This is a genomic window from Kitasatospora sp. CMC57 (genome assembly GCF_045866025.2).
Taxonomy (GTDB): domain Bacteria; phylum Actinomycetota; class Actinomycetes; order Streptomycetales; family Streptomycetaceae; genus Kitasatospora.
The window spans coordinates 3,982,512-4,038,928 of the sequence record NZ_AP035881.2 but is presented as its reverse complement, the minus strand read 5'-3'; the positions used below and the strand labels follow the sequence as shown (position 1 = coordinate 4,038,928).

The 56,417-nt window shown below is 73.2% G+C and carries 48 protein-coding genes, 1 tRNA gene and 1 pseudogene (2 of these 50 cut by a window edge); 16 read left to right on the top strand and 34 right to left on the bottom strand.

All coding sequences use genetic code 11. The features are described from left to right. Positions 1 to 15 carry the 5' end (the start) of a TetR/AcrR family transcriptional regulator gene (locus ACKUU6_RS18020; protein WP_407989601.1) on the bottom strand. The gene continues 1,155 nt to the left of window position 1, outside the view, so 15 of the gene's 1,170 nt are visible here — the first part of the coding sequence; its start codon is at positions 13 to 15; its stop codon lies beyond the left edge, outside the window. 201 nt (positions 16 to 216) lie between these two features. Here ACKUU6_RS18020 and ACKUU6_RS18015 point away from each other — a divergent pair, with 201 nt between their 5' ends. Together ACKUU6_RS18015 and ACKUU6_RS18010 are read left to right on the top strand one after the other, a co-directional pair. Next, a complete protein-coding gene (locus ACKUU6_RS18015) occupies positions 217 to 1,374 on the top strand; it encodes an acyl-CoA dehydrogenase family protein (protein ID WP_407989600.1) in 1,158 nt (385 codons plus the stop codon). Positions 1,375 to 1,498: 124 nt separating this feature from the next. Next, entirely contained in the window at positions 1,499 to 3,157 is a 1,659-nt protein-coding gene (locus ACKUU6_RS18010; protein WP_407989599.1) for a class I adenylate-forming enzyme family protein, read from the top strand. 42 nt (positions 3,158 to 3,199) lie between these two features. On the opposite strand, the gene ACKUU6_RS18005 is transcribed toward ACKUU6_RS18010, so the two are convergent. Next, a complete protein-coding gene (locus tag ACKUU6_RS18005) occupies positions 3,200 to 3,475 on the bottom strand; it encodes a hypothetical protein (protein ID WP_407989598.1) in 276 nt (91 codons plus the stop codon). A gap of 100 nt (positions 3,476 to 3,575) precedes the next feature. Here ACKUU6_RS18005 and ACKUU6_RS18000 point away from each other — a divergent pair, with 100 nt between their 5' ends. After that, the gene (locus tag ACKUU6_RS18000) at positions 3,576 to 3,902 is read left to right on the top strand and encodes a cupin (RefSeq protein WP_407989597.1); all 327 of its coding nucleotides are present in this window, start codon (positions 3,576 to 3,578) and stop codon (positions 3,900 to 3,902) included. A 32-nt stretch (positions 3,903 to 3,934) separates the two neighbouring features. On the opposite strand, the gene ACKUU6_RS17995 is transcribed toward ACKUU6_RS18000, so the two are convergent. Further along, entirely contained in the window at positions 3,935 to 4,513 is a 579-nt protein-coding gene (locus tag ACKUU6_RS17995) for a TetR/AcrR family transcriptional regulator (protein WP_407989596.1), read from the bottom strand. An 85-nt stretch (positions 4,514 to 4,598) separates the two neighbouring features. Between ACKUU6_RS17995 and ACKUU6_RS17990 the strand changes: the two genes are divergently transcribed. The 3 genes from ACKUU6_RS17990 to ACKUU6_RS17980 all read left to right on the top strand — a co-directional run bounded on the left by ACKUU6_RS17990 (position 4,599) and on the right by ACKUU6_RS17980 (position 7,470). After that, on the top strand, positions 4,599 to 6,173 hold the full coding sequence (locus tag ACKUU6_RS17990) for an MFS transporter (protein WP_407989595.1): 1,575 nt from the start codon (positions 4,599 to 4,601) through the stop codon (positions 6,171 to 6,173). Positions 6,174 to 6,434: 261 nt separating this feature from the next. Next, the gene (tatA, locus tag ACKUU6_RS17985; protein ID WP_407989594.1) at positions 6,435 to 6,719 is read left to right on the top strand and encodes a Sec-independent protein translocase subunit TatA; all 285 of its coding nucleotides are present in this window, start codon (positions 6,435 to 6,437) and stop codon (positions 6,717 to 6,719) included. 232 nt (positions 6,720 to 6,951) lie between these two features. Next, on the top strand, positions 6,952 to 7,470 hold the full coding sequence (locus ACKUU6_RS17980; RefSeq protein WP_407989593.1) for a potassium channel family protein: 519 nt from the start codon (positions 6,952 to 6,954) through the stop codon (positions 7,468 to 7,470). A 3-nt stretch (positions 7,471 to 7,473) separates the two neighbouring features. On the opposite strand, the gene ACKUU6_RS17975 is transcribed toward ACKUU6_RS17980, so the two are convergent. The 3 genes from ACKUU6_RS17975 to ACKUU6_RS17965 all read right to left on the bottom strand — a co-directional run bounded on the left by ACKUU6_RS17975 (position 7,474) and on the right by ACKUU6_RS17965 (position 10,626). Next, positions 7,474 to 8,907: a protein kinase domain-containing protein gene (locus ACKUU6_RS17975; RefSeq protein ID WP_407989592.1), complete on the bottom strand. Its 1,434-nt coding sequence runs from the start codon at positions 8,905 to 8,907 to the stop codon at positions 7,474 to 7,476. A 160-nt stretch (positions 8,908 to 9,067) separates the two neighbouring features. Beyond that, positions 9,068 to 9,937, bottom strand: coding sequence for a hypothetical protein (locus ACKUU6_RS17970; protein WP_407989591.1), 870 nt, complete (start codon positions 9,935 to 9,937; stop codon positions 9,068 to 9,070). Beyond that, positions 9,934 to 10,626: an RNA polymerase sigma factor gene (locus tag ACKUU6_RS17965; RefSeq protein WP_407989590.1), complete on the bottom strand. Its 693-nt coding sequence runs from the start codon at positions 10,624 to 10,626 to the stop codon at positions 9,934 to 9,936. Before ACKUU6_RS17965 ends, ACKUU6_RS17970 begins: the two co-directional genes overlap by 4 nt. 143 nt (positions 10,627 to 10,769) lie before the next feature. On the opposite strand from ACKUU6_RS17965, the gene ACKUU6_RS17960 reads away from it, so the two are divergent. After that, positions 10,770 to 11,465, top strand: coding sequence for a hypothetical protein (locus ACKUU6_RS17960; protein ID WP_407989589.1), 696 nt, complete (start codon positions 10,770 to 10,772; stop codon positions 11,463 to 11,465). Between the two features lie 74 nt (positions 11,466 to 11,539). Next, positions 11,540 to 12,238, top strand: coding sequence for a class I SAM-dependent DNA methyltransferase (locus ACKUU6_RS17955; protein WP_407989588.1), 699 nt, complete (start codon positions 11,540 to 11,542; stop codon positions 12,236 to 12,238). A gap of 1 nt (position 12,239) precedes the next feature. On the opposite strand, the gene ACKUU6_RS17950 is transcribed toward ACKUU6_RS17955, so the two are convergent. The 3 genes from ACKUU6_RS17950 to ACKUU6_RS17940 form a co-directional block, all read right to left on the bottom strand. Further along, complete coding sequence (locus ACKUU6_RS17950) at positions 12,240 to 12,737, bottom strand: NUDIX domain-containing protein (protein WP_407989587.1); 498 nt, start codon at positions 12,735 to 12,737, stop codon at positions 12,240 to 12,242. Between the two features lie 115 nt (positions 12,738 to 12,852). Beyond that, positions 12,853 to 13,131: a hypothetical protein gene (locus ACKUU6_RS17945; RefSeq protein ID WP_407989586.1), complete on the bottom strand. Its 279-nt coding sequence runs from the start codon at positions 13,129 to 13,131 to the stop codon at positions 12,853 to 12,855. 93 nt (positions 13,132 to 13,224) lie between these two features. Then, positions 13,225 to 13,488, bottom strand: a complete 264-nt coding sequence (locus ACKUU6_RS17940; protein ID WP_407989585.1) for a hypothetical protein — start codon at positions 13,486 to 13,488, stop codon at positions 13,225 to 13,227. A 231-nt stretch (positions 13,489 to 13,719) separates the two neighbouring features. Between ACKUU6_RS17940 and ACKUU6_RS17935 the strand changes: the two genes are divergently transcribed. Next, complete coding sequence (locus tag ACKUU6_RS17935; RefSeq protein ID WP_407989584.1) at positions 13,720 to 14,271, top strand: GlcG/HbpS family heme-binding protein; 552 nt, start codon at positions 13,720 to 13,722, stop codon at positions 14,269 to 14,271. Between the two features lie 9 nt (positions 14,272 to 14,280). Here ACKUU6_RS17935 and ACKUU6_RS17930 read toward each other — a convergent pair whose 3' ends face one another. Further along, complete coding sequence (locus ACKUU6_RS17930) at positions 14,281 to 15,252, bottom strand: helix-turn-helix transcriptional regulator (protein ID WP_407989583.1); 972 nt, start codon at positions 15,250 to 15,252, stop codon at positions 14,281 to 14,283. Between the two features lie 87 nt (positions 15,253 to 15,339). Here ACKUU6_RS17930 and ACKUU6_RS17925 point away from each other — a divergent pair, with 87 nt between their 5' ends. Continuing rightward, positions 15,340 to 16,827, top strand: a complete 1,488-nt coding sequence (locus tag ACKUU6_RS17925) for an MFS transporter (RefSeq protein WP_407989582.1) — start codon at positions 15,340 to 15,342, stop codon at positions 16,825 to 16,827. A gap of 61 nt (positions 16,828 to 16,888) precedes the next feature. On the opposite strand, the gene ACKUU6_RS17920 is transcribed toward ACKUU6_RS17925, so the two are convergent. After that, positions 16,889 to 17,317 carry an MFS transporter gene (locus ACKUU6_RS17920; RefSeq protein ID WP_407989581.1) on the bottom strand — a complete coding sequence of 143 codons (429 nt, stop codon included), beginning with the start codon at positions 17,315 to 17,317 and terminating at the stop codon, positions 16,889 to 16,891. A gap of 94 nt (positions 17,318 to 17,411) precedes the next feature. After that, positions 17,412 to 18,059 (bottom strand): annotated as a pseudogene (locus ACKUU6_RS17915) (MFS transporter); the annotation flags it as partial. A gap of 844 nt (positions 18,060 to 18,903) precedes the next feature. On the opposite strand from ACKUU6_RS17915, the gene ACKUU6_RS17910 reads away from it, so the two are divergent. Beyond that, positions 18,904 to 19,227, top strand: coding sequence for an ArsR/SmtB family transcription factor (locus ACKUU6_RS17910; protein WP_407989580.1), 324 nt, complete (start codon positions 18,904 to 18,906; stop codon positions 19,225 to 19,227). On the opposite strand, the gene ACKUU6_RS17905 is transcribed toward ACKUU6_RS17910, so the two are convergent. Then, positions 19,224 to 20,405: a low temperature requirement protein A gene (locus ACKUU6_RS17905; protein WP_407989579.1), complete on the bottom strand. Its 1,182-nt coding sequence runs from the start codon at positions 20,403 to 20,405 to the stop codon at positions 19,224 to 19,226. The two genes, ACKUU6_RS17910 and ACKUU6_RS17905, sit on opposite strands and share 4 nt — an antisense overlap. Positions 20,406 to 20,521: 116 nt before the next feature. Further along, a complete protein-coding gene (locus ACKUU6_RS17900) occupies positions 20,522 to 21,553 on the bottom strand; it encodes a LuxR C-terminal-related transcriptional regulator (protein ID WP_407989578.1) in 1,032 nt (343 codons plus the stop codon). 277 nt (positions 21,554 to 21,830) lie between these two features. Between ACKUU6_RS17900 and ACKUU6_RS17895 the strand changes: the two genes are divergently transcribed. The 3 genes from ACKUU6_RS17895 (at position 21,831) to ACKUU6_RS17885 (ending at position 23,432) form a co-directional block, all read left to right on the top strand. Then, positions 21,831 to 22,154 carry a hypothetical protein gene (locus ACKUU6_RS17895; RefSeq protein WP_407989577.1) on the top strand — a complete coding sequence of 108 codons (324 nt, stop codon included), beginning with the start codon at positions 21,831 to 21,833 and terminating at the stop codon, positions 22,152 to 22,154. 267 nt (positions 22,155 to 22,421) lie between these two features. Then, a complete protein-coding gene (locus ACKUU6_RS17890; protein ID WP_407989576.1) occupies positions 22,422 to 22,673 on the top strand; it encodes a hypothetical protein in 252 nt (83 codons plus the stop codon). A gap of 93 nt (positions 22,674 to 22,766) precedes the next feature. Then, a complete protein-coding gene (locus ACKUU6_RS17885; protein ID WP_407989575.1) occupies positions 22,767 to 23,432 on the top strand; it encodes a response regulator in 666 nt (221 codons plus the stop codon). Positions 23,433 to 23,568: 136 nt separating this feature from the next. Here the strand turns inward: ACKUU6_RS17885 and ACKUU6_RS17880 are convergent, their stop codons facing one another. From ACKUU6_RS17880 to ACKUU6_RS17845, 8 genes are all read right to left on the bottom strand, one after another. Further along, the gene (locus ACKUU6_RS17880) at positions 23,569 to 25,059 is read right to left on the bottom strand and encodes a SagB family peptide dehydrogenase (protein ID WP_407989574.1); all 1,491 of its coding nucleotides are present in this window, start codon (positions 25,057 to 25,059) and stop codon (positions 23,569 to 23,571) included. A gap of 61 nt (positions 25,060 to 25,120) precedes the next feature. Further along, on the bottom strand, positions 25,121 to 27,382 hold the full coding sequence (locus ACKUU6_RS17875; protein ID WP_407989573.1) for a TOMM precursor leader peptide-binding protein: 2,262 nt from the start codon (positions 27,380 to 27,382) through the stop codon (positions 25,121 to 25,123). A 27-nt stretch (positions 27,383 to 27,409) separates the two neighbouring features. Beyond that, positions 27,410 to 30,754, bottom strand: coding sequence for a type 2 lanthipeptide synthetase LanM (gene lanM, locus ACKUU6_RS17870; protein WP_407989572.1), 3,345 nt, complete (start codon positions 30,752 to 30,754; stop codon positions 27,410 to 27,412). Position 30,755: 1 nt separating this feature from the next. After that, positions 30,756 to 32,912 (bottom strand): ATP-binding cassette domain-containing protein, encoded by a 2,157-nt coding sequence (locus ACKUU6_RS17865; protein WP_407989571.1) that lies wholly within the window; start codon positions 32,910 to 32,912, stop codon positions 30,756 to 30,758. Next, entirely contained in the window at positions 32,909 to 35,179 is a 2,271-nt protein-coding gene (locus tag ACKUU6_RS17860; RefSeq protein ID WP_407989570.1) for an ATP-binding cassette domain-containing protein, read from the bottom strand. Before ACKUU6_RS17860 ends, ACKUU6_RS17865 begins: the two co-directional genes overlap by 4 nt. Then, positions 35,176 to 36,045: a hypothetical protein gene (locus ACKUU6_RS17855; protein WP_407989569.1), complete on the bottom strand. Its 870-nt coding sequence runs from the start codon at positions 36,043 to 36,045 to the stop codon at positions 35,176 to 35,178. Before ACKUU6_RS17855 ends, ACKUU6_RS17860 begins: the two co-directional genes overlap by 4 nt. Continuing rightward, complete coding sequence (locus ACKUU6_RS17850) at positions 36,042 to 37,304, bottom strand: cytochrome P450 (protein ID WP_407989568.1); 1,263 nt, start codon at positions 37,302 to 37,304, stop codon at positions 36,042 to 36,044. The genes ACKUU6_RS17855 and ACKUU6_RS17850 overlap by 4 nt, the downstream gene beginning before the upstream one ends. Before the next feature lie 109 nt (positions 37,305 to 37,413). Beyond that, on the bottom strand, positions 37,414 to 37,578 hold the full coding sequence (locus ACKUU6_RS17845) for a hypothetical protein (protein WP_407989567.1): 165 nt from the start codon (positions 37,576 to 37,578) through the stop codon (positions 37,414 to 37,416). A gap of 263 nt (positions 37,579 to 37,841) precedes the next feature. On the opposite strand from ACKUU6_RS17845, the gene ACKUU6_RS17840 reads away from it, so the two are divergent. Next, positions 37,842 to 38,783, top strand: a complete 942-nt coding sequence (locus ACKUU6_RS17840) for an ABC transporter ATP-binding protein (RefSeq protein ID WP_407989566.1) — start codon at positions 37,842 to 37,844, stop codon at positions 38,781 to 38,783. Then, complete coding sequence (locus ACKUU6_RS17835; RefSeq protein ID WP_407989565.1) at positions 38,780 to 39,625, top strand: ABC transporter permease; 846 nt, start codon at positions 38,780 to 38,782, stop codon at positions 39,623 to 39,625. The genes ACKUU6_RS17840 and ACKUU6_RS17835 overlap by 4 nt, the downstream gene beginning before the upstream one ends. Before the next feature lie 98 nt (positions 39,626 to 39,723). Here ACKUU6_RS17835 and ACKUU6_RS17830 read toward each other — a convergent pair whose 3' ends face one another. From ACKUU6_RS17830 to tmk, 12 genes are all read right to left on the bottom strand, one after another. After that, positions 39,724 to 42,288, bottom strand: coding sequence for a glycoside hydrolase family 3 protein (locus ACKUU6_RS17830; RefSeq protein ID WP_407989564.1), 2,565 nt, complete (start codon positions 42,286 to 42,288; stop codon positions 39,724 to 39,726). Between the two features lie 5 nt (positions 42,289 to 42,293). Then, complete coding sequence (locus ACKUU6_RS17825; RefSeq protein WP_407989563.1) at positions 42,294 to 43,085, bottom strand: PIG-L deacetylase family protein; 792 nt, start codon at positions 43,083 to 43,085, stop codon at positions 42,294 to 42,296. Further along, a complete protein-coding gene (locus ACKUU6_RS17820) occupies positions 43,082 to 44,029 on the bottom strand; it encodes a glycosyltransferase (RefSeq protein ID WP_407989562.1) in 948 nt (315 codons plus the stop codon). Before ACKUU6_RS17820 ends, ACKUU6_RS17825 begins: the two co-directional genes overlap by 4 nt. Next, a complete protein-coding gene (locus ACKUU6_RS17815; protein ID WP_407989561.1) occupies positions 44,026 to 45,288 on the bottom strand; it encodes a sugar efflux transporter in 1,263 nt (420 codons plus the stop codon). Before ACKUU6_RS17815 ends, ACKUU6_RS17820 begins: the two co-directional genes overlap by 4 nt. After that, positions 45,285 to 46,931, bottom strand: a complete 1,647-nt coding sequence (locus tag ACKUU6_RS17810; protein WP_407989560.1) for an NAD(P)-binding domain-containing protein — start codon at positions 46,929 to 46,931, stop codon at positions 45,285 to 45,287. Before ACKUU6_RS17810 ends, ACKUU6_RS17815 begins: the two co-directional genes overlap by 4 nt. 49 nt (positions 46,932 to 46,980) lie before the next feature. Next, a complete protein-coding gene (locus ACKUU6_RS17805) occupies positions 46,981 to 48,123 on the bottom strand; it encodes a radical SAM/SPASM domain-containing protein (protein WP_407989559.1) in 1,143 nt (380 codons plus the stop codon). 254 nt (positions 48,124 to 48,377) lie between these two features. Further along, positions 48,378 to 48,451, bottom strand: a tRNA-Thr gene (locus tag ACKUU6_RS17800). Positions 48,452 to 48,534: 83 nt separating this feature from the next. After that, entirely contained in the window at positions 48,535 to 49,182 is a 648-nt protein-coding gene (leuE, locus tag ACKUU6_RS17795) for a leucine efflux protein LeuE (RefSeq protein WP_407989558.1), read from the bottom strand. A gap of 84 nt (positions 49,183 to 49,266) precedes the next feature. Continuing rightward, positions 49,267 to 50,844, bottom strand: coding sequence for an alpha/beta hydrolase (locus tag ACKUU6_RS17790; protein ID WP_407989557.1), 1,578 nt, complete (start codon positions 50,842 to 50,844; stop codon positions 49,267 to 49,269). Positions 50,845 to 50,981: 137 nt separating this feature from the next. Continuing rightward, positions 50,982 to 52,055, bottom strand: coding sequence for a hypothetical protein (locus ACKUU6_RS17785; protein WP_407989556.1), 1,074 nt, complete (start codon positions 52,053 to 52,055; stop codon positions 50,982 to 50,984). Positions 52,056 to 52,276: 221 nt separating this feature from the next. Then, positions 52,277 to 53,485, bottom strand: coding sequence for a DNA polymerase III subunit delta' (locus ACKUU6_RS17780; RefSeq protein ID WP_407989555.1), 1,209 nt, complete (start codon positions 53,483 to 53,485; stop codon positions 52,277 to 52,279). Between the two features lie 142 nt (positions 53,486 to 53,627). Further along, positions 53,628 to 56,417 carry the 3' portion of a dTMP kinase gene (tmk, locus tag ACKUU6_RS17775; protein WP_407989554.1) on the bottom strand. 273 nt of this gene lie beyond the right edge of the window, so the window shows 2,790 of its 3,063 coding nt (coding positions 274–3,063); its start codon lies off the right edge, out of view; the stop codon is at positions 53,628 to 53,630.

Genomic DNA, 56,417 nt, shown 5'->3' with positions numbered 1-56,417 from the left:
GCGCTCCGTCGTCACCCTCTCGCCCCCTGCAAGCGATCACCCACGGCCGTCCGCCCAGGGTAGCAAGGATTCACTTGACTGCCCCGACAGGCGCCGGAGCGGCACTGGATCACCACTGGAACCGGACGAGGAACCGCCGTCAGGAACGCTGGACAGCGGAAGCTACCGGCGATTAACTTAATCTGCGATCAGGGGGCACCACGAAGGGAGCGCCGCGTGCGCCGCACCGTGTTCAACGAGGACCACGAGGCGTTCCGGGAGACCATCCGGGACTTCATCGCCAAGGAGGTCGCGCCGGTCTACGAGAGCTGGGAGAACGAGGGCCACCCGCCCCGGGACTTCTACCGCAAGCTCGGCGCGCTCGGCGTCTTCGGCATCGAGGTGCCGGAGGAGTACGGCGGTGCGAGCGAGAGCGGCTTCAAGTACCAGGCCGTGGTGACCGAGGAGTGCGCCCGGGCGGGCGTCACCTTCGGCTCCGCCGGCGTGCACACCGGGCTGGTGCTGCCGTACCTCCTGGAGTACGCCAACGAGGAGCAGAAGCAGCGCTGGCTGCCCGGCTTCGTCTCCGGCGACATCATGACCGCGATCGCGATGACCGAGCCCGGCGCGGGCTCCGACCTCGCGGGCATCACCACCACCGCGAAGCTGTCCGAGGACGGCAGCCACTACGTCCTGAACGGCGCCAAGACCTTCATCACCGGCGGCGTGCTGGCCGACCTGGTGCTGGTGGTCTGCCGCACCAGCCCGTACGACCCGGCCAACCGCCGGGCCGGGCTCTCCATCCTCTGCGTGGACACCACCTCCGAGGGCTACGCCGTCGGACGCAAGCTCAAGAAGATCGGCCTGCGCACCTCGGACACCGCCGAACTCTCCTTCACCGACGTCAAGGTGCCGGTGTCGGACCTGCTCGGCGAGGAGGGCAACGCCTTCGCCTACCTCACCCACAACCTGGTCCAGGAGCGGCTGGCGATCGCCGTCGGCGCGTACGCCTCCGCGGCCGCGGCCGTACGCTTCGCGGTGCAGTACGTGAAGGACCGCAAGGTGTTCGGCCAGCCGGTGGCCGAGTTCCAGAACACCAAGTTCACGCTGGCCGACTGCCAGGCCCAGGTGCTGGCCCAGCAGGCCATGGTCGACCAGGCCCTGGAGCTCTACCAGCAGGGCGAGCTGACCGTCGCGGACGCGGCCGCGGCCAAGCTGTTCTGCACCGAGTCGGCCTCCCAGGTGATCGACAAGTGCCTTCAGTTGCACGGCGGTTACGGCTACATCCTGGAGTACCCGATCGCCCGGCTCTACACCGACAACCGGGTGTTCCGGATCTACGGCGGTACCAGCGAGGTCATGAAGACCATCATCGCCAAGTCGCTCGGCCTGTAGGGCGCCCCCACACCAGCCCGGCGGGCACACCCCCACACCCCCACCCCGCCGGGCCCGGCAGCGGGCCGTTCCCCCATCGGCCCGCTGCCACCTCCGTCCGTCCGCTCCGGCCGCAGGGGTTCCGATGCCGCCTCGCCCCGCCGACTCCCTCGCCCTGGTCACCCGGGTGCAGGCCGCGCTGCGCGCCCCCGGCATGCCCTTCGAGGTCGAGCAGACCCCCGACGGCCCCCGCTACCTGCGCGCGCCCCGCACCCTGCGCGAGCTGCTGGACGCCACCCTCACCCACGGCGACCGCACCTTCCTGATCGCCGGCTCCGACCGGTACAGCTTCGCCGAACACCACGGTGCCGCCGCCTCTCTGGCCTCCCGGCTCCTGGGCACGTACGGGCTGCGCCCCGGTGACCGGGTGGCGATCGCGATGCGGAACCTGCCGGAGTGGCAGGTCGCGTTCTGGGCCTGCCAGGCAGCCGGCCTGGTCGCTGTGCCGCTGAACGCCTGGTGGACGGCCGAGGAGCTGGCGTACGCGCTGGACGACTGCACGCCCGGCCTGGTGATCGCCGACCAGGAGCGGGCCGGACGGCTGGTCCCCTGGGCCACCACGCACCGCGTCCCCGTACTGACCGACCTGACCGGTCTACCCCGGAACGGCGTCGCCCCCGAGGTCCGGATCGCGCCGGACGACCTGGCCACCCTGCTCTACACCTCGGGAACCACCGGGCGCCCCAAGGGAGTCGAGGCCACCCACGCGGCCTGGTGCGCGGCCGCCACCACACCCCGGTTCTTCGCGGCCACCTCGGTGCTCTGCGCGGGCGGCGACCCGGCGACGGCCCGGCCGCAGTCCGTCCTGATGACCTTCCCGTTCTTCCACGTCGCGGCGTTCACCACGATGTTCCCGCTGATGGCGAGCGGTGGCTGCGCCGTACTGATGCACCGCTGGAACGCCGACGAGGCCCGGCGGCTGATCGCCGAGCACCGGGTCACCACGTTCGCGGGCGTGCCGACCACCGCGCTCGGGCTGCTGGACGCGGCCGACGCCGCCGGGGACGAACTGGCCGGGCTCACCCTGATCGGCACCGGCGGCGCGGCCGCCCCGCCCGGACTGGCCGGCCGGATCGCCGGCCGCTTCGACGGCCGGATCGCGGCCCGCAACGGCTACGGCCTGACCGAGACCTGCGGCGGAGTGCTCGCCAACCTCGGCGCCCGCTACCTGGCCCACCCCGAGAGCATCGGCCGCCCCGCCCCCGCCCTGGAGCTACGGATCGCCGACCCGGCGGGCCGTCCCCTCCCGGAGGGTGCGATCGGCGAACTCCAACTGCGTGGCCAGTCGCTGTTCCGCGGCTACCGCCACAACCCGGAGGCGACGGAGGCGGCCTTCACCGACGGCTGGTTCCGCACCGGCGACCTGGCCCGGGTGGTGGACGGCGAGGTCTACGTCCTGGACCGGCTCAAGGACCTGGTTATCCGCGGTGGCGAGAACGTGCACTGCATCGAGGTGGAAGGCGTCCTGACGACCCATCCGGACGTCGCCGACGCCGCCGTGCTCGGCGTCCCGCACGCCACCCTCGGCGAGGAGGTCGCGGCCGTCGTGGTCCTCCGCCCCGACGCGACGGCCGGCCCGGACGAGCTCCGCGCCCACGTCGCCGCCCGGCTGGCCGCCTTCAAGGTGCCCAGCCACCTGGTCCTCCGGACGGAGGACCTGCCCCGCAACCCCACCGGCAAGGTCCTCAAGCGACAGCTCCGCGAGGAGCTGTGTTCGGGGACCCGTCGTCGTGGAGCTACGTAGCCCACCCTTGCGGGCAGGTGGCCGGACACGTCGAAGCCGCTGTCAGTTGTGACTGCCCGCGTTCGGGTGCTCGGCGCGCCACGCCTCGAGACCGGCCATCGAGGCGACCCGCGCCTGGTGGAGCGTACGGTGCGCCAGCTCGCTCGGCGGCGTCTCCAGGTGTCGCACCCACCCCCGCCCCGCCGACACCAATGCCGCCCCCACGATCGCGGTGCCGGCCAGCCCGACCAGCGCGCCGATCCCGGTGAGCACCACCCCGGCGCTCAGCATCCGTCGGTTTACCTCGAACCCGCCCATGAACTTCTGATACGTCGCCATGTGCCCACCCTGGGCCGGGCCGGGGCCCCCCGCACCCGGGCCGCACCCGTTCGGGTTTCGCCGCCGGGCCGCCCGGCCCCGGGCCGGTTAGGGTCGCGGCATGGGTACGGGAATCGACCTGAACGCCGCAGTCGAGGAGCACGCCGCCCGGGCGGCAGCCGCCCCGCACGGGCGCAGCGCACACCTGCTGCTGCACGACGGCGTCCTGCGCCAGACCGTCATCGCGCTGACCGCCGGCACCGCGCTGGACGAGCACAACGCGCCGCTCGCGGCCTCCGTCCAGGTGCTGCGCGGCCGGGTGTCGTTGACCATCGCGGGCCGCAGGGTGGAGCTGACGGCAGGTCAGCTCCACCCTGTCCCACAGGAGCGGCACGGGCTGCTCGCGCACACCGACGCCGTCGTCCTGCTGACCACGGTCACCGGCTAGGGCCCGTCCGGGCACAGGGCCTGGCTACGGGCTCAGCCCAGCACCCGGGCGCTGGTCAGTTCCAGGCCGCGCAGTACCTCGGCGCCGGTCATCGACTGGGCGGGGTCGACCAGCCACTGGCTCACCAGACCGGCCAGCAGGGCCTGGTGGAAGGCGCCGACCGCCACCTCGTCCTCGGTGTCGGGCACCTTGGTGAGTTCGGAGAACATCTCGGCCATGCCCAGCCGGGCCTCCCGCTGGACCGCCTTGAAGGCCTCCCGGATCTCGGGCATGTCGTCCAGCCTGGCCAGCGCCTCGAACTGCGCGGCCCAGAGCCCGTGGAACTCGATCAGGGTGCTCCGGACGCAGTCCCAGGTGGCCACGAAGCGCTCGCGCGGGCCCGCGCCCTCGGGCACCGCCTCGGCGACCGCCTTCTCGACCACCTCGCCCCAGCTGCCGATCGCCTCGATCATCGCGGTGTTGAGCAGCGCCTCCTTCGACCCGAAGTGGTAGCCGATGGCGGCCAGGCTCACTCCCGCAGCCGTGGCCACGTCCCGGGCGGTGGTCCGGCTGTAGCCCTTCTCGAACAGGCAGCGCTTGGCGCCGGCCAGCAGATCCTCTCGATTTCCCATGGCCGGAAGCCTACGCGTCCGAACAGACGATTGTCTTGCACGTTCGTACTAGACAACCGTCTGACACATACGTATGGTTGCACTCATGACCGCAACCCACGGCCTCGCCGGCCGCCGCGAATGGACCGGACTCGCCGTCCTCCTCCTGCCGACCCTCGTCCTCTCGATGGACATGGGCATCCTGTTCTTCGGTCTGCCGTTCATCAGCAAGGAACTCCAGCCGAGCGGCACCCAGCAGCTCTGGATCATGGACATGTACTCGTTCGTGCTGGCCGGCCTGCTGATCCCGATGGGCGCGCTGGGCGACCGGATCGGCCGCCGGAAGCTGCTGATGGCCGGGGCGGCGGGCTTCGCGGCCGCCTCGGTGCTGGCGGCCACGGCGGACGGTGCGGCGCAGCTGATCGCGGCCCGCGCACTGCTCGGGCTGACCGGGGCGACCCTGATGCCCTCGACCATGGCGCTGATCCGGAACATGTTCCACGACCCCAAGCAGCGGCAGGCCGCGATGGGCGCCTGGAGCGGCGTGCTGATGGCCGGTGCCACTCTCGGCCCGGTGGTCGGCGGACTGCTGCTGGAGCACTTCCACTGGGGCGCGGTCTTCCTCTGCGCCGTGCCGGTGATGCTCCTGGTGGTGCTCGCCGCCCCCGTGCTGTTGCCGGAGTACAAGGCCCCCCGGGCCGGACGTTTCGACCTGCTCGGCGCCGTGCTCTCGGTCTCCGCGGTGCTGCCGGTGGTCTACGGCATCAAGCAGCTGGCCGTCGAGGGCTGGGACCTGACGGCTGCCCTGGCGATCGTGGCCGGTCTGGTGCTGGTCGGACTGCTGATCCTGCGGCTGCGCACCGCCGCCACGCCGCTGCTCGACCTGGCACTGTTCCGCAACCCGGTCTTCACGGGGGCGGTCTCCGTCAACACCATCGCGATGCTGGCCATGATGGGCTTCTCCCTCTTCACCTCGCAGTACCTCCAGCTGGTCCGCGGCTACAGCCCGCTGACGGCCGCGCTCTGGGCGCTGCTGCCCAGCGTCGGGGTCGGCGCCGCGGTCGGGATCTCCGGGGCACTGGCCGGGAAGATCCGGCCCGGCGTGCAGATGGCCGGTGGCATGCTGGTCGGGGCGCTCGGCTTCGGCATCCTGACCCAGGTCCAGGTCGACTCGCCGCTGGCGCTGATCCTGGTCGGTGCCGGGGTGCTGGCCGCCGGCAGCGTCAGCACCGTGATGCAGACCGCCGAGCTGGTGGTCTCGGCCGCCCCTGCGGACCAGGCCGGTGCCGCCGCGGCCACCTCGGAGACCGCCAGCGAGCTGGGCGGATCGCTCGGTATCGCGGTGCTCGGCGCCGCCGGTGCGGCCGTCTACACCGCCCGACTGGACGGCGAACTGCCGGCCGGCCTGCCGCACGAGGCGATGACGGCCGCTCAGGACACCCTCGGCGGCGCGGTCACGGTCGCCGCCGACCTGCCCATCGACGTGGCCGAGCACCTGCTCGGTGCGGCCCGGATCGCCTTCACCGACGGCCTGCACCTGGCCGCCGCGGTCGGAGTGCTCTGCCTGGTGGCCGGCTCGGCGGTCGCCTACCGCCTGCTCCGCAGCCTCCCCGCCGACCGCGCCGAGGAGATCCCCGAGGAGCAGCTCACCGGGGCTCCGCAGCCGGCCGCGGTCGCCTGATCCACCGTGCAGCGGCCCGGCCGCGAGTCCTCGGGACTCGCGGCCGGGCCGCTTTCCCGTGGCGCCCGTCCCGTCTCCCCGCAGCGCCCCCATTGTGGTCCAGACCACCCTGGAGGGAACGCGCAGGTGAACACCTGGTTTTTGACCGGCGTTTCCCGACCGGTGTATACGTTCGCCGCATCCGCCAGGCATACTGGCCGAGGCCGGGCAGCTCGCGCGGCCCGTGAACAGCGAGATTTCCGAAGGGACCGGTGGTCAGGGATGCTGCGCAACGGTTTCGAACCCTGGCACCTCCTCGTGGTGCTGGCTGTCATCATCCTGCTTTTCGGATCGAAGAAGCTGCCCGACATGGCGCGCGGGCTCGGCAAGTCCATGCGCATCCTCAAGGCCGAGACCAAGGCCCTGCGCGAGGACGACGCTCCGCCCCCTGCGGCCCCGGCCGACGGCACGGCGCAGAGCACCGCCACCGAGCAGCCCCGGCCGGCGGTCACCCCGACCACCGTCACCACGGCGGCCGAGGCCACCAGGACGACTGACAAGGCCTGACCCGAGCGGTCGGTCCCTCCCGGGCCGCCGATCCGTCCACGTGACGGGTCGGCGGCCCGAGTCGTTCTCCGACCCGGGCGAACGGCGCGCCTGACTGGCCGTCCTGAATGACCTGGTATCTCCTGGTACGCACCGCCCCATGGGTACGCGCTGCCCGATGGTCCGGAGGTGCCGGATGACCGACAGCGCCGAGGTCTGACCGGTGGCCGACCGTTCGGGAGAGGACCGAGGAGTGCCGAAGACGACCGTTCGCGACCGTTTCGGGCTGCCGCTTCTGGTCGGCGGCCCCGTGGCGCTGCTGATGCTGTACTTCACCGCCCCGATCGACCGCTTCGGCCCGGAGCATCCGGTGTTCGGCTGGATCAGTTTCGGGGTCGCGCTGGCGGTGCTGGCCGTGCTGCTGCTGCGGGAGATCCGGCGGGAGCTGCTCGGCCTGCCGGGGCGGCCGACGCTGATGATCGTGCTGCTGATCTGTCTGACGCTGGTCGTCTTCGCCTCCACCTACTACGCCCTGGCCAGGTCACCGGGCCAGTTCAACGGGCTGCGGACCAGGATCGACGCCCTGTACTTCACGGTCATCACGATGTCGACGGTGGGCTACGGCGACATCGCCCCGGCCGGGCAGGAGGCCCGGCTGGTGGTGATGCTGCAGATCCTCTACACGCTGGTCTTCCTGACGGCCGGCGCAACCTCGATCACCCGGCGGCTCCGTGGCCGCTTCGTCGAGCGGAACACCGGCGGCGAACGCTGAACCCTAGTCGACGGCGGCGAGCAGGAGGCCGAGCTTGGCCTGCCAGGCCTGGCTGGTGGCGTTGTCGATGGCGTGCTTCTTGGCCAGGTCGCGGACCAGGCGTTGGGCGTTGCGGAGGGAGCTCTGGGCGCTCTCCGAATCCTGGTCGGTCACGGCCTGGGCGGCCTGGTCGAGTTCTTCGAGCAGGTCGCGGAAGCGCTCGCGTTCCTTGCCGGGGTCGGCCTGGGCGACGGCGGCTCGGAGGGCGGTCACGACGGCGGCCGGGCCCGGCTTGGCGCTGGGGGTGGGCTTGCCGGACGGGGACTGCTTCGGGGAGGGCGAGGGGCTCGGGGACGGCGAGGCCGACGGCGACGCGGGGGCGCTCGGGGGCGGGGCCGCCTTGGCGGAGTTGGCGTCGGGGCCGAGCGTGAGCAGGCCGATCACGACGGCGCCCGCGACGGCCACCACCCCCGCTCCCGCGTAGGCCAGCGGGCGCCGGCTGCGAGCGGGTTCAGGAGCGGTCGGGTATGGCACCGGGGGAAGGAAGGATGTGCGCTGCTGGTCCTGGTACGACGCGGTCACCGGCGGCATCGCCCGGGTCGCGGCGAGCAGCTCGCTGGTCCGGTCGGCGGGGGTGAACACCGGTACGGCGGCGAGCAGTTCGGCCCGGGCCTCAGCTGCGCCGGCCGGGCGGTCGGCCGGGTTCTTGGCGAGCAGCCGGAACACGGTGGCGTCCAGCGCGGGCGGGAGTCCGGGCCGCCGGTAGGACGGCGGTGCGGGCTGTTCGGTGACGTGCCGGAACGCGACGGCGACCGACGTGTCCGCGGTGAACGGCGGCTCCCCGGTGAGCATTTCGGTCAGCACGCAGCCGACGGCGTACAGGTCGGAACGGCCGTCCAGCGGGCTCGCGGTGGCCTGCTCGGGCGAGAGGTAGCCGGCCGTACCGAGCACGGCGGCGGTCTGGGTCAGCTGAGCCCCGGAGGAACTCGCCCTGGCGATGCCGAAGTCCACCACCTTCACGCCGCCGTCGTGGGTGATCATGATGTTGCCCGGCTTGATGTCCCGGTGCACCAGCCCGGCGGCGTGCGCGACTTCGAGCGCCTCGCAGACCGCGGCCGCGATCCCGACCGCCCGCTCGACCGGCAACCAGGTGGTGTCGGCGATGAGTTGGCTCAGCGGCCGACCGTCCACCAGCTCCATCACGATGTACGGCGAGCCCTGGTCCACGCCCGAGTCGAAGACGGTGACGATCCGCGGGTGGTGCAGCCGGGCGGCGTGCTGGGCCTCCTGGCCGAAGCGCTCGGCGAACCGGGGATCGTCCGCCAGACCGCCGTTCAGCACCTTGACCGCGACCGGGCGGCCCAACTGGCGGTCGTGGCCCCGGTAGACGGTGGCCATGCCGCCGACGCCGAGTATCTCCCCCAGCTCGTAACGCCCGTTCAGCGCACGTCCGATCACCGCCACCAGCTCCTTCCCCACTCGGTCGGAGGCCCTCGGGTCGCCTCGCGCTCTGAGCACGATAGCGGCTGCTCCCGGACGGCCGGGCTGCCCGGGCGGTGGCCCGGACGGCCGGTGGATCGGCGGGAGGTGGTCAGTCGCCGTCCGGCCGGAGCCCGGGTCAGCCCTCGCCGGCCCCGGACGAACCGGACCGGCTCGGGTGGCCGTCCGACGGCTCGGCCTTGGTGCTGCGGCTGGGCGAGGGCTTGCCGCCGGGGGTCACCGGGCCGACCAGCCGGACGCAGTACTCCTGGACCTTCCCGGGGTCGCCCGCCGCATCGACCAGCGGGGCGAAGACCGGTTCGCCGGCCAGTGCCTTGGCCCGGTCACCGGCCTGCAGCCGGTCGGTGAAGGTCCGGCAGAGCTCCTCCAGCCGGGGCTGGGGCACCGGGGTGCCGGGAACCGCGCCGGGCGCGGTGGCACTCGGTGACGCCGGCCCGGTCGGGCTGCTGCGGCTCGGCTCCGGCCGGGCGGACCTGGCCGTGGCCGAGGGGCTGCCGGAGGGTCGGTCGAAGGCCTGCCCGGACGGGGCCCCTGACCAGGGCGCGGTCGCGCTCGGCAGCGCGCTGACCTGCACTTCGGGTTCGGAACCGCCGAGAGCGCTCGGCAGGTGGACCAGGCCGCCGGTGGTCGCCGCGACCGCGACCCCGCCGAGGGCGGTGGCCACGCCAGCGGCGAGCAGTGCCTTGGCGCTGAAGGCCCGGGCCCGTACGGAGAGTGCGACCGCCACCGTGCTCCGGCGCCGGGGTGCCGCGGCCGGCTGATCCCGCGCCGCCCGGAACGCGGCCAGGGCCGCCTGCTCGCCGGGCAGGTCGCCGTCGCCGACTTCGGGGGCAGCGGCGGCGGCGATCAGCCCGGCGAGGGCCGCGTGGTCCGGGGAAACCGTACGGCCGGCGAGTCGATCCTGACCGGCCGACGGGTCGCCCGGGGCCCCGGCGAGCAGCTGCTCGGCGGTGGCCCGGTCGATCCGCCGGGATCGGTTGGTGCTCATCTCATGTCCTTCAGCGTCGCGGACCGGCCTGCTGTCACACCCTGCGGAGAATTCTTTCCTTCGCCCGCGGGCAGCTGCCGCGCGGGGATGCCGGCCGACCGGCCACCGCTCTGCTCCAGCAGCTTGGCCAGCCGCCGAAGCCCCCGGTGCGAGGCCATCCGGACCGATCCCGACCGCTTGCCGAGCACCTGGGCCGCCCCCTCGGCGTCCAACCCGACCACCACCCGGAGCAGCACCGCCTCGGCCTGGTCGGGCGGGAGCCGGGAGATCAGCGCGAGCGCGTCGGCGGTGGAGACCAGGGACACCGCGCTCCCCGCCGTGTCCTCGACCGCCGCCAGTTCGGCCAGGTACTCGACCGGCAGGTCGGCGACCGGACGGCGGCGGACCCGGCGGAGGTGGTCCATCGCCCGGTTCCGCGCGATGGTGGCGGCCCAGCCCCGGAAGCCGTCCGCGTCCCCCTGGAAGCCACCCAGGTCGCGGGCGATCTGCAGCCAGGCCTCGGAGGCTATGTCCTCGGCGTCCTCGGCGCCGCCGCCGAGCAGGACCCGCAGATAGCGCAGCAGACCGGGCTGGACGGTCCGGAAGAGCAGCCGGAAAGCGTCCTCGTCGCCGGACTGCGCCGCGCGGACGGCTTCGGCGAGGTCGGGGGCCGGGGGTTCGGGACTGTGCACCGCCACATCATGCGGCATCCGCGGGCAGGCCCAAAGACCCCCTCACTCCGGCCCTTCGTCCGCAGCGGGTAGCTCTGGCGCAGACATAACTTGGTGGTACACGAAGCGGAACGCCCTCCCGGCGACGTGCTCCGCCGCCACCCACCACGTGAGGACCCGCGATGACCGCTGCTCAGAAGCTCTTCGCCGAAGGGATGCGCGAGCACTTCGCTCCCGCCCTGCGGGCGCTGGGGCTGACCGACCAGCGGGGCTCGTTCAGCCTGCCCGCCCCGGACCACTGGGCCCTGCTGGGTGTCCAGCCGCTCAGCAGGGACGAGCACGCGCTGCGGTACACCATCACGCTCAGCCTGACCGCCAGGGCCGACTGGCCGGGCCCCGGCGAACGCCCCGATCCGAACGCGCCCACCGGCACCGAGCTCTGGCACGCCCGGATCGGCACCCTGATGCCGGTGGACGGCGAGATCTGCTGGGAGGTGTCCCCCGGCCCGCGCTGGCTGGTCGCGGTCGAGGACTCGGTCTCCGCCGTCCGGCGCTACGCGCTGCCCGAGCTCCGCCGCCGCCTGGCCGCGGCCGTTCCGGCCGACGGAGGGCCGCCGACCGAGACCTACCTCTCCTCCGGCGAGCTCGACGAGGTCAACGCCGTACTGCTGACCGCCGCCGTCGCGCGGATCCAGCGGGCCGAACTGGTCGACGGGACCCTACTGCTGACCGGCGCCTGGAGCCGGTCCGACCCGGTGGCGCGGGAGGTGCTGACCGGCGTCGCCCAGGGCTTCCTGGCCGCCGGGGACGACCGCTTCCGGCGGGTGAGCTGCGTGGACTCGCTCGGCCGCGGGCTCTGGCTGTTCGAGAGCGACTGACGGCCCGTCATCTGGGTGAGAGGGCATGATTTAACCGCTGGCGACCCGCCCGCCCGGCAGGAACACTGCTGACCATGGCGCACTTCGCAGACTTCGACTCCCGCGGCTATCCGATGGTGGACGTCCGGACGGGATACGGGCAGTGGGTAGGCAGCTACGAGCAGACCGTCGAGGACCTGATGGACCTCGCGGTGCTGGCCCGGCTGACGGTGCCGGACTGGGCGTCCGTCGGGCGGGCGGCCGACCTCGGCTGCGGCACGGGACGGACCGGCGAGTGGCTCCGCGCCCGGGGTGTCGCCGCGGTGGACGGCGTCGACCTCACCCCCGAGATGCTCGCCCTGGCGGCCGCCAAGGGCGCCCACGACACCCTGCTGGAAGCCGACCTGGCCGCCACCGGGCTGCCCGACGGCGGGTACGGGCTGGTGATCTCGTCCCTGGTGGACGAGCACCTGGCGGACCTCACCCCGTTCTACCGCGAGGCCTTCCGGCTGGCCGCCCCCGGCGGGCTGTGCGTACTGGTCGGGCTGCACCCGCAGTTCATCATGGCCGCCGGGATGCCCACCCACTTCACCACCGACGGCGGCGAGGACGTCGCCATCGACACCCACCTGCACCTGGTCAGCGACCACCTGACGGCCGCCCTGGCCGAGGGCTGGCAGCTCACCGAGATGCGGGAGGGCCTGGTCGGTGACGAGTGGATCGCGCTGAAGCCCAAGTGGTCCCGGTTCCGGGGCATCCCGGTCTCCGCCGCGTACGTCTGGCGCAAGAGCTGACTCAGAAACCCCCGGCGGGCGTGGTGAGCATCCTGGTCCGGCCGTCCGCCAGGGCGGCCAGGCCGGCCGCCAGCCGGGGCGACCGGGTCGGGCCGAGCAGGCCGTACGCCTCCTCGACGGTGACCCAGCGGTAGTGGTCGAGCTCGCCCGCCGGGAGTGTGATCGGGCTGTCGGCTGGGATGGTGCCGAAGTCGAAGAGGAAGTGCACGGCCGGGTGGTCCAGGCCCTCGGTCGGGTGGGTCCACGCCACCGCGAGCAGCGGTCCGGCCTGCCCGGTCAGGCCGGTCTCCTCGGTCAGCTCCCGGCTCGCGCACTGCGCGGCGTCCTCACCCCGGTCCACCGTGCCGCCGACGAACTGCCAGTCGGCCCGGTAACCCGCCTTCACGATCAGCACCCGGCCCGCCGGGTCGCGGATCAGGCACCCGGCCGCCGCGTACACCCGGGGCAGCGAGGCCAGCCACTGGTCACGGGGCTGCAGGGTGGTGCTCTCCTCGGACATGCGCTCTCCTCAGGCAGACGACGTGTCGCCCCACTCTCCCGCACCCGGGAACGGAGCGGGGCGGGCGCCCGGATCGTCCGGACGCCCGCCCCGCTCCGTTCCAACGGGACTCGACTCAGTGGGCGGAGTGCTTCTCCGCGCCCCGGTGCCGGTGACCCGGCAGCTCGGCGTGGTGGGCCGGGCCGCCCAGCATCGCCGGGACCGTGAACGAGCGGCGGCCGCCGTGGGCGAAGGTGGCGTCACCGCGCCGGGATCCGGAGTCGGCGCCCACCGCGCGGTGTCCGCCGACCACCGGCGGCTGCGGTCCTGGATCGGCCAGCATGCCGCGACGTTGCAGCAGCTCCTGGGTACCCCGACGGAGCTTGGTCATCTTGCCCGTGGATCGCGTGGTCATCATCGACCTCCGTTCGGCGACCGACCGCCCCACCGGTGTGCGCGGCGGTCCGAACGCCAGGCAGTTATGCCAGGATTCTAAGCTTTTATCCCGTCAGCGGTACTCGTCCTCGTCGAGCTCCACCACCCGGACCTGCTCGGCCGCATCCGCGTCGTCCGCCACGTCCGCACCGAGCGAACGCCGCTCCCTCAGCTGCTCGAGGTCGTCGCCCAGGTGCTCGGCGACCACCCGTTCATCGTCGTCCACCGCGTCCTGCCCGGCCGGCGCCGACTCCTCCTCGAAGTCGTCGAAGTCCTCGGGAAATTCGGGGTTCTCGGGGTTCTGGCCGTTGATGGAGTTCTGGGGATTCTGGGGCATGACGTCCCTCCCTGCCGATGCGGGGCCCCGGCTTGCCCCGGGGTCCTCTAGCAGTATCCGACGACGGCGGCGCGGGTGCGCACCCTCGCCGGTGGGTGGTGCCGCATCAGCCGATCGGTTGACACCGGGGTCGGCTGTCGCGTCGACGGGTTCGACGGTGCGGCCGGGTGAGGATCGAAGCAGAGCGGGAGCCGCAGGCTTCCGAAGGCGATCCGACGAGGAGCAACTCCCATGCAGAAGATGAGCGTTCGGACCCGGGTGCTGACCGGCGCGGTGGCCCTGGCGGCGGTCGGGGCGGGCACGTTCGGCGCGCTCTCGGCCTCGGCCGCCCCTAGGAGCGCGGTGGCCAGGCCGGCCGCCGAGGTGAAGAAGCCCGAGACCGTGACCAGCACCCACCTGAGCATCGCCGCCGCCACCAAGGCCGCCCAGGCCGCACTGGCCGCCGCCGAGCAGGAGAACCAGCGGGTCACCGTCGCGGTGGTGGACCGGAACGGGCACACCGTGGTCACCCTGCGCGGCGACGGCGCCGGGCCGCAGTCGTACGAGTCGGCGGAGCGGAAGGCGTTCACCGCCGTGTCCTGGAACGCGCCGACCTCCGAGCTGGTCAAGCGGCTCGCCCAGGCGCCGAACCTGAAGGACATCCCCGGCACGCTCTTCCTCGGCGGGGGCGCTCCGGTCGCCGTCCAGGGGGCGCCGATCGCGGGGATCGGGGTGGCGGGCGCACCGAGCGGTGACCTCGACGAGAAGTACGCCCAGGCGGGGGTCGCCGCGCTCGGCAAGTAGCCCGGCCCGCTACGCGCCGGTGCGGCCTTGACCAGCAGCACGAAGGGCACGGGCGGCCAGGTCGCCCAGGTGGGTGCGGAGTTCGGCGGGTTCGTGGACCTCGAACTCGCAGCCGAGGGCGGCGAGCCGGAGCGCCAACCACTCGAGGGAGTCGGCCCGGGTGCGGAGGCGGGTCCGGGCGGGGTCGAGGGCTTCGACCTCGTCGCCGGGGTGGCCCAGGCGGTCCTGGAGCCGGTGGAGCGGGGCGTGCAGGGTGGCCACGGCTGTGTAGCTGCGGGCCCGGTTGGTGAGCCGTGCGGCGACGTAGGCGCCGGCGTCCTCGGCCGGGAGCTCGCGGGGCACGGTGCGGATCCCGGTCGGCCGGGGTTCACGGACCCGGTCCACCCGGAAGATCCGCCAGTCGTCGCGTTCGTTGTCGAAGGCGACCAGGTACCAGCGGCGGCCGGTGGCCACCAGGCGGTGCGGTTCGACCAGGCGCCTGGTCTCGGCGCCGTCGCCGGCTCGGTACCGGAACCGGAGCTGCTCCCGTCCGGCGGCGGCCGAGGCCAGCGCGGTGAGCACCTCGGGGTCGACCCGGGGGCCGCCGCCGGCCAGCGGGACCGTGGCGGCGTTGAGCGAGCCGACCCGGTGACGCAGCCGGGCGGGCAGCACCTGGACCAGCTTGGCCAGCGCCCGCACCGAGGCCTCCTCGATCCCCTCGACCGCCTGACCGGCGGCGGCCCGCAGGCCGACCGCGATCGCCACCGCCTCCTCGTCGTCCAGCAGCAGCGGCGGCATCGCGGCACCGGCCACCAGCCGGTAGCCGCCGATCGCACCCTTGCTCGCCTCCACGGGGTAGCCGAGGTCGCGCAGCCGCTCGATGTCCCGGCGGATGGTGCGCGGGCTGACCCGCAGGCGGTCGGCCAGTTCGCTACCGGGCCACTCGCGGGGGGTCTGGAGGAGGGAGAGCAGGGTGAGCAGCCGCGCCGGGGTGTCGGTCATGCGGTTCAGCATGGCGTACCAAGCGGTCAGGATCTGACCTAGTTGCCCGCTACCTTCGGTCCGTTCCCAGCCGAAGGAGTACCCCGTATGTCATCCGCCACCGACCTCCCGGACCGCCGCCGCTGGCTGGCGCTCGCCGTGGTGATGACGGCCAGTCTGATGGACCTGGTCGACGTCACCATCGTCAACATCGCCATGCCGAGCATCCAGCAGGACCTGGGCGCGACGTACAGCACGCTGCAGTGGATCACCGCCGGGTACGCGCTGGCGTTCGCGATCGGTCTGATCACCGGCGGGCGGCTCGGTGACATCTACGGCCGCAAGCGGCTCTTCCTGATCGGGATCGCCGGATTCACGCTGGCATCCGCGCTCTGCGGGCTGGCCGGCAGCCCGGAGCTGCTGGTCGGTGCCCGGGTGCTGCAGGGGGCGACGGCCTCGCTGATGGTGCCCCAGGTGCTGTCGATCATCCATGTGACGTTCCCGGCGCACGAGCGCGGAAAGGTGTTCGGGATGTTCGGCGCCATGGTCGGGCTCGGGGCGGTGCTCGGGCCGCTGCTGGGCGCGCTGCTGACGGAGTGGGACCTGTTCGGCCTGGGCTGGCGGCCGATCTTCCTGGTCAACCTGCCGATCGGGATCGCCGGACTGCTGATGGGCGTCAAGTACGTCGGTGAGTCGCGGGCCCCGCAGGCGCTCCGGCTGGACCTGGTCGGGATGCTGCTGGCCGGCGCCGGCCTGCTGATGCTGCTCTACCCGCTCACCCAGGGCCGCGAGTCGGGCTGGCCGGCCTGGGGCTTCGTCTCGATGGGGCTCAGCCTGCCGGTGCTGGCGCTGTTCGTGGCGTACGAGAAGGCCAAGACCCGGCGGGACGGTTCGCCACTGGTGGAGCTGGCACTGTTCCGGGTGAAGAGCTTCGCGGCGGGCATCGGGGTGCAGCTGAGCTTCGGGATCGCCTCCGGCATCTTCTTCATGGTGTGGACCCTCTACATGCAGCTCGGCCTCGGCTGGAGCGCACTGCGGGCCGGGCTGACCGGGGTGCCGTTCTCGCTCGCGGTGGCGGTGGCGGCGGGGCTGTCGGTGCAGGTGCTGGTGCCCCGGTTCGGACGGCGGGTGCTGCAGGCGGGGGCGCTGGTGATGGCGGCCGGGACGCTGGTCTACCTGGCCGAGGCGGCCCGGTACGGAATGGGCATCGAGTCCTGGCAGATGGCGCTGCCGCTGGTGGTGATGGGCCTGGGGATGGGCCTGATCGTCGCCCCGCTGACCGACCTGGTGCTCTCCGAGGTGCCGCGCGAGCACTCCGGTTCGGCCTCCGGACTGATCAACACCACCCAGCAGCTGGGCGTCGCGCTGGGCCTCGGGCTCTCCTCAGTGGCGTTCTTCACCGTGGTCGACGCGGCCGACCCGACCGTCCAGGCGATGGGTCCGGTCTTCGTGAACGCCTTCCAGCACGCGCTGTGGTGGGTGAGCGGCGGGCTGCTGCTGGTCTTCGCGCTGGTCTTCGCCCTGCCCCGACGGGCCCCGCAGTCGGCCGTCGAGGCGGAGGTGCCTGAGCAGGAGCCGGAGCTGATCCCGGCCTGACGACCTGACGACCATGCAGCGGACCCGGTACGGATCGTCCGTACCGGGCCCGTCGTGCTGGTCAGGCCGCCGCCGCCAGCTCGGCGGCCACCGGCCTCGCGGCCGTCAGCCGTTCCAGCAGCAGGAGGGCGGGCACCGCGGCCAGACTGAGGCCGATCAGGAACAGCCACGGCCGGCTCGGGCCACCGGCGAGCATCAGGGTCAGCAGGCCGGGCGCCACCGTCTGGCCGAAGGTCCAGGAGAGCTGGTGGACCGCCAGGTAGCGGCCGCGCAGCTGCTCGGGAGCGAGCGAGACGCTGAGCTCCTCGGAGAACGGTGTCGCGGCGGTCTCCGCCAAGGTGTAGAGCAGCATGCCCAGGAAGAGCCCGGCCGGCACCGCCCAGCCCGGCGCGTGGGCCAGGACGGCGAAGAGACCGAAGGCGAGCGCGTTGATCCCGCAGGCGGCGGCGATCACCCGGGTCGGCCGGAACCGCTCCAGCCACCTGCTCACCACGGTCTGGGTGAGCGTGACCTGAACCGTTCAGCACCAGCAGCGCCCCCGCGATCCAGGCCTCCCGGTGCAGACCCTCGGTGATGTAGCCGGCCACCAGCAGGCTGAGGACCAGCGCGCCGAAGACGAAGCAGACGTTGATCGCCACCAGCAGCAGGTAGCGCCGGTCCCGCAGCACCGTCCGGTAGCCGCCTCCGGCCCTGGCGGCGGCCGGAACCGGCAGGCCCGTCGGCCGCCAGCGCCACAGCAGCAGGACGGCGACCAGATAGCTGACCGCGTTGGCCGCCACCACCCCGCGCAGCCCGGCGGTGCCGCCGAGGCCGACCAGGAAGGCGCCGAGGGCGCCGCCGAGCCCGAGGCCGACGTTGCGCAGCATGTGGATCATGGCGAACCAGCGAGGACGCTCCGCACCGCCCGCCGCCAGCACCACCAGACCGGTGCTCGACGTCCAGTACGTCACCGCCCCGACCTGGACCAGCCAGGCGGTCGCCACGATCTGCCAGACCTGATGACTGACCAGGAACCCCGCGTACCCGACCGCAGAGATCAGATTGCCCGTCAGCGCCAGCCTGCGGGCGCCCCAACGGTCGATCAGTGGACCGACCGTCACCGCCGTCGGCACCGCGAGCAACCGGGCCGGCGTGAGTGCTCCGCCGATCAGCGGCAGCGAGAGCTCGGTGGTGCGGGCGAAGTAGACCAGCACGAACGCGAGCACCAGCCCGCTGCCCAGGCTGTCGATCATGCTGGCCCCGACCAGCCCGCCGTTCCCCGCCACCCGGGGCAGGCCGAATCTCCGCAAGGTACGCATGGCCGACGGCCCCCTCATCCAGGACGCGGACCGGTCTGCTGGAATACGTGCCGGTCGCGGGACCGACCCTGCCAGCGCATCCCCGGGCCGCCCACAGATTTCATCCTGCTCGAATCGTCCGGAGGCGGACCGTGCTCACCCTGCGGTTCTCCGCCCAGCACCTGGCCAGAACCCGGTTCGGCCACTCCCCGCTCTGGGAGGTGGTCGCCAGCATCGAGGCCCTCAAGGACCCGGGCGGCAAACCTCTGCACCTCGGCTGGGCCCGGGACACCCGGGCCGCCCTCCCGGCGGTGGACCTCTCGCTGCTGTTCGCCCTGGTGCCGATCCCCACCCTGTACGTCCCGAGCTTCCTCACGCCCGTCCCGCAGACGGAGTCCCCTGTCCTGGAGGACGAGTTGGCCGCCCTCACGGCCACCTCGCCGGAGACCGTCCGGGCCGACCTGGAGCTGCTCACCGGCCCACTGGCCGCCCCCGTGGCCGAGCTGTACCAAGACCCCGCCGACGGGCTGGTCCGCCTCGCCGACCAGATCCGCGCCTACTGGCAGGTCGCCATCCAGCCGTACTGGACCCGGATCCAGCGCCTGGTCGAGGGCGAAGTCCTGTACCGGGCCCGGTCGATCGCCCGCGGCGGCGCCGCCGAGCTGTTCGAGGCGCTGCACCCCCAGGTCAGCTGGTCCGACGACACCCTCCGGGTCAGGCACCGGGACTACGAGGCCACCCGCACCCTGAACGGCGGCCGAGGGCTGGTCCTGGTCCCACCGTCTTCGTCTGGCCCGGGGTGTTCTCCCAGAGCACCCCGCCCCGGCAGCCCGGCCTGGTCTACCCGCCGCGGGGCATCGCCGCGCTCTGGGAGAGCCCCCGCGACCGGGCCCCCGACGCGCTGGCCGCCCTGCTCGGCCGCTCCCGGGCCGGCCTGCTCGCCGAGCTCGGCTACCCCGCCTCCACCACCGAACTCGCCGCCCGCACCGGCATGCCGGCCCCCACCGTCTCGCACCACCTCACCGCACTCCGGGCGGCCGGCCTCGCCGTCTCGCACCGGACCGGCCGCACCGTCGTCTACCTGCACACCCCGCTCGGTGAGGCGCTGCTCGGCGGAGGCTAGGGCCTTTCCTGGACACGCTGCCGCCCCGGGACGCGGAGCAGCGGCAGCGGGCGGCCGGTCTCGGTGATGAAGGCCTCCGCGCCGTTGACCGCGCCGAGCACCAGCACCACCAGCACCGCCGTGACCACCAGCGGCACGGCCGAGGCGGCCGACGCCACCGCCAGACAGGCCAGCACACCCGCCGTACGGGGGACCGCCGCCGCGCCGAACATCCGCCAGCGGGCGTAGCAGAAGCCGGCCAGGTAGAGCGCCGCCCCCGGAGCCAGCATGAACTGCGGCAACTCGTGCGGGCGTTGGAGCGGCGAGACGAGCAGTTCCTCAAGACCGACCGCCATCAGGATGATGGCCACCGCGTACGCCAGGTGCGCGTAGCTGAACACGTCCCGGACGATCCTGGCCTGCACCGGATCGATGTCCAGACTGTGCCGGGCCGCCGGGGCACTGTAGTGGAAGTAGGCCCACCAGAGCTGCACGATCAGGACGAACGCCAGGCCCAGCGTGACCAGTTGGACCGTACCGAGATGACCGTCCGAGACGTGTCCGCCGGAGGCGATCACCGTCTCGCCGAGCGCCATGATGACGAACAGGCCGAAGCGCTCCGGGAGATGGGAGGTCTCGAACCTGGCCCGGTCCAGCCGCTTGCCCAGCAGCGCCGTACCCAGCACCTCGATCACCGCGCCGGTCGCCCAGAGGACCTCACGCGGCCCGCTGTCCAGGAAGGCACCGGCCAGGAACAGCGGGCCGCTCACCAGCAGGCTCACCGAGAAGGGTTCGACCCGCAGGCCGCCGAAGGCCGGCCAGCGCCGCATCCGCTGCCACAGGATCAGCCGCATCAGCACGTAACAGACCCCGAACAGCACGCCCCGGCTCCCCAGCGCGTCCGGGACCGCCACGCTCATCCCCAGCCCGCAGGCGGCCAGCGCGAACACCAGCAGCCGGCCCTGCACGCCGTCGAGGCTCTCACCGGTCGCGTTGCCGAGCAGCGCCGCCCCGACCCAGCCCATCCAGAGCGGTAGGAACAGCATCACCGCGGTCGCCACGTCCAGCAGCGAGTGTGCGTGGGCCAGCGCCACCGAGATCTGGGTGATGGCGAAGACCCAGACCAGGTCGAAGAACAACTCCGCCCAGGTGACGCGCTGTTCGACCCGCTCGACTCTGCCGCTCTCGTCGTCCGACATCCCCGTCTCCCCCTCAGGACCACGGGCGTCTCGCCGCCCGCACCGGCCCCATCGTGCTCAGTCGCCCCACCGCAGGCAAGCGGAATCGTCCGGGGTGTGAGCGGAGCGGAGTGCGCTCAGCGCGAAGTGGTCTCGCCGAGCCAGCCGAGGGCGGCGACCTGGATGCCGGCCTGGAAGCGGCTGCGGGCATCCACCCGGACCATCAGGTCGGCCATCATCCGGCGGACGGTACGCAGCGAGACGCCGAGCCGCTGACCGGCCCGCTCGTCCGTGAGCCCCTCGGCGAGCAGCCGGAGCAGCTCCCGTTCCTGTGCGGTGAGGCCGTGCGGGTCGCGCTGGACCGTCTCGCCCAAGGTCCTTGCCTGGTCCCAGAGTTGCTCGAACAGGGCCCGCAGCGCGGCGATCACGCCGGGGCTGTGCAGCAGCACGGCGCCCTTGCGCGGGTCCTCGGGGTCGATCGGCACGATCGCGGTGGCGTTGTCCACCAGGATCATCCGCAGCGGCAGCGTGGGTGTCGTACGGACGGCTCCGCCGAGGCCATGCAGCCAACGGGCGTACTGCACGGTGGCGGGGTCGTTGCGGACGCTGTCCTGGTAGATGGTGCGCATCCGGACGCCGCGTTCCAGGGTCTCCTGGTCCAGCGCGCGGCTGGCCTCCATCACCGGGGCCGGCTGCGGGCCGCCGGGAGCGAGTGCCAGCACCTCCACGGCGGCGTCGGATGCGAGTTGGATCAGCCGGCCGCGGACCTCGCCGAGGTCCGCGATCAGTTCGACCCCCGACTGGGTGCTGGGCGCCCGGACGCTCGCGTACTCGGCGATCAGCCCTGCCATCGCGGCCCGGCTGCGCTCGATCTCCTGCTGGCGGCGGGCCGCCTCGGCCTCCTGCCGGGCGAGCAGGGTGGCCAGCCCGAGTTCGGGGTTGACGGCACGCCAGCGGTCCTCGGCACCGGTGGGCCTGGTGAGTGCCAGGTCCGCGAGGTGGTCGAGCGCCGCCCTGACCTCGGGCTCGCGGGCCTCCAGCCGGTCGGCGATGCCCTGGGTGTCCAGCTCGGGGTGGAGCAGCATCGTCCGGTACACCGCTTCGCCGAACGGGTCGAGACCCATCGGCTGGGACTCGGTCAACGCCCCGTCACCAGAAGTGCGGAACACATCACACCCTCCCCGTGGACCGGATATCGAACCGGTCGTCCTGCAGGCCGACACCTGACTGGCGGTCAGCGTACCGTCACGACCCGGAACATAGAACAGTCTTACGGACAATCGCGGTGGTCCGATGGACGAACCGTGAAGGAGTGGACACCGGACCGGGCGCCGACAACGGAATCCGCCGACCCGCGACCGGGACCCGCGACATGTTGCTGCCAGGCGAAGAGATGCCACCGCAAACTGCCGGTCGGTCAGCGATCGGTGCCTCACGCTTGCAGATGTGTATGCGATTCGCGCCCACCTGGAGACGCCCGGCGGCCGACCGGCCGGCCCTCCGGTGGCACCGGTCGTGCGGGACGGCCTGGAGCGCGGGCTCCGGGGGTCGGCCCGGCTCAGCCACGCGCGGATCCGGGTGACGCCGCAGGAGCTGGACGCGGTGGTGTTCGTGGCGGCGGGCAACCTGCTGGACGCCGAGGACAGGCTGCGCGACGCCTGGCACCAACTGACCAGCGCCGGCGGCGTACTCAGCGGGTGGCACCTTCTGCACTGCGAGGCCGACTCCCGGCTCGCACTGGGTCTGCACGAGCTGCCCAGCCATCCCTGACCGGCGTTCGAGCAGGTCAGCGCCGTTTCGGCCCCCTGGCACCAAGTGACCGGAGCTGGCCTCAGGGTGTCACGGCACTCTGGTGCCAGCTCCGAGTGCTGACACGGACCACCCCGAGCGGCCAATCTCATGGTGTCGGCAAGAACGACGGACCGGAACACCGGGACAGCAGCCCCTCAGGGGCCCGGTACGGACCGCCGGCCGCGCACCTTGATCTCCGGAAGCAGCCCGGGGTTCAGTCGAAACGCGAGAGGATCGGGCACCCCCATGACGCAGAAGGTCCGTTTTATCACGATTGTCGCCCTGGGTTTCAGCGTCCTGACCGGTACCGCCGTCACCGCCCAGCTGGCCGGCCCGGCCCCGACGTCCGTCGTCCTGACGGCCGACGGCGCCCCCGGCGACCTGACCACGGTCGACCACGTCACGGCCGGACTGCCCACCCCGCCGCCCGCTCCCGCCGCGACCACCCTGCCCACCCCGCTGCCCACCGGCCCGCAGGACACCTGGGGCTGGGGCTGAGCCCACCGGCCCACCCGGCCGTCCGCCTGACCGCACGCCTGTTCGGCTGTTCCCCTTGTTCGCCCGACACTTCAACGCCACCGAGGTAGCCGGATGATCACCCTCCTGGACCACCCCCCGTACCGTTCGACCCCGGCCACCGCCGGGACCCCCACCGTGAGCGTCCTGCTCGCCGACGGACACCACCTGTTCCGTTCGGGGCTCGGCGCCCTGCTCGACCGGGAGGCCGACCTCGCCGTCGTCGCCGAGTCGACCACCGCCGAGGAGGCCGCCGCCGAGGCCGCCAGGACCAGGCCGACCGTCGCCGTCCTCGACCCCGACCTGCCCGGCCCCGGCGGACCCGCCACCGCCGCCCTGATCCGCGACCACGCACCGGCCACCGCCGTGCTCCTGCTGATCGCGGTGCCGCGCTCCACCGACCTCCAGCGCGCGGTCGCCGACGGCGTCGCCGGGGTGCTGCTGAAGGACGTACCCCCGGGTGCGCTGATCTCGGCGGTCCGCGAACTCGCCCGGGGCGGAAGGGTGTACGACCCCCGGCTGGTGGCCGACGTGGTGCGGCCCGCCGCGATGCCGCTCACACCGCGCGAGCTCACCGTGCTCGGCCACGTGGCCGAGGGGGCCACCATCAACGAGGTGGCGGCCGCGCTCTCGCTCTCGCCCGGCACGGTGCGCAACTACGTCTCCGCCGCGATCGCCAAGACGCACGGACGCAACCGCTGCGACGCGATCCGGATCGCCCGCGAGCAGGGCTGGCTCTGAGCCGGCCACGGACATGCCGGTGCCCCGCCACTCCACGGCGGGGCACCGGCATGTCCGGGTAGGGCAGTCGGGATCGGGCTCTGCTGACGTGCGGCTCCGCCTTTCGGGCCACCCGACACAGCCTTGGCGACAAGGCTCAACTCGCGCGCGTGGACGCCACGATGTCGTTGAAGCCGTGCGCGGTGCGCGGCACGTCCGCCGGACGGCTGCCGATCAGGAACTCCCCGACCGAGGACTCCGCCGTCCAGTCCAGGCCCAGCGCCCGCGCCGCCGCGTCGGTGTCGCCCGAACCGAGCCCGCATGGCGCGAGACCCATCGCCGTCGCCACCAGGTACAGCGTCTGGTAGACGACGCCGACGTGCTTGAGCGTCAGCGCGTACGCGATCTGGCTGTACTTCCAGGACAGCCGCCCGAACCGTGAGGTGACGGTCAGCAGCACCTGCGGGTCGACCGCGCAGCCGGTGGCCCGCCAGGCCGCCGTCATCAGCTCGCGGAACGCCGCCTCGTCGGCGGCCCCGGCGAACGGGCGGGGCCGCAGCCGGTGGGCCGCCGCGTCGTAGCGGTAGACGCCCGGCACCAGGCCGTCGCAGCGCACCACCGAGAGGTAGACCTCGAGTTCGCCGGTCGCGCCACCGGCCGGGTAGGGCCGGTCCACGATGTCGTAGCCGTGCGGATCGGACGGGTCGCCCGGCACGATCCGGCGGACCCGGGCCACCCGGTACAGCAACTCCCCCAACTGCGCCAGGGTGACCGGGGTTTCGGCGTACGAGCGGACCGAGCGGCGGCCCTCGAGCACCTCGCTGAGGGCCGGATCCCTGGCCACCACCTCGTCCCAGTCGGGAACCGGCAGGTCGATCCCGGTGCCGTCCTCGCGGGCCCCCACCCCCGGGATCGCGGGCAGTTGGGCGATGTCGGTGTGGGCGAAGACGCCCCCGCTCGGGTAGTCGTGCCGACCCGGGCGGCTGCGGGCGTGGAACAGCAGGTCGTGGAAGTCCCAGAGCGGCGGCTCGCCGGTCGCGCCGTCGTCCAGGAACCCGGCCCCCGCCAGCAGTCCGGCCAGCGCCCGACCGGCCGACTGGCTGATCCCCGCCAGCAGGGCCGCCTCGGCCACCGACCGGGAGGCGGTCACCGCGGCGACGAACGCCCCCGCCGCCGGCTGGTGCAGCGTCAGCCGGAACGGTGCCATCGGGGACTCCAGCACGCACGCCCCGGCGTGCTCCTCCGGCAGCCGGCGCAGATAGGCGAACCGGGACAGCACCACGGACGCGGGCGAGCGGACCAGCCCCGGCATCCCGGCCGCCCGGGCGATCGGCACGGCGGTCGCCAGCGGCTCGCCGAGCGGGTCGGCGATGGTCGTGGTGACCAGGTAGGGGAACCGGCTCAGCAGGTGGAACAGCCTGCCACCGTCGGCGAGTTCGTCGACGTCGAGATGGGTCCTGGTCAGTGCGGCGAGCCGCTGGACGGTTTCGGCGCCGAGCGCGTGCACGCGCTGACGGCCCCACGGGTGGCTGAGCTCCAGATCGTCACCCTGCGCGGTGACCTCCACCTCCGGGCGCAGCCGCAGCAGCGTGCGCGGCGTCCCGCCCTCGGCGGTGAGGTCGGGGGGCAACTGTTCGGTCACGGTCATCGGGTACCTCTTTCCGGGCTGGGCCAGGCCGCCGCCGACGGGGCGGCGGCCCGACGCTTCGTCAGATGAAGATCGGGATCGGGTTGAGCTCCTCCTCCGGGGTGGGCGCGTCCAGCCAGCCCAGCGCCACCGGCACGTCGTACAGCCGGCCCGGCGCGAACCTGGCCCAGAAGTGCCGCATCCCGGGGACGATCACCTTGGCCACCGGCAGGCCGATGTCGGGCCGGGTCTGGTCGAGCACCAGGAACTCCATCCCCCGTTCCTCGACCAGGCGTTGGACCAGCGCCAAGTCGTCGGCGAGGTCGTCGCCGGCCAGCGTCGCCCAGCGGGACGGACCGGCGGCCGGTGCGGCCGGATCGGGCAGCAGGTAGGGCTGGTTGGCCACGGTCGCGGTGGTCCACCACTCCTTCTGCTCACGGTCGGCGCCCGCGTACGTCACGTTGCCCTCGGCGTCACCCGCGACCGGGCCGAGGAACTGGTTCATCTCGGTGAGCGCCCGGGTGAGCGCGATGTGCGGGTCCAGGTGCGCGCCGAAGGCGATCAGCACGTCCTCGGCCGGCTTGTCGGTCCGCCGGGAGAAAGCGCCGACCACCGGGATGCCGAAGTCCGAGGTCAGGTCGAGCGCCCAGATCTCGCGGTTCAGCCCCCGGTAGATCTCCCGGAGTTGAGCGATGTACGGATCCCCGAAGGCGTCCAGGTCGACCGCCGGCCGCTGGACCCGGTTGTACCACCAGAGCGCGACGGCATCCCGCTCGACCAGCTCCAGGAAGCCCTGGAGGGTGGCGTCCTCGAAGGAGGTGCCGGCCGCGCAACCGTTGGAGTCACCGGCCGCGAAGAACCCGTCGTGGTGCCGGTACCCGTAGTACAGCGCCATGGTGGGCAGCCAGCGGGTGCGCTGCTCGGTCAGCGACCAGGCCGGGGACCACTCGATCCGGTCGTCCTCGCGGAACCGCTCCGGGATGGTGTTGAACATCGACGGCTTGCCGTTCCAGCGGCCCCGCTCGGCGAACTGGCGCTCGCTGTAGAGCAGCGTGTCGGCCGGGTGGATCGCGGCGTCGCCCAGCTCGGTGAAGCTGGCGGTGCGCCGGGCCTCGTCGCCCTGGAAGACGCCGGAGTAGCGCTCCATCGCCTCACCGAGCGCGCTGGCCCTGGCCTGGACGTCGGTACGGCCCTTGCCGCAGCTGACCGAGCGCAACCCGGTCCTGAGCTGACGGAGGTCACCGCTGCGCCGGGAGAGGTTCTGCCCGGAGACGTACACCCGCAGCCCGGTGGGGGTCCGTCCGGCCGGCACCAGGGAGGTCACCACGCCGGTCACCGGGGAGAGTTGGGGCTTGTACCGGTCCAGCATGTCCTCCGGCGAGGCGGAGCGGTGGCCGCCGTCGGCGGTGTACGCCTTGGGGCGGCGCTCGAACCGCACCGGCGAGAGCTGACGCTCCGCCATGATCCGCTCGTCGCCGCAGGCGTGGCACTGCGGGCGGCGGATCAGGCGGTGCCGTTCGGTCTCGAGCAGCACGGTGTCCAGGGTGAGCACGACCGGCTCGGCCGGGCGCACCCCGGCCAGCCACTTGGCGGCCTCCAGGGCCGCGAGCTGGACGCCGGTGCCGAGCGACGGCGCCAGCTGGGCGCCGGCGGTGGAGATCGGGCCGTCCTGGCCCAGCCGGTGCTGGAGGTAGCTGAGCGACTGGCGGTTGGCGGACAGCCGGTGGGCCAGGCACTCCCAGCAGCCGGTGGTTCCGGCCTCGTCGGCCGCTCCCGGCACGAACACCGGGCCGACCCAGACGATCGAGCCGACCGGCCGGGCCAGCAGCCAGGGCCGCCCGCTCTCCCTCGCCTCCTGGTCGCGCTCGGCCAGACCGGGGTGCAGGTAGTCCTCGGTCAGGGCGACGGTGAACTCGGCCGTCGGGTCCGCCGTTACCCCGGCCGCGGCCAGGGCGGCCAGGAAGGGCTGCGGGTCCAGGTCGCCGTAGACCTCGACCCGGGCCCTGGCGGTGCGCAGCGCACTGCTCGCGGCGGCGCCGTCCAGTCCGGCCATCTCGAACCAGGCGGCTGCGGCCGGGTCCTCGGTCCCGCTTGTGCCGGCCAGGTAGCCCCGCTCGCGGAGCCGGTCGACGGCGGTGCGCACCTTGTCGGCGGGCACGGTGTCACGCAGCGCCTCGCCGATCTGCTCGGCCGTACGGGTACCGTCCAGCAGCGGTGCCAGGGCCTGGGCGAGGCCGCCGTCGACCACCGAGACCCCGCGCTCGGAGACCAGGTAGACGGCCTCGCCGGCCACGACGTACGGGGTGTAGTGGTGTTTGAAACCGATCGCGGTTGTGTCGGACATGGCGGTCCTTCGGGTCTCGGGCGGTGATCAGCGCAGGGTGGCGAGCGGGGCGGTGGCCGGGTCGAGCAGACGCAGCAGCAGCAGGCCGACGGCGGTCGAGCCGTCCAGCGCGCCGAGGTTGATCCGGTCGTCGGCGGCCCGGTCGGGGTACCAGCTCCCGGAGGCGCCGTGCCGCGCGATCAGCTCGCCGACCAGCAGGGCGGCGGCCTCCCGGCCGTCGTAGAACGGCCCGGGCAGCAGCGAGTCCTGCGGTTCGTGGACGGTGTGCAGCAGTCCCGCCTCGGCGGCGGCGAGGGCCTCGCCTGCGGTGGCGACCAGGTCGCGGGTGGACCGTCCAGCGATCTGCCGGGCGCTGACCGGCGGGGTCAGCGCAGCGAGTTCGGCCGGGTCGACGATGCCGGCGCCGAGCGCGACGGCGGTGTCCAGGCAGGCCAGCCGGCCGGCCCGGGTGGCGGTGGCGAAGCGGTGGCCGCGCAGCCGTTCCCGGACCGCCTCCGGGGCGGCGAGCAGGGCGGGCGCCTCGGCCACGGTCCGGGCCAGGGCGGCGGCGATCGAGTCCGGGCCCGAGAGCACCAGGTCGAGGAAGCCGTTGTCGGCCTCGCCCTCGGTGTCGGGCTCCGCCGCGAGCTGGTCGAGAGCGGCGGCGGCCAGCGCCCGGATGCCGTCGTCGGTCGGCGCGTGGCCGGGGCCGGTGGCCCGGCGCAGCCGCAACAGGTTGAGCAGCAGTCCCGCACTGCCCAGCGGCACGTCCGGGTTGGGCGTCCGGACCGGGCGGCCGGGACGGGCCGCCTCCGGGGTGGCGACCGCTACCGACCCGGCCACCAACGCCTGGGCCGAGGCAATCAGTTGGGGATCGTTGAGCAGGGCGCCGACCCGGGCCAGGGCGTGGATCAGCGCGCCGGGCCCGGCGAACCCGCCGGGTACGGGCGCGCCGCCCGCCAGCCGGCTGTCGGCGGCGAAGGCGAAGGCCCGGGGGGCGTCCGGGTCGATCAACCGAGCGGCGGCGGTCATGGTGTGGCGGGCGGCGCGGTGGAAGCGCGGTTCGCCGGTGGCGGCCCAGAGTTCGGCGAACAGGACGGCCGGACCGGCCGTTCCGCCGACCAGGTCGGGGCCGAGCACCTCCACCTGGCGCAGGCTGCTGCCGGGGTACCAGCTCTGGCCGAGCCAGCCGTTGCCGACCCGGTCCGCGAGCAGCTGGTCGCCGATCGCCACCGCGTGGTCCAGCAGTTCGCCGTTGCCGGGGATCCTGGCCCGGGCGGTACGCGCGGCGGCCGGGACGGGCTGCTCGGCGCCGGCCCTGGCGGAGTCCACGCAGCCGGTGAGCACGGCGAGGTGGGCGTCCAGGTCGAAGTCCGCCAGCTCGGCGACCCGGTCCTGGAGCCGCTGCCAGCCGCTGCTGCGGAAGTGACCCGGGATCTCCCGGCCGTCCGCGGTGAAGGCGGAGGAGGATGTGGTCAGCGAGCGGAAGAACGGGATGTCGAGCTGCCGGAAGGAGTCCAGCTCGGCGAGCACCACCTCCAGCAGGTCGCCGCGCCCGGGGTCACCGGCCAGCGCGGCGATGGCACCCTGCAGCGCACCGGCGATCACCGTCTCGCGGGTGGCGCCGCTGTCCAGGGCGAGCGGGCTGGTGGAGGTACGGATGATCTTGTACCCGTCCCAGGTATGCCGCCAGATATAGCGCACCCAGATGCCCCGGAAGGACGCCAACGGCCCCTCGGAATCAGCGAGTTCCGCGCGCAGCCGGTACAGCGTCCGGTGCATCTCGCGGTAGCCCTCGGTGAGCTCCTCGGTGTACTCCCACGGGTCGGCGGTGACCGTGGCACCGGCCTCGTCCACCCGGACCGGGCGGTACGGCGGCAGCGGCAGGGCGGGGACCCCCGGGGTGATCTCGAGGCTGCCGATCCGGGACAGGCAGCCGATGTCCAGGGTCGCGCCGTGCTTGGCCGGGGTCCAGGGCTGGAAAGCCATCGCGGTCCGCACCACGGTGGACTCCAGGGCGTCCAACAGCTGGTGGTGCTCACCGCTGATCGACGGCGGGGTCTGGACGCGCGGGTAGAGCAGGCACTCCAGGTCGATCAGCGCCGGGTACTCGCCGTCGGCGAGCAGGTTGTCGGCCCACAGGTCGCGGCCTTCCAGCAGCTGGACCAGACGCATCGTCATCCCGAGCCGCCGGTAGAACCGCGCGAAGCCGTCAGCGTCGGCGCAGGGGCGGTGCGGGACGAGCTGCTCCCAGCCGTAGTCGCTCTCGCAGTCCGCGGCCAGCGAGGCGGCATGGCCGTCGTCGCCCCGGTCGCTGCGGATCAGTACGGTGCGCAGCGGCAGGTCCAGCGAGAGTTCCTCGTTCAGCCGGCGTGACAGGTCCAGGTAGGCCGCCACGTGCCGCATGTCCTTGGGCTTGTAGACCACCGCCCGGCCGCTCGCGAAGTACAGCAGCGACACCGAGCGGCCGCCCGCGTGCCGGTCGCCCGCCTCGCCGCGCACCGACTCCAGCGGGCCCGGGTCCTCGCCCTCCCACATCTGCTCGACCAGCAGCGCGCGGTCCGCCGCCAGCCGGGCGAACAACTCGGTCTGCACGTGCTGCCACTGCCGGCAGACCGTGCCGACCAGGTACGCCAGCGCGGGCAGCCGCTCCAGCCGGGCCAGCCAGCCCTCCTGTGAGGTGTCCAGGCCGCCGGCCGCGTCCCAGTCGGTGGCGCGCGGGCGGCCGGTGGTGGCCTGCAGTTCGTGGCAGAGCGCCAGGTCGCAGGCCTCGACGAGGCGGGCGGCCAGGGTGCCGGCCAGATCGGCGCGGGCCCGGTCGGTGACCGGGACGCCGAGGATGCCGCCCGTCCCGTGCGGGAGCAACGCGTCCGCGGCGGCCGCGAAGGCGGCGCCGAGCGCGCCCGGAGCGCTGGTCCCGGTGCTCGGTGCGAGCGGCAGCGTCCGCAGGAAGACGGCCAGGGCGAGGGCCCAGTCGGGCAGGTTCACGGGGTCGGCCAGCACCACCGCGCGCAGCCCGTCGCCGAGCGGACGGCCGGTCTCGGCCAGATGGTCCAGCAGCGCCGCGGCGCCGCCGTGCTCACCGGCCGCCCGGCGCAGCCAGGTGTCCACGGCGGAGCTCCGGCCCCGGCGGTCCTCGTCCGGATCGGGTGCGAAGACCGTACTCCCGTCGGGGCGGGCCCCGGCCCGGTCGGCGAACGAGGCGGCGGCGGTCACCACGGCGCGCAGCCGCTCGTCGCCCCGGGCGAGGCCGGGGAGCAGCACCCCCTCGGCGTGGTCGGCGTGGTCCATGTGGTCGGCGTGGTCCGTGTGGTCGGCGTGGTCCGTGTGGTCGGCGTTCGAGGTGGAGGCACCGTCGACGGGGCGGAGCCAGGTCTGCAGGTCGAGCGGCATCTCACATCTCCTGGAGTCGGGCGAGTCGGGTGAACAGCGGGTCGTGGCCGAGTAGTTCGTCGTAGGTGCCGGAGGCCGTCAGTCGGCCGCCGGAGAGCACGTGGATCCGGTCAGCGGTGCGGATGGTGCTGAGGCGGTGGGCGATCACCACCCGGGTGCGGTCGAGGCCCGCGACGGCTCGGGCGACCCGCAGCTGGGTCGCGTTGTCGAGCGCGGAGGTGGCCTCGTCCAGCAGCAGGACGGCGGGCCGCCGGACCAGGGCGCGCGCCAGCAGCAGGCGCTGCACCTGGCCCCCGGAGAGCCCTTGGGCGTCCTCCCCGACCCGGGTGCCGAGGCCGAGCGGCAGAGCGCGCAATTCGTCGGCGATCCCGGCCAGTTCGGCGGCCTCCCAGATCTGCTCCTCGGTCACGTCCGGGTCGCTGCCGGCCAGGTTCTCCAGCAGCGAGCCGCGCAGCATGCGGCCGTGCTGGAGCACCACGCCGAGCCGGCGCCGGACCAGCCGGGCGTCCAGCCCCGCCAGGTCCTGTCCGTCGTAGCGGACGGTGCCGGTCTCGGGCGTCTCGAAGCCGAGCAGCAGTCGTACCAGGGTGGACTTGCCGGCCCCGGACGGGCCGACCACCGCCACCAGTTCGCCGGGCTCGGCGTGCAGCGAGACCCCGTCCAGCACGGGTGCGGCCGTCCCCGGGTAGCGGAACGTCACCCGGTCCAGCGAGACGCTGCCCCGCAGTTCCCCGGGATCGGTCAACTGATGGGAAGCATTGGATGATTGGACCTCGGCCAGGATCGGCCGGATCCGGTCGAGCACCGGCGCGATCCCGTACGCGCTGGCTGCGGCGTGGGTGACCTGGCCGAGCGCCGCCGCGACCTGGCCGGCCGCCACCCCGGCCGCCATCAGGTGCCCGGACGGCGTCCCGCCGTCGAGCATCGCTCCCGCCAACAGGACTGCCAGCAGCAGCGGTTGGAGACCTGCGGTGAGGGCAGCGGCCGCCGCGTCGGCCCGTTGGGCAGCCGCGTCGGCCCGCTTCTGGGCGGCGAACGGCACCGCCCAGCGGGCGAACGCCTGGATCTCCCGGCCGGCCGTCTGGATCTTGTCGATGCCGAGCAGTAGCCCGTACAGCACACCGTTCAGCTGCCCGTGCAGCTCGAAGACCGTACTCTCGTGGCGCTGGCGGCGGCGACCGAGCAACAGCAGCAGCCCGGTCACCACCAGCACGGCGAGCAGCAGCAGCCCGCCGAGCCAGGCGTCCACCAGCATCAGGACGGTGAGCCCCGAGGTGGCGAACACCGCCCCCAGCACCGCGCTGACCAGCACCTCGGACAGCGCGGCCCTGGCCTGGGCGACAGCGTTGGCGCGGTGCACCAGGTCACCCGTGGTGTAGTCGCGGAAGAACCGGGCGTCGTGACCGAGCAGACGGTCCCAGACAGCTGGTTCCAACGCGCTCTGCACCCGGCCGGTCAGCCGTACCGCCGCGGTGTTCCGGACGATCACCAGCAGCCAGGCCGCCAGCACCGCCGACCCCAGCAGCAGGGTCAGCCAGCGCACCGGGTGCCGATCGGCCGCCAGCAACTGCGGCATCAGCACACCGGCGCTCAGCGGCACCATCAGCCCGAGCAGGGCAGCCCCCAGGCCGGCTGCGGTCAGCCGCCCCAGGTCCCGCCGGGCACCCGGCACCCGCAGCACGAACCGGGCCAAATCCGCCGGACCCAACTCGCCCTCGGGCAGCGGCAGGTAGAGCAGCAGCGCTCCGGCCTGCAGGGCGACCTCGCCCCGGCCCCCGGGGTCGTACGTGCGGTGACCGCCCGCCGGACGCGGCACGAGCGCGACCGCCCGGCCGTCGTCCGCCGCGAACCCCACCATCGGCCCGGCCGTCCCACCAGGATCGCCCCGCCCGTCCGCCCCGGTCGGAAGTGTCACCGGCCGGTACCGCACCCCGACCGACCGCAGCAGCGCGGTCAGCGGGTCACGGGAGTCGCGTACGGCGGGCGGGAGTTCGGCCCCCTGCGGGACCGCACCCAGGGCGACCAGGACGGCGTGCGCCTGCTCGGCCGGGTGTCCGGGGGCCCGGTGGGCCGGTCGTCCGCCCCGGCCGGCGTGCAGCACGCCGACGGCGGCGGCGAGCGCGGTGCGGTTGGCCTGGACGGTGGCCGTGGCGGTCATGACGTCTCCTCCTTCGTGTTCTCGGCGGACGCCTTCTCGGCGAGCAAGGTCCGGTACGGTCCTGGGACGGCGGCGAGCTCGGCCGGTGCGCCCTGCTGCACGATCCGGCCGCCGACCAGCACGACCACCCGGTCGGCGGCCTGGATGGTGCTCAGGCGGTGGGCCAGTACCAGGCAGGTGGTCCCCCGGCGCCGCAGGTGTTCGTTGACCGCCGCCTCGGTGTGCGCGTCCAGCGCGGAGGTGGCCTCGTCCAGCACCAGCAGGGCCGGATCGAGGGCGAGCGCGCGGGCCAGCTCGAGGCGCTGGCGCTCGCCGCCGGAGAGGTTGCGGGCGTCCTCGTCGATCCGTCCGGCGTCCAGCCCGCCACGCCGGGCCACGAGTTCGGCGACCTCGGCGTCGTCCAGCGCGCGCCGCAGGGCGTCCTCGTCGGCGGCCGGGTTCCAGAGCGTCAGGTTCTCCCGGACGGTGCCCTCGAAGAGCCTCAACTGCTGCTCGACGTAGGCGACCTGGCCGGTCACGACGGCGCGGTGCCAGTCCTCGCGGGGACGACCGTCCAGCAGCACCTGGCCCGACCAGGGGCGCAGCACCCCGGCCGCGAGCCTGGCCACGGTGGACTTGCCGCTACCGCTGCCGCCGACCACGGCCACCCATTCGCCCGGGCGGATGTGCAGCGAGATCCCGGTCAGCGTGGCCGGACGGTTCGGGTCGTAGCCGAACTCGACGTCGCGCAGCTCCAGTTCACCGGTGAGCCGCGGAGCGGGCTCGGCGGGGGCGTCCAGGACCGGCGTCAGGTACGGATCGGGTTCGGTGCTCTCGACGTCCTCCAGCAGCGTGTTCTGCGCCCGGGCGACGGTGAGCTCCGAGACCGCGTTCACCAGTTGGCCGACCGGCGAGAGAAACCCGTTCAGCAGCAGCATGAAGGCGAGCAGCGTGCCGACCGAGAGCGAGCCGCCGAGCAGCATCGAGGTGCCGGCCACCACCACGGTGGCCGTGGCCGCCGAGTTGAGCGCGCCGGGCAGCGACAGCGGCACGATGACCGCCGTGGTGACCCGCTGGCCGGTCTCCATCGCGCGGGCCTGCCAGCCCGCCCAGGACCGGAAGAACGAGTCCTCCGCCCCCTCCGCCTTCAGCGTCTCGATCGCCGACACCCCGGAGAACGCGACCCCGTCCCGCTTGTACTGCTCCGCGTGCAGCCGGTGCACCAGGCCGCCGCGCCGCCGGTCGGCGACCCGCAGTGCCACGATGTCCAGGGCCGCCACCACCACCGGCACCACCGCCAGCCGCGGTTCCAGCCAGGTCAGTGCGGCCAGGTGCACGGCGGCAGCGGCAGCGGCCGCGGCGGCAGCGGACAGGCGGTACGACAGCAGCATCGCCAGGCCGTCGTTCATCTGGACCCGGGTCACCAGGCCGCCCAACTGGCGGCGGTGGAAGAACGAACCTGGCAGCCGCAGCAACCGCCAGAGGAACCCGGCCGAGGAACGGGCCGCCATCGCCTCCAAGACCCGATTGACCAGAGTCTGTTGGAGCCAGGTGCCGAGCAGTACGGTCCCGGCCACGGCGGCGGCCGCGAGCGTCAGCGGCACCCCCCAGGCTGCCGTCCCCTCGATCACCACGGACCGCAGGTACGCCCGCAGCAGGAATGCCGCCACCACCCCCGGCACCGCCAGCGTCACGGCCAGCAGCACCGCCAGCAGCAGCGGCCCGGCGAACGCGCGCATCCGGGCCGTCAACGCCCGCAGCAGCGGGAAGCGTCGGCCGCCGACCTCGAAGTCCGGTCCTGGTTCGAAACCGACCGCGATCCCGGAGAACGACTCCCAGAACTCGGCCGGGGTCACCGAACGCGTACCCAGCGACGGGTCGTTGAGGTGTACCCGGCCCCGCTTGATCCCCTCGTAGACCGCGAAGTGCGGTCCGGTGACCAGGACCATCGACGGGACCTGCAGGCCCTCCAAACCGAGCAGCCGCTGCTCCGTCCGCACCACCCGCCGCGCCCGGGCGAGCAGCCCGTACCGGCCGGCTGCCTTGGCGACCGCGGCCGCGCTGACGCCGTCCCGGCTCACCCCACAGGCCCGGGACGCCTCCTGGAGGGTCACCCGGCGGCCGAACGCGCCCAGCACCACGGCGAGGCAGGCCGCGCCGCAGTCCTGCTCCTCCATCTGCGGCACCACGGGCGTCCGCAGGTGGCGGCGCGGCCTGCGCCGGGCCGGCGGCTCCGGCCGTTCCTGCTCCACCCGGGGCGCCGCCGTCTCGCGTACATCGAGGCTCATCGACCGGCCCCCGATCCGAACACGGCCTCGTACGGGTGCCTGGCGCCCAGGTCGACGGAGACGGTCAGTGGCACCGGACCGCGCAACTGCGTCGCGGAGGCGGGGATCTGGGCGTAGGCCGTCCACACCGGAGCCGAACCGGTGGGCACACCGGGCAGTGGCACGGTGAACGTCCCGTCCAGCGCGTCGGCCCGGATCGGCAGTGCGTCCACCTCGGCGATCGTGGCCTCGACCGCGCCGGCTCCGGGCACCGGCACCAGCACCGTCCGTCCGGGTACGAGCTGCCGGGCGTCGCGCAGCGAGGTGGCGAATATCCGTACGGTCTCCGGCAGTTGGGCCGCGTCCAGCGCGACGATGCCCGCCCCGGGGGCGAGCGTCCCTCCCGGCGTGGCGAGCAGCGCGGTGACCGTACCGGCGTGCGGCGCCCGGACAACGAGCTCATCGCCCACCACCGTCCTGAGCGTCGCGATCGTCTGTCCCTGGGCCACCCGGGTTCCGGTGGCCACCTGGTACGAGTGCAGGGCCCCCGCCTGGTCGGCCCGGACGGTCTCCGGGGCCGTCCCGTGAGCGAGCACGGCGGGCAGCGCGAGGGTGTGCGGCAGGCTGCCGAACGCCACCCAGCCGCCTCCTGCTCCGACCGCGAGCAGCAGCGCGGCGGCGGCGGCCCGGAGCCGGGCGCCGACCAGTCCGACCGGACGGTCCAGCCCGGGTTCCAGGACTGCGGCGGCGCGGGCCGCCGCGACGGCGATGGCCCCCTTGGTCACCACGGCCGGCTGCTCGGTGTCCGGGCCGTCCGGCCTGGTCGCGACGGTCACGATCTCCCCACTCTCCGGTGTCCGCTTACTGGTGGTGACTGTGATGCTCATGGCCGGCCCGCCCCCACGAGGTCCTGCTCCGACCCGGCGGTCAGCGGGCAGCGCAACGGCAGCTCCTGCATCCCGCCGAAGACGAACTGCGTGCTCCACGGCACCGTCCGCTCGGTCAGCGGGGTGCTCAGCGCGCGCGTCCGGCCGGCCTCGGCCAGTCCGCGCAGTACGGCGGCGCCCGCCATCAGGGAGAGCGGCGCGCCCAGGCAGTGGTGCGGGCCGTGGCCGAAGGCGAGGTGTCGCGTCTCGGCCCGGCCCGGGTCGAAGGCGTCGGGGTCGGTGAACCGGCGCGGGTCCCGGTTGGCCGCGGCGTACAGCAGCAGTGCGACCCGGCCGGCCGGGATGACGGCGTCGCCGAGGGTGATCTCGTGGGTGAGGGCGCGGGCGCTGGCCCGCACCGGGCTGCCGAGCCGCTGGGCTTCGTCGAAGACCGCCTCGGCCCGGTCGGGCCGGTCTCGGATCAGTTCGGCGAGGTCCGGGGTGCGCAGCAACTGCCAGACGGCCAGGGCCAGTCCGGAGGTGAGCGTCTCCAGTCCGTTGGCGAGCAGCATGACGACGAAGGCAAGCAGGTCCTCGTCGTCCAGCCGCCCTTCGGCGCGGGCGACGGTGAGCCGGCTGATCAGGTCGTCTCCCGGATCGGCGGCGCGGGCGGCGCACAACTCCTCGACGTAGCTGCGGAACTCCTCGAACTCGGCGTCCAGTTCGGCGATCCGGTCACCGTCCGCCTGGTCCGCGAAGTCGTCGAGCAGCGAACGCGCCACCAGACCGGCCCAGCCGGTGACCCGCTCCTGTTCGGAGTCGGGGATGTCGAGGATCGCGCAGGAGACGGCGACCGGCAGCGGCACGGCGAGATCGGCGACCACGTCGAACTCCCCTGATGCGAGCAGCGGTTCGAGCATGCGGGCCGTCGTGCTCTCGATCCGGGTGCGCATCTGCTCCAGGCGGCGGGCGCTGAAGGCGGTGGTGGCGAGGCGCTTGAGCCTGGTGTGGTCGGCGCCGTCGCGCATCGGGAGCATCCGGTTGACGATCCTGGCCAGCCCGGTCGAACCGGCCCTGGGCAGGCCGACGGTGGTCGGGTCGACGGCCGTCCCCGGGTGCATCAGGACGGTGACGATCTCCTGGTAGCCGGAGACGACGTGGACCCGGCCGAGGTCCAGCACCGGCGCCTCGGCCAGCAGGCGGCGGTACAGCGCGGGCGGGTCCTGCTGGGCGGCGGGCTGCTGGATGAACCGCGTCAGCTCCTGCCGGAGGTTCTCCATGGCCCGGCTCTCCTTCACTGGCTGGCCTGATGGGGACTGAGGACTGGGGGAAGCAGGGTGCCGCGGTGACCCCACCCGGGGGCGGGCTCACCGCGGCACAGGACCCGAATTACTCGACCGTGGTCTCGGCGGCCGCGTTGGAGACCGAGCTGAAGCTCGAGACCGGGCAGGCGGCGCAGGCCAGCGAGCTGACGGAGATGCCGGCGTTGACGCTGTCCAGCTCCTCGATCTCGATGTCGAACTGGTCGTTCGCGGGGGTGTTGTTGTCAGCCATGGTGGGCTCCCTTCGGGGTGTGGCGCCTGCCCCGGCGGGGCTGGTCACCATCGGCGCCAATTCGCTTTCCGGCTTTTTCTCCGGCTCGTTTTCGGCGATGAGGAAACTATGCACCCGACGCCCGTCGGTGCGTCAGTACGGGATGTCAGAAACTTACCGCTGCAAAATGCCACACCTGTACCCATGACATTTTGAATACCCTCTGACCTGCACTGATGATGTGTACTTGCCTTATAGAGGCATCCCGGTTCACCCTGTATCCCATGAAACTCACCACTGGCTCGGGAATTCCCGCGAAACCAGCCGTAGAGGTAACCGACCTTCGTCGCAGCTACCAGGACTACGAAGCCGTCCGAGGGATTTCCTTCACGGTCGCGCGGGGCGAGCTGTTCGCCCTGCTGGGCACCAACGGCGCCGGCAAGACCACCACCCTGGAGGTCCTGGAGGGCTACTCGCCGCCGAGCTCCGGCACCGTCCGGGTGCTGGGCTTCGACCCGTACACCCAGGGCGCCCTGGTCCGGCAGCGGACCGGTGTGATGCTCCAGGAGGGCGGCTTCTTCAAGGAGTTGACCGTCCGGGAGACGGTGGACTCCTGGCGCTCCTTCATCTCCGGTGCCCAGCCCACCGCCACGGTCCTCGACCGGGTCGCGCTCACCGAACGGGCGGGCACCAGGGTGGCCCAGCTCTCCGGCGGCGAGCGACGCCGGCTGGACCTCGCGCTGGCCGTGCTGAACACCCCGGAGCTGCTCTTCCTGGACGAGCCCACCACCGGCATGGACCCGGAGGCCCGCCGGGCCACCTGGCGACTGGTCAGCGAGCTCCGGGCGGCCGGTACGACCGTCCTGCTGACCACCCACTACCTGGAGGAGGCACAGCAGTTGGCCGACCGGGTGGCCATCATGGACCGAGGGCAGCTGGCTGCCGTCGGGACGGTGGCGGAGGTGCTGTCCGGACAGGGCACCCGGATCACCTTCCCACTGCCCCCCGGTGTCTCCCCCACTCAACTCCCTTTCGTCCTGGGCGAGTCCCCCACCCTCACGGACGGCGCGGTGCGCTACACGGTGGCCCGGACCGCGCCCGCGCTGGCCGCCCTGCACAGCTGGGCGGCGGAGCTGGGCCTCGAACTGGACGGCATCGAGGCGCGCAACGCCTCCCTGGAGGACGTCTTCCTGCAACTGGCACACGACAAGGCGGAGACCCGATGAGCAGCGCGACCACCCTCCCGACCCGCCAGAACCTGGCCTGGCCCGCCTACGCCCGCGGCCAGTTCCTGCTCTCCTGGCGGGTGTTCTGGCGCAACCGGCGTTCGACCTTCATCGGCTTCCTGCTGCCGGTCCTGCTCAACCTGGTGATCGCGGCCCCTTTGCGCGACCAGCAGATCGCGGGGGTGAACGCGGCGGCCTACAGCACGATCGGCTTCATCGGCTTCGCCCTCGTCACCTCCTTCATCAACCTGCTGAACGGCGTGGTGGCACGGCGGGACGACCTCGTACTGAAGCGCCTGCGCGGCACCGAGGTGCCCCCGACCGCCATCTTCGCCGGGCAGTTCGGCGCGGCCGGCGCGGTGGTCCTGCTCCAGGTCGTGGTGCTGGGCGGCCTGGCCGTGATCTGGTTCGACGCCCCGCTGCCCGCCGACCCCCTGCTCTTCCTGCTCGCCCTGACCGCCGGCTTCCTGCTCTTCGCCGTCCTGGCCGTGGCCCTCTCAGGCCTCACGCCCAGCGCCGAGGCCGCACCGATGATCGCCACTCCCGTCCTGCTGATCTGCATGTTCGCCAGCGGCGTGGTGGCACCCCTCAGCTCCATGCCGCACTGGCTCCAGGCCCCCGCGCACAACCTCCCACTGGCCCCCGTGGTGGAGACCCTGCGCACCGCCTGGTTCGGCCGCCCCTTCGGCCCCGAATCCTGGAACGGCGGCCAACTGCCGTCCCTCGACTTGCTGCACGGCTGGCAGCACGCCGCCCCGGCCCTACTGATCATCGTTGCCTGGACCGCCGGCGCGGCCGTCCTTGGCCGCCGCCTCTTCCGCTGGGAACCCCGCCACGGCTGACGGTGGGTCAGCGCCGGTGCCCAGACATGGCAGAGGCCCCAGGTCACGGAGAACGTGTCCTGGGGCCTGCCTACGAACGGGGCCCTACCACCAGGGGACTACTCGTCGAGCCGCCAGCTGATCTCCGCGATGTCCAACTCCGCGGTCCCGGCCGTGTAGAGCATGAACGGCACCGCCACGTACCGCAGGTCCATGCCGATCGCCGCGAGCTCCCGTAGCGGCACCGACACCGTGGTCCAAGCATCCGGCCCGGCGCCCGCCAGCCAGGGGGCGAGGTCGAGGCCGGGCTGGGCCGGGTAGTCGTCGTGGCAGGCCAGGTAGAGCGGCGCCGACGGCGTCTGCCGCACCCGCACCGCGAACCGTACGCTTCCGCCGCCGTCCAGGTACCCGCGCAGGTCGGCCGGCTCACCGCTCGGCGCCTCCGCGTACACGAACGCCGGGTAGCCCTTGAACACCAGGTTCAGCGCGCCGTCCAGACCGGGCAGCGGCGCCGAACGGACGATCAGGCAGTCCATCGGCCGGTCCAGGTGCACGTCCTCCCGCGACCAGGTGTTGTGCCCGCCGACCCGCAGCCGGTACGGCGTCCCGCCCGCGTCCAGCACCCGCAGCGCGCCGCCGACCGCCGACGGCTCGGGCGGCGCCTCGGGGAGATGCGGCTCCAACTCGCCCACAGCGGCGAGAGAGTGGACCGACAGCCCGTGCCCGACCTCGAACAGCGGCGTGTGCCGACCGGTCGGTGCGGTCTCCTCGGCCGGCACCCGGTACTCCGGCAGGTGCGGAGGGATCCGGTTGACCGCGCTGGCGTCCCGGGTGCGCGGCCAGGACGACGGCAGCCGCCCCTGGAAGTCGTACCGGACGCCGCCCGCCTCGTCCGCGAACAGCACGTCGGTCACCCCCTGCGCGAACGGCCCTGGCAGCCACGCCACCACGAACGCGTCCGACAGGTTGATCTCCTCGGTGCAGTACAGCGGCCGGCCGGTGAAGAACACCGTGACCACCCGTACCCCGTCCGCCCGCAGCCGCCGCAGCAGCTCCAGGTCCCGCGCGTAGCTCTGCTTGAGGTCCGCATAGCCGATCGAGCGCCACGGCTTGATGGTGCCGCGCATCTCGGCGTACGCGTCCTCGCCGAGACACACCACCGCGACGTCGAAGTCGCCCGGCCGGGCCTGCTCCAGACCCGCGTCCACGGTGCAGTTCCCGTCGCCCACCACGGCCCGGACCGCGTCGGCCATCGTCGCGCCGCCCGGCAGGTCGGCCGGCTCGATGTCGTCGCCCTGCCAGGTGAGTGTCCAACCACCGCACTGCTTCTGCAGGTCGTCCGCCGCGCTGCCGCAGACCAGCACCCGGGCGCCGGGCGCGATCGGCAGCACCCCGGGCGTGCTCTTGAGCAACACCAGCGACTTGCGGGTCGCCTCCCGGGCCAGCTCCCGGTGCTCGGCCGAGCCGATCACCACCGGCGCGCCCGGCACGGTCAGCGAACGCTCGCGCGGCCGCGGTCGCTCCCACAGACCGGCCCGCATCTTCACCCGCAGCACCCGGCTCACCGCGTCGTCGATCCGCTCCTGCGTGATCGCCCCGGACCGCACCCCCTCGACGGCGTTGCGGTACACGCTCTGCCAGGCCTCCCGCCCGGCCACCATCAGTACGTCCAGCCCCGCGTTGATCGCGTAGTTGGCATCGCCCGCCGAGCAGCCGGCCACCTCCGCGTGCGCGTCCCAGTCGCTGATCACGATGCCGTCGAAGCCCAGCGCGTCCTTCAGCACATCCGTGATCAGGTAGCGGCTGCCGTGCACCTTGTCGTTGTACGACTCCGTCCGGCCGGGGGTGTGATCGTAGTTGGCCGGGTGCTCCCAGCTGCTGAACGAGACCATCACGCTCTGCGCACCCGCCCGGATCCCGCCCAGGAAGCCCTGCGCGTGGATGTCCCGCAGCACCTGCTCCTCGCAGTGGGCGGTCCCCCGGTCGCCGCCGTCCGCCGTCCCGCCGTCGGCGATCCAGTGCTTGAGCGTGGCGAGCACCCGTTGGTCGGTCCGGAGCGCCGCCACGTCGCCCTGGAGGCCCTCCACCATCGCCCGGCCGTACGCGTACCCCAGCGCCGGGTCCTCGCCGTAGCCCTCGTAGTAGCGGCCCCAGCGGCGATCGCGCGGGTTGGTGACGGTCGGCGCGAAGATCCAGTCCATGCCGGTGGCGGCGACCTCGCGGGCGGTCGCGGTGCCGATCCGGCGCATCAGCTCCGGGTCGCCGGCCGCGCCGAGGCCGATGTTGTGGGGGAAGACCGTCGCCCCGTACACGTTGTTGTGGCCGTGGACGGCGTCGGTGGCCCACATGAACGGGATCCGGAACGGGCGGCCCTGCCAGACGTCCTCGGCGGCGGACCAGAAGTGGTCCACCATGTCCACCCAGTCCTGAACGGCGGCGTGCCGCTTGCCGTCCGGCCAGATCCCGGCGCCGTTCAACGCCGACCCGATCTTGAATTCGCGGACGTCCTCGGCGGTCAGCTGCGCCAGCTCGGGCTGCACCAGCTGCCCGATCTTCTCCTCCAGGGTCAGCTGCGCGAGGATCTCCGCCACCCGGCCCTCGACCTCGGGGTCGGGCGCGACGGCGGACTCCAACCTGGGCCAGGCGGACAGCGGTTGGAGAGCAGGCAGGGACTGGTCGGACACGGTGGCTACTCCACTTCCAGCCGGACGGCCGCCGGCTCGGTGATCCAGAACTCCTCGACGGGGGTGGTGAACACGCGCTCCTGGAACGGCTCCGGCACCACCGGCCGGGTCTGCCCCGGGGCGAACAGCTCGACCTGCGTCCGGTGTGCTCGGAACGCGGCCTGCTTGCGCGGCAGTTGCTCGCTGATGTCCACGGCGATCCGCTGCTCGGCCGACTCGACGGCGCCGGACGGCGGGTTGCGGTTGACGAAGGCGAACTCCTGCTCGGTCCGCTCGTCCCACACCACGTACCGGTAGACCATCGGGTCCAGGTCGAGCTGCGCCAGGCAGGCCAGCACCGTCTCCCCGGTCAGCCGGTGGTCGGCATTCAACTCCCGCACCTCGTGCGGGAGATACACCTCGGTCACGCCGGGGTACACCCGCAACAGGTCAAGCACCTTGCCACGGAAGGCCGTCAGGTGCTCGGCGAGTGCGGTGTCCGGGAAGTCCAGGAAGTGCACCGCGTCCTCGGGCAGCCCCAGCGTCTTCGCCGCGGCCCGCGCCTCACCCCGACGGATCAGCCGCAGCTCGGCCGGTGTCGGGTCCTGGTGGATGCCGAGCACCGCCGAGTGCGACATCGCGCCGTCCGTCGCGAACACGATCCGCACCCGCACGCCCGCGTCCACCAGCCGCGCGATCGTGCCGCCACAGGCGATCACCTCGTCGTCCGGGTGCGGCGAGAACACCAGCACCGTCCCCGCCGAACGCTCGGTGCGCAGGTGCCACTCGGTCCAACTGCCCATCACCGGCGGCGTCACCGGGCCGCCCCCTCGGTCTGGGCGGCTCCGCCGCCGCGGAACACCGTGCCGAACAGCTCGGTGACCTCGCCCTCCGCCAGGCCGCGCGACCGCAGGATGTCCTCGATCTCCTCGAAGTGGTTGTCCGGCACCAGGTGCGCCACCGGCGTGTCGAACTTCTCGGCGAAGTACCGATAGTTGGCGGCGGCCGCGGCCATGTTCCCGGAGTAGCTCTTCTCGTGCGGCACGTGCAGCGAAGCGGCGTCCCGGCGCAGGACGAACCGGGCGCCCGCCGTGTGCAGCCGGTATCCGAGATCCACGTCCTCGGCACCCCACGCCCGGTACCACTCGTCGAAGCCGCCCACCTCGCGCAGCTGCGCGGTGTTCGCCGAGACGTTGCAGGTCCACCACATCAGCCAGGGCGCCGTGAGCACGCCGAGGTCCTCGCCGTAGCGCTCGTAGTACGTCTCGCGCAGGTCCAGCCAGTGCCGTTGGGCGGCGAATTCGGCGATCGAGGCGTCCGGGTCGGCGTGGTCGATGGCCTTGGTGATCAGCTCGCCGTCCTCGTTGCCCTCGTTGAAGCAGAAGACGTAGCCGGTCACCGCCACCGGACCGTCCGCTTCCCGGTGCGCCGCCAGGTGCGCGGCCAGCGCTCCCGAGTGCAGCACGACCCCGGAGTCCACCAGGACGCACACCTCGGCCCGGGCGTCGGCTATGCCCAGGTTGCGGGCGGCGGCCACCCGGTAGCCCTGGTCCTCCTGGTAGAGGTACCGCAGGTCCAGCCGGTCCCGGTAGGACTCGGCCAGCTCCGCCGTGGTGTCGGTCGAGCCGTCGTCCACCACGATCACCTCGAAGCCGTCGCCGGCCGAGAGGCGCTGGCGTACCAGCGAGTCCAGCGTGTGCCGGAGCAGGCCGACCCGGTTGTAGGTCGGGACGATCACCGTGCAGGCGGGCGGCGTGGTCACGCGGCGCTCCCTTGGTCGATGGCGGTGGGGACGGGAGTGGCACCCGTGGGTCGGGCCAGGTACACCAGAGCTCCGGCCGCGGCGGTGAGGCCCGCGCACACCCAGAACACCTGCCCGTACCCGGTCCAGGTGGCGACCGTGCCGACGGTGAGGCCACCGAGGAACATGCCGGTCTTGAACGCGCTCGCGTACAGCGAGGAGGCGGTGCCCGCCCGGCCCGGCAGGGCGTCCTGGAGCATCACCACGGGGATGTTCATCACGATGGCGGTCCAGAAGGCGTTGGGCACCTGAAGCAGCAGCAGCGCGGTGCGGCTCTCCGCCAGCGGCAGCACGGCGAAGAACAGGGTGGCGCAGACCGTCGCCGCAAGCAGCATCCGGGCCTTGCCGATCCGCTCCGCCCAGGTGCCGACCGCGATCATCAGCGGGATCTCCAGGCAGGCGCTCAGGCCCAGCAGCAGACCCGCGAACGCCGCACTGAGGTGCAGCTCCGAGGTGACCCGCAGCGACAGGTTGATCTGGTACATCATGTTGGCGCCCAGCAGCAGCACGATCGCCGCCAGCAGCAAGGCAGTTCGCCCGCCGAGGCCCGCGAACGCACCGCGCACCCCGGAGCCCCCCTCCGACGGGAGGGCGGCCTGCGGGCGGACGATCCGCGGCAGTCCCCAGGCGCAGATCACGGCCGCCACCAGAGAGAACCCCGCCGCCGTGGCGTACAGCACGGTGAACGACCACTGCGCCACCAGCCAGAACGCCACCGGCGGGCCGACCACCCAGGCCGCCGAGGTCACCGACCGCAGGAAGCCGTTGAAGAACGGCGCGTCCACCTCCCGGTCCTCGGCCAACTCCCGCGTGAAGGCAAAGAGTTGCCCGAAGCAGGCGCCGCCGAGGCCGAAGCAGACCATGCCGGTCAGCAGCAGCACCCAGTAGTCGCGCAGCACCGAGTAGCAGAGCGCACCGGCCGCGTTGAGCAGCGCGGTCACCACCAGCAGCTTGCGCCGGTCGCTCAGCCGGTCGGAGACCACGCCCATCACCAGGTCGGTACCGATCTCACCGACCGAACGAGCGGCGAAGAACAGCCCGATCATCAGCGGGGTCGCGCCCACCGCGTCCTTCAGGAACAGGCTGACGGTCGGGACCACGAACGCACCCGCCAGCCCCACCACACCGGTCGCGCCGATCAGGCTCTGCACCGCGCCGTCGGCCAGCAGCCGCCACCGGCTCACCGGTGCAGCCGTCGCCTTGACATCCTCCACGGTCATGCCGCCGCCCTCACCCAGTCGTCCTCGCGCTGCCGGTACGGCAGCCACGGCGCCAGCTCCCGGCCCGCCGGCACTGCCGCCGCGCCAGCCAGATCGGCCACATCCACTTCGCCGGCGGCCAGCAGCCGCTCCCGGACGTCGAGCGGCAGCGCCGCCAGGATCCGGTGCCGTACCCCGGCCAGGTCCAGCCGGTGGTCCAGCGCCGCCGGCACCGGCCGCGCCCGGCCCGGGTCCAGGTCGGCCGGCTCCAGGTCGGCCGAGTCGAGGTTGGCCGAGGTCAGGCTTTCCGGGCTCTGGTTGGCCGGGCTCAGGTTGGCCGGGTCGACCTGGCTGGCGACCAGCGTCCAGTACGCCCCGAAGTCCACCGCCGGGTCCGGCAGGGTGCCGCTCAACAGGCCCAGCCGGACGGTCTCCAGCCAGCAGTCCAGGTACCGCCGGTCCTCCAGTGCCCCCAGGTGCCGCGCACACCACTCGGCCCGCTCCCGCTCGTCCGGCAGCGCGGCCTTCCCGGTGTGCACCGCGAGCACCCACCCCGCGACCGCCTCGAAGTAGGGGCACGCGGTGCCGAACGCCTCGGTGTCCACCGGGGTGTTGACCACCGCCAGGGTCGGATCGTGCCGCCAGAAGTGGTGCTCGTACAGGTCCTCGCGGCGCAGCAGCTCGCCGGGCAGCGGCTCGATGAAGGAGTAGTCCGGCATCTCGTAACCCAGGCACAGCACCACCGCGTCGTACGTTCCGCCGCTGCCGTCCGCGAACTCCACCGATCCGTCCGCGGCGAACCCGCCGAACGCGGCAACCGGATGCACCTCGCCCGCGAACACCTTCGGCACGATCCGCTCGTTCACGTGCACCGCGCCGTGGAACCCGGACTCCGGCAGCAGCCCGGTCGCCCGGTACATCGCCAGGTAGTCGGGGTCCAACTCGCCCATCCACGCCAGATATTCGGCGTATGGCAGCTCCTCGACCGCCACCCGGCCGGCGTACGAGAACAGCGCGTCGTTGTACAGGCCGCCGATGCTGCGCGGCAGGAACAGCTGCCGCCGCCGCACCGACCAGTCCACCCGCGCCGCCGTACCGGCCAGGTCGGCCGCGATGTCCGCACCGCTCACGCCGCCGCCGACCACCAGCACCCGCTGCCCCGCGTACTCCGCGGCGCCCCGGTACTGCGGCGAGGCCAACACCTTTACCGGAGCACCGGGTTCGGGCAGCCGAGCGGGCAGCCGTGGCTGCCACAGCTCGCCGTTGGCGACCATCACCGCGTCCACCCGCTCGGTCCGCTCCCGGCCGTCGGCCGTCCGGGCGGTGACCGCCCAGCCGCCGTCCGCCCGCGCCACCCGGACCACCTCGCTGCCGAACTCGACCGCGTCCAGCAGTCCGTACCGCTCGGCGTACGAGCGCAGGTAGTCCTGCACCTCGGCCTGGGTCGGGAAGTCGGCGGCGAAGGTCGGCGGATGGTCCGAGAACGGCATGCTCATCCGCGAACTCTGCATCCGCACACCGGCGTACGCACCGCCACCGGCGGGGTTCCAGATCCCGCCCAGCTCCGCGGCCTTCTCGAAGCAGATGACGTCGAGTCCGGCGGCCCTGGCCTGCCGGACACAGGTCAGGCCAGCCGCACCGGCACCGATCACGGCTGTTCGCATGGCGGCTCCAAGCTCGTCGACAACGTGCGGCCCGAGGTCGGACGCACGCTCAGATGAAGGGGTCGAAGTCGTCGCACAGCTCCGCCTCGAGACGGGTCGGCAGCAGCGCGATCTCCTGGTTGGACGGGTGCCTGGCACAGACGAACTGGCAGTCCGTGCTCGGATCGATCACCGAGGTGTCCGCCGCCGCCCACAGCTCGGCGAACGAGGACTGCTGGATGTCGCCGATCCGGCCCTTCGGGTTGCCCCGGTGGTACGGACAGACGAACACGCCGGTCGGCGTGATGGTCGTACGCAACTCGGCGGTCGCGCACCGGTGGTAGTCCTTCGGCTGGACCGCCTCGGTGTGGTGGCGCACGGCCTGCCAGTTCGAGGAGTGCAGGATGTGGAAGTCGTCGTCCTCGAGCTCGCGCAGCCGGGCGATCTGCTCCTCGACCGCCGCGACGTCCTCGGCGCGCTGGTTGACCGTGTAGTGGTCCTCGTCCAGCATCGCCTTGACCTCGAAGTAGTCGCAGCCGATCTCCTTCGCCAGCACGCCCGCCTGGTACACCTCGTGGTAGTTGGACTCGGTGACCCGGCCCTCCGCGTCGTGCCGCTGCATCAGCAGGAACGAGTAGCCCAGCCGACCCGCCTTACGGGTCGCCAACAGCCGCATGTTCTCGATGACCTGGGGGAAGACACTGCGCTTGCCCCGGGCCGGTCGGAAGGCCGCGTACGTCTCGGGCGTACCGGCGTCGATCGACACCCGAACCCAGGACAGCATCTCGGCCAACTGGTCGACGTAGCGGTGGATCTGGGTGCCGTTGGTGACCAGTCCGATCTTGATCCCGGCGCCGTGCAGCACCTCGATGATCCGGCCCACCGAGCGGTGCATCAGCGGCTCACCACCACCGATCAGGATGACCGCCAGGACCTTGGAGTCGGCCAGCTCGTGGGCGAGCTGGACGATCCGGTCCTTCTCGATCTGACCGTGGTGCAGCACCTGCGAACTGATGCACTCGGGGCAGGCCAGGTCGCACACGGTGGTCGGATCGAGGTCGACCACCAGCGGCGAGGCGAGGCGTCCGCCCCGCGCGACGTCAAGGACCGCCGGGAAGACGGAACGCTGGTAGAGCTTGCCGACGAGATCGAGGTTGCGTTCGACGAACTGAGTGCCGACTGCGTCCCCCATCTGGGTGCGCGGCTCGTCCATGAGACCTGTCTCTCCTGGTTCTGGAAATGGGAGCGCTCCCATAGAGAGCGCTTCCAACGAAGCTAGTTGACGCAGTATTGGCCCGTCAACGGAGTAGGCCGCTTAAGGCCGGAACGACCGGTGAACAGTCGGCGAGACCATGGGAGCGCTTCCACTTCTGCCGCCTGTCGGCCGCAGAACACTCGCGTGTCGCCCTGTGGGCGGGAATGGCAAAGGCCCCAGGTCACGGCGAGTGAGTCCTGGGGCCTTCACAGAGCCGCCTTCGGGATTCGAACCCGAGACCTACGCATTACGAGTGCGTTGCTCTGGCCAACTGAGCTAAGGCGGCACCGCTGCACCCGGCGAGATGATCACGCCTTCGGCAACGCGAGCCAGTCTACACGGTGCACGCAGGTGCTCCGCACCCGGCTTTCAGGCCGAGGAGACGGCCAGCTTCGCGGCGAAGCCGGCGAACAGGACGGCGACGCCGCTGGTGAGGCCGGCCGAGAGGCGCTTGCGGCGGCGGAAGGCGGTGGAGAGGGTGGTGCCCGCGAAGATCAGCAGGGAGAGGTAGAGCAGGCTGAAGGTCTGCAGGATGCCGCCGAGCAGGGAGAAGGAGAGCACCGGCTGCCCGTACGCCGGGTCGACGAACTGGGTGAAGAAGGACAGCAGGAACAGGATGGCCTTCGGGTTGAGCAGACTGATCACCAGCGCCCGCCGGAACGGCCGCTCGGTGGCGGTCGGTGCCTCCTCGGCGTCGGCGACGGTGGCGTGCCGTTCGCGCCAGAGCTGGCGGGCCGCCCGGAGCATGCCGAAGCCGATCCAGAGCAGGTAGGCCGCGCCGCCGAACTTCACCACGGCGAACACCGCCGGATTGGCCTTCAGCAGCGAGGAGGCCCCGAGGGCGGTGAGGCTTATCAGGGTGAAGTCGCCGAGGAAGACACCGGCAGCGGCCGAGTAGCCGGTGCGGATGCCCTTGCGGGCGGCGACCGAGAGCACGTAGAGCGAGTTGGGGCCGGGCAGCAGGACGATGACCAGGGCGCCTAGGACGTACGTCGCCAGGTCGTTGACTCCGAGCACGAAGCATTCCTTGGGCAGGCGGCGGGCGAGGCCGGATGAGTTGGGGCGCACATCGTACCTACCGAGCCGAAGATCGTACTTCCATTACTTCGCGCAGCGGGTCCCCGCAGCCGGGGCGTCGCCGCCGAGCAGGTAGCGGTTGACCGCGCCGTCGACGCAGGTGTTGTGGCGGCCGTACGCGGTGTGGCCGTCGCCGTCGTAGCTGAGCAGCCGGCCGGACTCCAGCTGGCCCGCCAGCGACTGGGCCCAGGCGTACGGGGTGGCCGGGTCACGCGTGGTGCCGACCACCAGGATCGGGGCCGATCCGGCGGCACGGATGGTGTGCGCGGCCCCGGTCGGCTTGACCGGCCAGTAGCCGCAGGCGAGCGCCATCCAGGCCATGTCCCGGCCGAAGTGCCTGGACGCCTGCTCGAACTCCGGCACCGCCGCCGCGGCCTCCGCCGGGGTGGCGAACGGCGCGGGCAGGTCGAGGCAGTTGACCGCCATGTTGGCGTACATCAGGTTGGGGTAGCTGCCGTCCGCATCCCGTTCGTAGTACTGGTCGGAGAGCTTGAGCAGCGCCGTGCCGTCGCCCGCCTTGGCCGTGGTCAGCGCGGTGCGCAGCTGCGGCCAGAGGAACTCGGCGTACATCGCGTGGATCACGCCGGTGGTGGCCTGCGCCTCCGTCAGTTTCCGGCTCGACTCGGTGGGCAGTGCGGTGCCGTCGATCCGCTGGAAGAGGGCGTCGAGCTGCTGGCCGATCTGCTGCTCGTCCCGGCCCAGCGGGCAGTCCTCGCGCTTGGCGCAGTCCTTGGCGAAAGCGGTCCAGGCGACGTCGAAGCCGCCGGCCTGGGTCTTGTTGCCGGCCCGGGAGTCCAGGGACGGGTCCATCGCGCCGTCCAGCACCATCCGCCCGACCCGGGACGGGAACAGGCCCGCGTAGGTGGCGCCGAGGAAGGTGCCGTACGACTTGCCCAGATAGCTGAGCTTCTGGTCGCCGAGCAGGGCCCGCAACACGTCCAGGTCGCGGGCCGACTCGACGGTGCTGACATGGCCGAGGAAGGCGCCGGAGCGCTCCCGGCAGCCGGCCGCGAACTCCTGGTCCGCCGCCACCAGGGCGTCGATCTCCGACTGGTCGTCAGGGGTGATGTCGACGGCGGTGTAGGCGTCCATCCGGTCGCCGCTGAGGCAGGTCACCGGCGAACTCCGGCCGACCCCGCGCGGGTCGAGGCCGACCAGGTCGTACGCGCCTCTGACCTCCGGGTCGTACCCCTTCGCGACGCCCTCGACGTACTCCACGGCCGACCCGCCGGGGCCGCCCGGGTTGAGCAGCAGCGAACCGAGCCGGGCCTTGCCGCCGGTGGCCCGCTTGCGGGCCGCAGTCAGCACCAGGTCCCCGCCGGCCGGGGCCGCGTAGTCCAGCGGCACCTTGAAGGTGGTGCACTCGAACTCACCGTCGCAGGACTTCCAGGCGAGCTGCTGCGCGTAGTACGAGGCGAGCGTGGGCGGGATCTCGGCGGACAGCGGCTCCAGCGGGGTGACGCCGGCCGCCGTGGCGTGGTCCGCAGACGGTGCGGAGGAGACGGTCTGACCGGGCGTCGAACCGCCGGAGGTACAGGCCCCGAGCAACAGCGCGGCGGCCAGGACGGCGGGCACGAGGCGGGACGGCCGGACAGCTCGCATGGGTGCTTCTCTCTGCGCTCGCTCGATACCAGGTGGCATCGAGCGTAGCGGTCCCGGCCCCGACACAGCCGCTGCGGTCCGGTCACACCAAGCCCCTGCGGCCCCGGCCCGCCCATCCCGCCCGGGTCGGGCCACGCTCACCCCGTCCGGGTCAGGCTCTCCGCCAGGTACTGCGCCGCGACCCGGACCAGCCGCACCCGCTCCCGGTCCGGCGCGAAGTCCTGCACCACGTCGGAGATCCGGACGTTCGCCTTGGCGGCCCGGCCCCGGCCGTCGTGCAGGGCGGCCTGCAGCTTGCGGGCCGCGTCCAGCCCGGCCGTGTCGCTCTTCGCGGCAGCCAGCAGCAACTTGGCGGCGGTGCCCTCGGGGGCCTCGGCACCGGTGCCCGCCAGGGCGGTGGCGTCGTACCGGCCGGAGACGGCGGCGGCCGCCCCGTACAGGTCCGGCCTGGCCAGCCCGGCGGCAGCCGCGCAGGCCGCCCCGCCGTCGATGCCCAGCACGCCCCAACTGCCGGGCCCGGCAGGGAGGGTACGGAACGCGGCGGCCACCGCCGTCCGCAGCGCCTGGTCATCGGCGATCGCCTGCGGGGCGGCGGCGACCAGCTCGCAGGGGTGCTCGGTGCCGGTCGGCGCCTCGGGTGCGACCACCACGAACGGTCGGGCCCGGCCCAGCTTCACGGCCGAGGCGATGCCCTCGAAGACGTCGGGAACCTCGGCGTCGGCGGTCCTCCGGGCGGTGCCCCCGTGCATGACCACCACCGGGAACCTGGCCTGCTGGTCGGTCCGGTACTTCTCCGGCAGCCAGACCCGCACGGTGCGCGGCCGACCGTCGGGACCGGCCACCGCACCCTCCATGAGCTCGCCCCCGGCGGGCTTGCCGATCAGCTCGAACCGGGTGACCACCGGCGGCTGTTCCGGCACCACTGCGGCCGAAGGCATCGGCGGGGCCGCCGGGCGCTCCGCCGCCACGACGGCGGCGCGGGCCGGATCGGCGCTCCGGCCGTCCAGCGCGACCGCCACGGTGAGCGCGGTCACGCACATGCCGCACAGTACCGCGCCCCCCGCGCGGAGCAGCAACGGGCGCTGCTCGGCGACCAGTTCGTACGTCTGCGCGGACTTCAGGTCGCGCCAGCGGACCAGCGCGGCCCGGGTCAGCCAGAGCCCGACGGCCAGGGCCAGCACCAGCGGGACGACGAGGAGCGGACGGGGCATGGGCGCACCACCTCGGGGAACCGAACACGGACGGCCCGGCCCTCGGGGCCGCGGCGTACTCGGTCCACAGCGTGCGGGACGGAGCGGCGGACAGCCGCGCGGCTCCCGGAGGGGGTGCCGGATTCACTCGAAGGAAGGAGGTGACGCACCGTCAGGCAGCTCCGCGCGGCTCAGCCCACCGCACGACTCAGCCCACCGCACGACTCCGCCCGCCGCGCGGCTCAGCCCGCTCGGAGCGCCACCGTCATCGCCTCGACCGCCAGCAGCGGGTCGACGTTCCGGTCCAGCGCGCGGCGGCAGGCCAGCACCGCTTCGATCCGGCGCAGCGTGTTCTCCGCCGTGCTCTGCCCGGCGACCCGGCCGAGCGCCTGCCGCTGGTCCTCGTTGGCCAGCGCACCGCCCGCGCCGAACTGCAGCGCCAGCACGTCCCGGTAGAAACCGAGCAGGTCGAGCAGCGCGACGCCGAGCGTCTCGCGCCGCGTCCGGGTGGCCCGGCTCTTCTGCCGCTTCTCCAGGTCCTTGACCGCACCGGCCATCCCACGCGGCGCCCGGCTGCCCTCGGTCGCGCCGTACGCGGCCCGCAGATCGCCGGTCTCCTTGGCGTCCTGGGTCTCGGCGAGCGCCTCGGCATCGGCCTTCGCGGTGTCCACCAGCCGCTGGGCGGCGGCCAGGCAGCCCCCGATGTCGGCCACCTCCAGGGGGATCCGTAGCACGTCCAGCCGCCGGGCCCTGGCCTGGTCGTCCACGGCCAGCCGCCGGGCCCGGTCCACGTCGCCCTGCCCGGCCAGCGCGGCCAGCCGGGCGGTCTCCGGCTCCACCCCGTCCCGGCGCACAAGCATGTCCGCCACCGCCTCGGCGGCGGGCGTCCGGAGCACCAGCAGCCGGCATCGCGAACGGATGGTGGGCAGCACGTCCTGCACCGACGGGGCGCAGAGCAGCCAGACCGTACGCGGGGACGGCTCCTCCACACCCTTGAGCAGCGCGTTGGCCGCAGCCTCGGTCAGCCGGTGCGCGGCGTCCACCAGGATCACCGACCAGCGGCCGCCGGTCGGATAGCTGGCGGCGCGCATCACCAGCTCGCGCATGTCGGCCACCGCGATCGACAGCCCGTCGGTCCGGACGTACTTCACGTCGGCATGGCTGCCCGCGAGCACCGTGTGACAGCCGTCGCAGAAGCCGCAGCCGGGCACGCCGCCGAGGTCGAGATCGGGACTGGTGCACTGGAGTGCGGCGGCGAACGCCCGGGCGGCGGTGATCTGCCCCGCTCCAGGGGGACCGGTGAACAGCCAGGCGTGCGTCATCAGCGAAGCGTTACCCGCCGGAGCACCGGCCGTCCGCCCGGCCAGCACGGTCGCGCGGGCCGCCCGCGCGGCCGCCGTCAGCTGCTCGACCACCCGATCCTGGCCGACCAGGTCGTCCCACACACTCACGCCGCACTCCTACCGCTCGTCCCCGCCCGAGCCTAACCCCGCCGACGGACACCCTTCGCAGGGCACCCGACCACCGGCGACGAGCCGTGACCGGCGGGTCAGGAAGCGAAAGGGGCCCGTCCGCAGACGGGCCCCTTTCCAGCTACCGGCGCTTGCGCGGCTTCTCGTCCGGCCCCGGCTCGTCCGACTGCCACTGCGCCCACTCCTCGCGGGAGCCCAGCAGGGTGTCCGTCAGACTCGGGAGGTCGTCCATCGGCGTCTCCTCCGCCCAGGAGGGACGGGGTCGCGGCTCGACCACCGGCATCTCCCGGGTGCTCTCGACCGGGCTCTCAGGCGGCACCTCGCGGAACAGCCCAGGCGGCACCCGGTCCTCCGCGGCGTCGACCTTCGGCAGCACCGCCGTCTCGTCGACCACCGGCACCTTCGGCAGCACCGCCGTCTCGTCGGCGGCCGGCGCCTTCGGCAGCACCGCCGTCTCGTCCACCGGCGCCGGCTTCCGGATCTCCCGGGTGCTCTCGTCAGGCGCGACCTGCGGCAGCTCCACCGTCGTCGTGTTCTCCCCGCCTGCTGCCGCAGCCGCAGCCGCTGCGGCCACCCGCGCCGCCTCCGCCCGCTGCAACGCCTCCTCCGCCCGGCGCCGCTGCTCGGCCCGCTGCAGCTCGCGCTGCCGCTGGAGCTCCTCCTGCGCCGCCGCCTCGGCGGCCAGCCGCTCGCGCTCGGCCAGCTCGGCCTTGAGCCGCTCCGCCTCCTCGGCCGCCCGGACGGCCTCCTGCTCCGCCCGGCGCGCCGCCTCGGCCTCGGCCAGCACCCGGGCCTCCTCCGCCGCCTTGGCAGCCGCCTCGGCCGCGACCCGCTCGGCCTCCTCGCGGGCCAGCCTGTCCTTCTCGGCCTGCTCGGCGCGGAGCTGCTCCAGCAGTTCGAGCCGCTTCCGCTCGGCCTCCTCGGCCTCCGCCTTCAGCCGGGCCGCTTCGGCGGCACGCCGGGCGGCCTCCTCGCGGGCCAGCCGGTCCTGCTCGATCTGCGCGGCCTTCTCCTGCCCGGAGAGCGGCAGCTCGCGGTCGAGCCGGTGCCGGACCGCGGTGGTGACGGCGGCGGCGGTCTGGCTGCCGTCCACCACCAGGTAGCGCGCGGGGTCGGCCGCGGCCAGCGCGAGGAACCCGGCGCGCACCCGGGCGTGGAACTCGGTCGGCTCGGACTCCAGCCGGTCGAGCGCCTCGGTGAAGCGCTCACGCGCCGCCTCCGGCGCGACATCCAGCACCACGGTCAGGTCGGGTACGAGTCCACCGGTCGCCCAGCGCGAGATCCGGGCCACCTCGGTGGCGGCCAGGTCGCGGCCCGCGCCCTGGTACGCGATCGAGGAGTCCATGTACCGGTCGGTGATCACCACCGCGCCGCGCTCCAGCGCGGGACGGATCACGTTCTCGACGTGCTCGGCCCGGTCGGCGGCGTAGATCAGGGCCTCGGCGCGGTGCGAGAGCCCGGTGTTGCCGACGTCCAGCACCAGCGCGCGCAGCCGCTGCCCGATCGGGCTGCCGCCGGGCTCGCGGGTGACCACGACCTCGTGGCCCTTGCTGCGGATCCACTCGGCCAGCGCGGTCGCCTGGGTGGACTTGCCCGCGCCGTCGCCGCCCTCCAGGGCGATGAAGAAGCCAGTGCCGCTGACCCGGTGCGGCGCCACGGTGGCGGTGCCCCGGATCGAACGGATCAGCTCCCGGCCGAACGGGACGTCGCCCCGCTGGTCGTCGGTCTTCAGCAGCACCACGGCGGCCAGCACCAGGGTGAGCAGCCCGGCCGTACCCATCGCGAGCGCGGCACCGTCGTGGATGAAGGTGAAGCTACCCGTCGTGGCCTCGCCGAACGAGACCTCGCCGTACCCGGCGGCGAGCAGCGGCATCAGCACCAGCGCGGCGCCGACCACCACCCGCAGCACCGCGTTCAGGTGCTCGGTGACCTTGGCCAGCCGGAGCTCCTCGACCTCCTGGGCCAGCAGCGTCCGGCCGGTGCCGATCACCACGCCGGCGGCCAGACCGGCCAGGGTGACGAGCAGCAGTACCAGGACGAAGTCCAGCACCAGCCCGGCCAGGATCAGCGCCACACCCTCGGTGATCAGGGCGAGGGCCAGCAGTCGGCGGCGGGACAGCGAGGGCAGCAGCGGACGGGTGATCCGGACCCCGATCGCGGGGGCGCCGGTGGCCGCGAGCACCACCAGGCCGAAGCCGATCGGTCCGGCCCGGTGGTCGACGGCGGTCAGCAGGCCGAGGACGGCGACTCCGGCCATCGCCGCGTGGGCGGCGGCGACCGAGAAGGTGAAGAACGGGGCCGAGCCGGTCCGGCCCTTGCTCAGCGCCGGGCCGGGGGTGGCGTCGGTCGGGGCGCGCAGGCCCTGCAGCGGGGAGCGCGGCGCGGCGAAGGCGCCGGTCGGCAGCTCCTGAAGGAAGGTCAGCACCGCCGAGGCGGTGAGCAACAGGGCCGCGCCGACACCGGCGGTGGTGAACTGATGCGCCCTCAGCCAGTCCGAACCGAGCGCCGCGAAGACGTTGTTGAGCAGGGTCAGCCCGACCAGCAGCGCCCCGGCCAGCGGCACGGTGGCCCATCCGGTGCGCTGGTCGATGGTCCGCACGGTCTCCAGACCGGCGGCGGACGGCCGCTGCTCGGACTGCGGGGCGTACGGATCGGCGGCGGGCAGCAGGCCGGGTGCGGCCGCGTCCTTGGCCACCGACCAGATCCGCTCGGCCGCACCGGTCAGGAAGGCGGTGCCGAGCAGCACCCAGGTCGCCGAACCGGTCGACCAGCTGAGCCACCAGGGCGCCAGACCGATCAGAACCGCGCGGAAGGCGTCGGCACCGAGCATCGTCCAGCGCCGGTCCAGTCGCCCGCCGAACAGACTGTGCACCGGACCGAGCAGCGCCGCACCGAAGACCAGGGTGGCCAG

Excerpts from the sequence above, each read along its gene's own strand:
- ACKUU6_RS18010 (WP_407989599.1), top strand. The coding sequence starts at position 1,499 with ATGCCGCCTCGCCCCGCCGACTCCCTCGCCCTGGTCACCCGGGTGCAG.
- tatA (WP_407989594.1), top strand. The coding sequence starts at position 6,435 with ATGCTGCGCAACGGTTTCGAACCCTGGCACCTCCTCGTGGTGCTGGCT.
- ACKUU6_RS17840 (WP_407989566.1), top strand. The coding sequence starts at position 37,842 with ATGAAACTCACCACTGGCTCGGGAATTCCCGCGAAACCAGCCGTAGAG.
- ACKUU6_RS17805 (WP_407989559.1), bottom strand. The coding sequence starts at position 48,123 with ATGGACGAGCCGCGCACCCAGATGGGGGACGCAGTCGGCACTCAGTTC.
- ACKUU6_RS17945 (WP_407989586.1), bottom strand. The coding sequence starts at position 13,131 with ATGACCACGCGATCCACGGGCAAGATGACCAAGCTCCGTCGGGGTACC.
- ACKUU6_RS17990 (WP_407989595.1), top strand. The coding sequence starts at position 4,599 with ATGACCGCAACCCACGGCCTCGCCGGCCGCCGCGAATGGACCGGACTC.
- ACKUU6_RS17875 (WP_407989573.1), bottom strand. The coding sequence starts at position 27,382 with ATGTCCGACACAACCGCGATCGGTTTCAAACACCACTACACCCCGTAC.
- ACKUU6_RS17810 (WP_407989560.1), bottom strand. The coding sequence starts at position 46,931 with ATGCGAACAGCCGTGATCGGTGCCGGTGCGGCTGGCCTGACCTGTGTC.
- ACKUU6_RS17890 (WP_407989576.1), top strand. The coding sequence starts at position 22,422 with ATGACGCAGAAGGTCCGTTTTATCACGATTGTCGCCCTGGGTTTCAGC.
- ACKUU6_RS17815 (WP_407989561.1), bottom strand. The coding sequence starts at position 45,288 with ATGACCGTGGAGGATGTCAAGGCGACGGCTGCACCGGTGAGCCGGTGG.
- ACKUU6_RS17845 (WP_407989567.1), bottom strand. The coding sequence starts at position 37,578 with ATGGCTGACAACAACACCCCCGCGAACGACCAGTTCGACATCGAGATC.
- ACKUU6_RS17785 (WP_407989556.1), bottom strand. The coding sequence starts at position 52,055 with ATGCCCCGTCCGCTCCTCGTCGTCCCGCTGGTGCTGGCCCTGGCCGTC.
- ACKUU6_RS17955 (WP_407989588.1), top strand. The coding sequence starts at position 11,540 with ATGGCGCACTTCGCAGACTTCGACTCCCGCGGCTATCCGATGGTGGAC.
- ACKUU6_RS17905 (WP_407989579.1), bottom strand. The coding sequence starts at position 20,405 with ATGTCGGACGACGAGAGCGGCAGAGTCGAGCGGGTCGAACAGCGCGTC.
- ACKUU6_RS18000 (WP_407989597.1), top strand. The coding sequence starts at position 3,576 with ATGGGTACGGGAATCGACCTGAACGCCGCAGTCGAGGAGCACGCCGCC.
- ACKUU6_RS18005 (WP_407989598.1), bottom strand. The coding sequence starts at position 3,475 with ATGGCGACGTATCAGAAGTTCATGGGCGGGTTCGAGGTAAACCGACGG.
- ACKUU6_RS17930 (WP_407989583.1), bottom strand. The coding sequence starts at position 15,252 with ATGACCGACACCCCGGCGCGGCTGCTCACCCTGCTCTCCCTCCTCCAG.
- ACKUU6_RS17885 (WP_407989575.1), top strand. The coding sequence starts at position 22,767 with ATGATCACCCTCCTGGACCACCCCCCGTACCGTTCGACCCCGGCCACC.
- ACKUU6_RS17950 (WP_407989587.1), bottom strand. The coding sequence starts at position 12,737 with ATGTCCGAGGAGAGCACCACCCTGCAGCCCCGTGACCAGTGGCTGGCC.
- ACKUU6_RS17880 (WP_407989574.1), bottom strand. The coding sequence starts at position 25,059 with ATGACCGTGACCGAACAGTTGCCCCCCGACCTCACCGCCGAGGGCGGG.
- ACKUU6_RS17865 (WP_407989571.1), bottom strand. The coding sequence starts at position 32,912 with ATGACCGCCACGGCCACCGTCCAGGCCAACCGCACCGCGCTCGCCGCC.
- lanM (WP_407989572.1), bottom strand. The coding sequence starts at position 30,754 with ATGCCGCTCGACCTGCAGACCTGGCTCCGCCCCGTCGACGGTGCCTCC.
- ACKUU6_RS17935 (WP_407989584.1), top strand. The coding sequence starts at position 13,720 with ATGCAGAAGATGAGCGTTCGGACCCGGGTGCTGACCGGCGCGGTGGCC.
- ACKUU6_RS17855 (WP_407989569.1), bottom strand. The coding sequence starts at position 36,045 with ATGAGCATCACAGTCACCACCAGTAAGCGGACACCGGAGAGTGGGGAG.
- ACKUU6_RS17850 (WP_407989568.1), bottom strand. The coding sequence starts at position 37,304 with ATGGAGAACCTCCGGCAGGAGCTGACGCGGTTCATCCAGCAGCCCGCC.
- ACKUU6_RS17960 (WP_407989589.1), top strand. The coding sequence starts at position 10,770 with ATGACCGCTGCTCAGAAGCTCTTCGCCGAAGGGATGCGCGAGCACTTC.
- ACKUU6_RS17925 (WP_407989582.1), top strand. The coding sequence starts at position 15,340 with ATGTCATCCGCCACCGACCTCCCGGACCGCCGCCGCTGGCTGGCGCTC.
- ACKUU6_RS17835 (WP_407989565.1), top strand. The coding sequence starts at position 38,780 with ATGAGCAGCGCGACCACCCTCCCGACCCGCCAGAACCTGGCCTGGCCC.
- ACKUU6_RS17965 (WP_407989590.1), bottom strand. The coding sequence starts at position 10,626 with ATGCCGCATGATGTGGCGGTGCACAGTCCCGAACCCCCGGCCCCCGAC.
- ACKUU6_RS17940 (WP_407989585.1), bottom strand. The coding sequence starts at position 13,488 with ATGCCCCAGAATCCCCAGAACTCCATCAACGGCCAGAACCCCGAGAAC.
- ACKUU6_RS17790 (WP_407989557.1), bottom strand. The coding sequence starts at position 50,844 with ATGCGAGCTGTCCGGCCGTCCCGCCTCGTGCCCGCCGTCCTGGCCGCC.
- ACKUU6_RS17995 (WP_407989596.1), bottom strand. The coding sequence starts at position 4,513 with ATGGGAAATCGAGAGGATCTGCTGGCCGGCGCCAAGCGCTGCCTGTTC.
- ACKUU6_RS17860 (WP_407989570.1), bottom strand. The coding sequence starts at position 35,179 with ATGAGCCTCGATGTACGCGAGACGGCGGCGCCCCGGGTGGAGCAGGAA.
- ACKUU6_RS17970 (WP_407989591.1), bottom strand. The coding sequence starts at position 9,937 with ATGAGCACCAACCGATCCCGGCGGATCGACCGGGCCACCGCCGAGCAG.